We start from the raw sequence: 57,671 nt of genomic DNA, 5'->3' as shown, positions 1-57,671 counted from the left end.
CTCTTTGGCAGGTTGCGCTGCCTTAGAATTATTATCTCAACGGATAGGTCGCTCCGTTTTTTAACAAATGGCAATATAAAGCAGCAGGTTACAGGAGAAGATATGTTACGTATTTTACTAATTGTTTGTACATTACTGATGGCAACTTTTGCTGTGGCTGAAGGACATCAATGTTCTACGAATCTTAAAGATGACATTATTATTACCAAACAACATATACAAGTGAAAGGCACCAGTGGCAATTTACAGATCACACCTGATGGTGAAGTTAGATTTAATAATAAAGTAATGCCATTAACCGCGCTGCAGAGAGTGCAAGCTATTAATTATCAAACAGAGGTGCGTAAAGAGTTGCCGTGGATAAAACAGCATACAGAGCAGAAATTAGCGGAAGCTAAGCAAATACTCGATAAGCTGGTGGTTCGGTTGATGGGTCAGGACAGTCAAGTGAGAAATCGCTTAAATGTGTTAAAACAGAATTTGGATAAACAGATTGATAAGGTTATTGAACAACGCGCTGATAGCTTGATCTTTCATCATCAGAGATTAAAAACAATTGAAGCAGACAGCCGTATTTTACTTAATGAAAGTTTAGGTGGAATATTGCAAGATAGTATTAATGAAATGGGGCGTAGACAATTATTAACCGGTAGTGATACCAACCAGTCGCTGCAAAATTTGCTCGGTGGGTTAAGCGGATTACAGCAGGATTTAGAATTGGAATGGAAAAAGCAAGAAGATAATTTTCGCCAGTTTGGCCAACAGGTTTGTCGCAAAATTACCCACATGGAACAGCTGCGTATTGATCTATTAAATAAGTTGAAATAGTTTTTTAAACTATCATCTATTTTAACCGTACAATTTAATCGGGTATGACTAAATTGAGTGCTTAATTTAATCGCAATTTATTTTAATCAATAAAATTTAATCTGATTATTACCTGTTATTGTTGCAGGTATTAGTCAGGTTAAATTTTCTGACATTTTTCTTGCTAGATTTCAGTGAAGTTTTTTAATGAGAAAAAATTAAAATCTACGAGCTTGTTTATTACTCCATGAAATATTAACTATTTGATAAAAATCAGGCTATACCCTGATATCTCTATTCTATTAAATGAAATAATTTATTAAATATAATAACACTTATCGTTAAATAGACTGTTTTTGTTAGTGGCTAATGTCAATAAAAAAGACAGTACTAAGTATGAAACTTAACTGATAAGCCTGTTATAGAAAATAAATGACTAAAAAGTTTGGCTTTGATAGGAGCACAATTCATGTCTACCATATTGAACCTAGGTCATAACCACAATTATAACTTCAATGAAAGTCGACTTAATCGTGTTATGAATGCAGAAACATTGGCTGAAGCACAATATATGGGATTATGGGATCGGATTAAAGATTTTTTTCAAGGTGGTGTGAAGCGGCAAGCAATAGAGGCATTGTTTGATCAAATTAATCAGCCAGCACGCCATGATGCATCACCAAATAAGCAACTAGAGAAATTTGAACGATTGATTGATTTAGCCAAACCAGAACAACAAACAAAGTTTACTGTTGAGGTTAATCCACCTAACGAAGCTAGACTATGGAGTTTTCAATTCAAGATTGGACAACACAATATATATCAATCCAATACTATCGCTGATCAGGCAGATACCTCTTATGATAGCTTTTGCTCAGCTAAAACAGAGATAGAACATCGTCAATTTATAAGACAAAATGCGGGGTTATTGGAGCGGGTTAACCATTTTTTTCAAGATGAAATGAAGTCGCAGGCCTTAGAGAAATTATTTCAAATTTATCATCCATCATCCGATGATACTTCACTAAATGAGCGATTACAGAAATTTGAACAGTTGCGTCAGTTAGCCAATCCTGAACACCAAAAAGATTTTACCATTGACGCTGATCCACCTAATAAATATGTTGAATGGGATTATCGATTACAAATTGCAGAGCATACAATATATCAAGCCAATAATGTAGTTGATAGTGCAAACACTTCTTATGGTGTTTTTTGTGCAGCGGCTACAGGTATGGCGTTTCGCCAATATATATCTGATAACCCTGATATTTTTGGTATTGGTCATGAAAGTACTGATGATCATATTAGGGTAAGTATCCAATGTATGAGTGATGATGAAATAATACGCGAGCAGCTTGGAAAAAACTTAGACAACCCTAAGTATGGCCATGAAAATTTTTGTACAATCGAAGAAGGTGCTGATTCAGCGAAATTTATTGCTCACTTCAAAGAGGGGAGTTTAGAATTTTCTAATAGAGACAATTTACACGGTGAATTTAGGGGAGCTCTTTTAAAAAACGCATTGCAAAGTGGTAATTATCGCAATTTGAGAGAATTGTGTGTACAAGGTAATAATCGTACAGGACAAAATACCATGCTACTGTATGCGGTACCTCCTCATTTGGATATTTTTATTCAACTACTGACTAAGGGTAATTCCATTGAGTGGCCGGATGGCATGTATGATCCTATTAAGTTTCTAATTGAAAATAAAAGTCCTCTAATTAGCAAGGAAACTGTACAAGCACTCCATAAACAGGTTATTGGTGATACGACATTGGGTAAATTATTTGGTATCACTCAACCTGGTATTAATAATACCGATGGTAAGAGTAGGAATACTATAGTAGATAAAAGGGTATAACTGCTCAGAAAAGTAGAATAATATGCCATCATTTACATCCCAATGCTAAATGGGATGTAAATGACTTTATAGAAATAGCGTTAACAAAGAGTTAAGAAATAACTTACCCTGCTCGGTGATCTGCCAGTGCGATTTTGTTTGTGTGATATAACCTTGTTTCAAAGCGTTATCAAGTTGTTGACGAATAACACTTTCCGCTAAACCGGTGTAATCAACAAAATCCTGTCTTGCTACCGCCTCAAGCAAGCGAAAGCGATTCATAAAGAATTCAAAAGGCCTATCTGATTGGTTTACCTCTTGTTGTTGATAGAGATAGTGACCCGTCATATAGCCACGGGGATGTTTTGTTTTCATTGTTCGCAAAATACGACCATCAGCAAAAGAGATTTTTCCGTGTGCGCCGCAGCCAATACCTAGATAATCGCCAAAACGCCAATAATTTAAATTGTGCTGACACTGATATCCTGGCTTGGCATAACCCGATATTTCATATTGTTGATATCCGGCTTTATTAAGTAACTGATGCCCTTGAGAAAAAATCTTCCATAGTGCATCATCATTAGGGAGTATCGGTGGGCAAGAGCCAAAATGGGTATTAGGCTCAATCGTTAATTGATACCAAGAAATATGGGGCGGAGATAAGTCAATTGCTTGGCGTAGATCAGAAAGTGCTTGTTCCAGTGTCTGATCAGGTAAGCCATGCATCAGATCAAGATTAAAACTACGTAAATTTAATGCTGCTGCCAGAGAAGCGGCTTGGATGGCTTCTTCGGGGCCATGTATTCTGCCTAGTTTAGTGAGTTTATCGGCAGCAAAACTTTGTACGCCAATCGAAATCCGATTAATGCCAGCTTGTTGATATTGGCTAAAACGATCCGCCTCAACGGTGCCAGGATTAGCCTCCATGGTGATTTCGGCATCGGAAGCCAAGGATAATCTTTGCCGTATACCATCAAGCAAAGATTGCATCGCCTTAGCGTCGAGCAGACTTGGCGTACCTCCACCAATAAAGATACTATTAACTTGGCGACCATTTATTAATGCCAGGTCAGCCTGGAGATCGGTTAGAAGATGTGTGACATATTCTTGTTGGGGTAGCTCACCTTTTAGTGTATGTGAATTAAAATCACAATAAGGGCATTTTTGTACACACCAAGGGATATGAACATACAGACTCATTGGAGGTAATTTAAGCATTAGTTAAAGATCCTAATAACATCCTTAATGCTTGCCCACGATGAGAGAGTGCATTTTTTTGCGCTTTGGTTAATTGAGCTGCGGTAAGTTTTAGTTTGGTGTCATAAAAAATAGGATCATAACCAAAACCGTTGCTACCTTTAGGTTCATGGGTTAACACACCTTGCCATATACCGTGACATATAATCGGTGTGGGATCGGCAACATGGCGGAGATAAACCAGGACACAATTGAATTGAGCTTGGCGTTGGTTATCCGGGATATCTTTCATGAGGGATAATAGTTTATATAAATTATCTTCGTCAGAAGCATTTTCACCCGCAAAGCGTGCTGAATAGATACCGGGCGCACCTTTTAGCGCCTTAACCGAAAGGCCTGAATCATCGGCAATGGCCGCTAAACCAGAGACTTTTGCTGCGTGACGTGCTTTTAATATCGCATTTTCAATAAAAGTTAATCCTGTTTCCGCGATCGGACTGATAGCTAACTCAGTTTGAGCAATAATATTTAAGTTACACTCTTTTAATAGGTCAGAAAATTCACTTACCTTGCCGGCATTACCCGTTGCTAATACCACTTTTTGCATGAAGTTTGTTTACCTTTACATCAAATAGCCAACTGAAAAAGTATGCTGGTAATAGTCGGATCAATAAATAACAGAATATCCAACCGCAGATAATTTAAAGCAATCAAGATCAGCATCACTATCATGGCTGAGAAATCCAATCCACCCATGGCAGGAATAATCCGACGAATAGGTGACATCAAAGGTTCGGTTAATTGCATAAGCATATAATCAATAGGATTACGGCCCTGGCTTATCCAACTAAGAATAGCTCGAATTAAGATCAGCCAAAAAACTAACTTGCCGGCATAGGTTAATAATTGGATAAAGCTAAGAGGTAGTAACGTTATGCTGATTAAAGCGAGCGTATTTGTTGCCCACATGACAAAAAGAATATTGGCCACGGTAAGAATATAGGCGACTAATAAAGTTGCTGTATCAATCGCACCAATGGCTGGAATAAAACGACGCAATGGTCCTACGATCGGTTGAGTGACTTTGACCACAAATTGGGAAAAGGGATTGTAGAAATCCGCTCTAACCCATTGCATCCAAACGCGTAGCAATAAAATAATAATGTATAGTTGAATAATGGTTGGTACGATAAAAGTTAAAAATTGCATTTAATTATCCTAAAAGATCAATATTGTTTTTCCATTTCTTCAGCGCGGCAGATTGCAGCACGCATGGCATTGGTAACAATCTGAGGTAAATTAGCTTGATAAAACTGCTCTAAGGCTTTAGCTGTTGTCCCGCCCTTAGAGGTTACTTGTTCTCTTAATGTCGCAAAAGAGAGATCTGATTTACTTGCTGCTAGGGCAATAGAACCTTGGGCGGTATATAAAACCAGCTCTTTTGCTGTTTTACTATCAAAACCAAGTCGTTCAGCCTCCTGTTGCATTGATTCCATAAATAGGAAAAAGTAAGCGGGTGCACTACCAGTTACGGCAATAATATCATTAATAGCGGCTTGGTTATTCAGCCAGAAAACTTTACCAACACTTGCCATTAGTTCTGTAGCAAAGGTTTTATCATCCTCTGATACACAATCCATGGCATACAAACCACTAACACCTTGACCAACCAGAGACGGTGTGTTGGGCATAACACGCACCAAATTTATATTAGGCGCGAGATACTGTTGATAACGTTTCGCCGGAATTCCCGCGGCAATTGTCAAAACCAATTTATTGGCAAAATTAACCTGTTCTTTTAGAGGTTGACAAACGGTTTCCATTATCTGGGGCTTAACAGCAAGAATAATAACATCTGCCTGTTTGCTTGCTTCGCTGTTATCGCTTTTTCCATTTATACCATATTTTTTTACCAGTAGTTCGCGATTTGTTGCTGTGGGGGAACATGCTGTAATGTAATTTTCCGGATAACCAGCAGATATTAATCCTGCGATAATCGCATGAGCCATATTCCCAGCGCCTATAAAGGTAATTTTTCGCTGTTGCATTATATTGCTCCTTTTATTGATCGCATTGATTTTCAAATTAATTCATTATCGGGAACCAAAAATAGCTGTGCCAATTCTGACTAATGTTGAACCACAAGCAATAGCAATATCAAGATCAGCGGTCATACCCATGGAAAGAGTATCAATATCTGGATATTGTTTTTTTAATTGATTAAATAAATTTTCCATACTGCGAAAAATTGACGTTTGTTGGCTCAGTTCATTATTTGGGGCTGGGATTGCCATTAAACCACGTAATTTTAAGTTTGGTAGTAATACAATTTCAGCCGCTAATTTATCTAATTCTGCTGGTGCAATACCTGATTTACTTATTTCATCACTGATATTAATTTGGATCAGTACGTTTAATGGCGCTTTATTTGCCGGACGCTGATTATTTAATCGTTGTGCTATTTTTAATCTATCAATAGTATGACACCAATCGAAATGCTCAGCTACCAATCGGCTTTTATTGGATTGTAGCGCGCCGATAAAGTGCCATATTAAATCCTGTTTGTGACTAAAATAGGTGATTTTTTCTATCCCTTCTTGCAAATAATTTTCGCCAAACTGGTATTGACCCGCATCGATAGCGTCTTGAATTGCCTCACATGATTTAGTTTTACTGACGGCAAGCAGAGTAATATCTTCTGGCGAGCGATGATATTTATTAGCTGCTTGAATGATGCGATTTTTGACATTAACCAGATTTTGTTGGATTGTATTCATAAAAATTTAGATGCTAAATAAAATAGGATAACAGCATAACTTCATTATCGTGGCTATGAGTAACAGTTTATTATAATTATGCTGACTAAGCATGTTGTTCAAACCAACTTTCTAAAATGATGACAGCAGAAATGGAATCAATCTTGCTTTTATTTAAAGCCCGATAACCACCCTGATTAAAGAGTTGTGCTCGCGCTTCTATCGTTGTTAGGCGTTCATCATGTAATGTAACTTGAATACCAAAGCGCCCATGCAAACGGTTAGCAAATTTACGGGCTTGATTGCTCATTGGCTGCTCTGTTCCGTCCATATTGAGAGGAAGTCCAACAATAGCTAGTTCAGGTTGCCATTCTTGTAATATTTTTTCAATTTCTAACCAGTTGGGCTTACCGTCTTTGGCTTTTATTGCTGTTAAAGGACGGGCAGTTGCTGTAATTTCCTGCCCGATGGCGATGCCAATACTCAGTGTACCGAAATCAAAAGCGATAATTGTTCTATTTGCCATTATGCATGACCTGCTTGATTTGAAATATTAAAAATATCAATCCCAATCAGAGCAGCGGCTTCACGCCAGCGTTCAGCAATAGGTGTGTGAAAAATGATATTGCTATCAGCTTTAGCGGTTAGCCAATTATTTTCCATCATCTCTTTTTCCAGTTGCCCTTGTTCCCAGCTTGAATATCCTAAGGCGATAAGTGTTTTTTCTGGTTGTTTGGTGGTGCCTAAAGTTTCGAGAATATCTTTTGAAGTGGTGATCATAATTTCATCAGAAAGCTTTAAGGTAGAATGAAAACCGTTTTGTGGCGAATGTAGAATAAAACCATGCGCTTCTGCAATCGGGCCACCAGAAAAAACCGGTTGACTTAATTCAGTTATATGATCGTATTCTGTTGTTTTGATGTTTAAATTTTTTAATATGCTGTTGATTGAAATTTGTTCGATTGGTCTATTGATCACCAAACCCATAGCACCTTTTTCATTATGCTCACAGATATAAACCACCGACTTTTGAAAAAACGGATCTAATAACGTTGGCATGGCGATGAGAAAGTGGTTTTGTAAATTCATATCATTAAACTTATTTTCCTGAATTATCAATAAAATATACCTGAATTAAGCGGTAAAAAATAATTAATCAAACACACTAGGTTGTGTAAATTCTATCGTAGGTAGACTTTACGATATTCGTATTTTATAACAGTAGAAAACATTTATAGTATCCTATTTTATTATTCAGTTAACCATAATGTTAGCTATTTGTTAATTTGCTGTTTTGCAGTTAGTCGTTTTTCTATTGCATCAAATAACATACCCGTAATTGATATATCCGAAAATGCGGCTTCAATTTCACGTATACAGGTAGGACTGGTAACATTAATTTCGGTTAAGCGATCACCAATAATATCTAAGCCAACGAAAATTAACCCTTTTTCTTTTAATATAGGCGCGACTGTTCTAGCAATTTTCCAATCACTTCCTGTCAATGGCCTCGCTTCCCCAGATCCTCCAGCAGCTAGATTTCCTCGCGTTTCACCTTGAGCTGGAATACGGGCTAAGCAATAAGGAACCGGTTCACCATCGACAACCAACACACGTTTATCACCTTCTTTGATAGCAGGTAAGTAATCTTGCGCCATACAGAAACGCTGACCATGTTGGGTTAATGTTTCGATAATGACGCTGACATTAGGATCATCTTTTGTTAGCCGGAAAATAGACGCGCCACCCATTCCATCCAGGGGTTTAAAGATGACATCACCATGTTTTTGATGAAATTCACGTAGTTTTTTATTATTTCGGGTTACTAATGTATCAGGCGTTAACTTAGCAAACCAGGCAGTAAATAGTTTTTCGTTACAATCCCGTAGGCTTTGAGGTTTATTGACAATTAAACTACCTGCTTGTTCTGCTCTTTCAAGGATATAAGTGGCGTAAATATATTCAGTATCAAATGGAGGATCCTTTCGCATTAAAATCACATCAAGATTTTTCAGCGCAATATCTTGCTCAGCACCAAATTCATACCATTGCATAGTATCTTGTTTAATATTGATCAGTTGCTTAGTATGCCCGTATGCTTCGCCTTGTAATAAATAGAGATCGCCCATTTCTAGATAGTGAATTTCATAGCCACGGCGTTGTGCTTCTAATAGCATAGCGAAACTACTATCTTTTTTAATTTTTATGGTTGAAATGGGATCCATCACAATACCTAATTTGATCATTTTGTCTCCTTAACCAAGATCGCCGAAACGAACTTGTAATGCTGTGATTGCAGTTAACGCAGTGGTTTCTGTTCTTAATATCCGAGGTCCAAGTAGGATATTAGTAAATTGGTAATTAGTTGTCATTATGATTTCTTCTGGTGAAAGTCCGCCTTCTGGGCCAATGAGTAAGCGGACTTTATTTACAGATGCAGGCAGTGTATTAATACTTGATTGGGCTTTAGGATGGAGATTAATTTTTAATGCATCATCTTTTTCCATGCACCAAGCTTCAAGAGGCATGACTGAACGAATTAAGGGGATCTTGTTACGTCCACATTGTTCGCAAGCAGAAATAGCAATATTCTGCCATTGTTGTTGCTTTTTACTCAGTCGCCCGGGATCCAGTTTAACATTACAGCGTGCAGAAAGTAGTGGAGTAATGGTATTGACGCCAAGCTCTACTGATTTTTGAATAGTGAATTCCATTTTTTCCCCGCGAGAAATAACTTGTCCAAGATGGAGATCTAAAGGGGATTCTCTGTTTGCAATTGTCGCCAGCCCGAGCTGCACTATAACTGATTTTTTATTAGCCTCGAGTATTTGCGCCACGAAAATAGAATTACTACCGTCAAATAACTCAATATTTTGTCCTACACTCATACGTAGAACTCGACTAACGTGGTTAGTGGCATTATCACTTAATCGTATTATTGCGCCTGATTCTAATGCTTCAGGATGATAGATCCGAGGAACACGCATAACCATGCTTCCTTATAAACTGAATGCTAGCAAAATATTGTGCCTATAATAGAGATGGGAAAATAAACTAGCAAGTTGTCTCGCTAGCTATTGATTTTCCCTTTTTATTTTGCGTAATAATTCGCAAAAAATCGCTTACAAGCAGATTATTGTTAATATCTATTGTAGAACTGTTGTTAAGCATTGTTTTTTATTTATGCATGTTGGAAATGGATGCTGAGAGAATAATGAGGATTTTTCAAAAAGGAATTTGAAGATGGCAACGTGGCTCACCACTTTTTCGTATTGGCAACTGATACAAGCGTTTATTATAACAATTATTTTATTCCCTTTAAGCCAATTATTAATTAGTTATTTACCATTTCATCTATTTAATTATAGATTTAATGGCTCACCCAGTAGATGTCTCCTTTTTATTACTCTTTTTATTCCTTTCACTATCATATTCTTGTTACTTACCGACCTTAGCCATATGATGATTTTACTTTTTTTCGTCTGGTTTAGCGTATTACTGGCTTTTATTGATCATCAGACAGGCTATTTACCAGATTTATTAGTCTATCCCTTACTTGTATTAGCATTACTTTTTCATGCTATGCAATCTAGTGAGCAACTGTTACTAGCTATTTATGGTGCCTTGATTGGTTATTTAATATTTTGGTTTATTTATGGTTTTTTTAAATTGGCTATTAAACGTCGAGGATTAGCACAAGGAGATATTAAACTTGTTGCGGCTTATGGTGCTTGGTTAGGCATATATATTTTACCTTATCTAATGTTATTATCTGCTTGTCTAGGCTTACTTAATTATGTTTTTTTATGGGTCAAAATACGATATAAACCAGATAAAATTGCTTTTGGTCCCGCATTAGCCAGTGCAGGTATTAGTCTCATGTTGATTAAATATTTTAAAGAGGATTGGCTCATAAAAAATATTCTTTAACAAGTTAGTATGTTGATATTTGGGGCTATAGGGTAACTCTGTTACACTTAGACTGGTATTATTAATGAAAAAAGACTTTATTAATTTTATGTACTTTTAACTCACTAGATAAAATATGAGGAAAGTTCAAATGAAAAAAGCAAGTTTGCTATTATCTTTTCTTATCTGTTGTTCATTTTCAATTATGGCAACTGTGCCAAATGGTGTTACGGTATTTGCCTCTCAAAAAGAAGCCGGTAGTATTTCTACAGCGAAGAAATCCTATTATACAAAAAGATTCGAGGTAATGGTTGCTAATTTGTCGGAAAAAGAGCTTGATCTGTCTAAATATTGTTTCAAGGCTTTTTTAGGTTCAAGAGAATTCAAAGTTGATACCATTGATGAGAACTTACATAATAAAGTGCTAAAAAATAACGAAAATGCAAAAGGTATGATTGTATTTGCTTCTATTAATCGTGATATTACTAAAGCAGCAATGGTTAAATTAACTGATAATTGTAAATAAATAATCTCAAAACGCAGCTTAACTTTATAATAAGCAGCTGCGTTAAATTATTAGAGATGTCTTTTTAATAAGTTTAAATTTATTCTTACACTAACTAAATAACTGTTTACCCCTTTCAATCCATGGAAAGGCATAAATAAATTTTATGATAAAGAAGCTGCTGATAAATTTTGTAGATATTTTTGCCATAGTTGGGGTTGAGAAAAATATCTATCTAAATTTATTACCATCAGATTTTCATTATGTTGAGCAATTAGGGTCGGAAAACCGGAACGAGCAACTTTATGTAATAAGGTACGACTAGATTGGATATGTTTGTTAGTTGGTTCATCTTTATTGATGGCAAAAGTTTGTTGAAACAGCGGTTTGTCTAGTCCAATCTGTTGTGCTAATTGCAACAAAGTGTTCTCATCACTGACCTGAAGCCCATCAATATAATGCGCTGTTTGGATGGCCTTTAACATTGTTAAACCTTTATTTGCTAATTCATCAGCGGTAATAATTGCTGTTATCGGTGGTAACGAATCTAGTATTACATTATTTTGTTGTAACATTTGGTGATAATTATCACCAAATGTTTGTCCAGTTATACTGGCAATCTGCTTATCAGTATCTAACAAAAATTGACGCCATTGATCGTCAATCTTTACTCGGTTATAACCTGTCAGCATACCACCACCATGTAGTTGTAGTTTAATATTTGGCTGACTAGCTGCAATTTCTATCAATGGAGACGCACCATAACACCAACCACAGAAAGGATCAAAAATATAATGTAAGGTTATTGATGACATTTTTTCCTCGCGAAATTATTGTGGCCATTTCATTTCACCCTTCAATACTTTGGCGCTCAATTCGAGACTAGCAGGCTCTTTTAAATTTGGGTAAGCTTGCTGCATAATGTCAATGACTTCAGTTGAATTTTTACTTTTTGCTAAAACTTTTTCTAGTTTTTTTATATAGTTTTCTGTAAAAGTAACGCTGGTAATATCTTTTGCCGAAGGTTCAAGGTAATGCCCCGGAATAACGACTTTTGGCTTAAGTTGTTTAATACTTTCTAACGCTTGTAGCCAGTGTTGGCGAGATGCTTTGCTCTGAGTGTCAGCTGTCCAGACATGAATATTGTCAGAGACAAGAACACCGCCAACAATAGCTTTAAGTTTAGGGATCCAAACAAAAGTACGATCAGGTGCAGCACTTTTTAGTCCCTGAATTTTAATTTTTTCACCATTAACCGTTAATGTATTACCTTGCAACACCTCAGGAATAATGATTTTGTTAGGTGCTTGTTGTTTCAATATAGGCCCCCAATAGGCCTGTTTACCCTCTTTTGTCGCCTTTATCGCTTTAACCGTCTCGGCTGTTGCTAATACTTTTGCATTAGGAAAAGCTTTAGTAATAACCTCTAGTCCAAAATAATAATCGGGATCAGAATGACTAATATAAATTGTTGTTAGTTTTTTATTTAGTTTTTTTATACCATTAACTAATTCTTCCGCATCATTTTTTTGAAATTGGGCATCAATAAGAATTATTTCATGCTCGCCACTAATAATTTCAGAAGAGACGGGGAAAATACTTTTTTCACCGGGGTTATAGACTGACATTTTTAAATTTGTCGCTTGAACTAATGTGCTGAAAGTAAAAAGCACAGCCATAGTGATGATGGAGCCAACTTTCATAATGTTTTCCTTAATACTGAATGAATGTTTAATCACTCATAGCAAATGGTAAAAACCGAAAGAAAAATAACACGCTTGACAGTAAGTTATTGTATATATGCGTATTCAAACAGGGTAACAATACAATTTCACCAGCAAAGAGTATTTTAGTCGCTGCTTGGCAAATTTCGCCCATATACAAAATAGTATTACTGTGGATCGACAATTAATCAATAAAACAGTTAACTGACGAGATGATCCTATACAATTAGCATGGCATATTATTAATTAATCAAAAAATAATCTAATTATTTTTAATTATCAATATTTTATTTATAAAAATAACTCAATAATATTAAGAATTAGTATTCAATTTTTTAAACTTAAATTGGTTGATGGATCAGTTTAAAAATAATCAATCATGAAAGGCTTTAAGTAACTGTGTTTCAAATTCTTTAATAGTCATTTTTAGGCATTGAATAAATCTTTCAGTAAGTTCAGAAGAAGGGCGATGTATTGGCTTAATTAAATTGACAGTGAAAGGAATTGGTTTAATAAAAGGTCTGATACAAAGGCTATCAGGATCATGTTGTAGAAAATCAATAACGGTAAATGGATTGACGATTGAAATACCTAATCCTTCCCTGACCATAGCACAAACAGAGGCAGCATTATGTACTTCCATAATCATTCGCCGGCTAATATGTTGTTCAGCAAAAAATGTATCAATTGCTTGGCGATAACTATCGGTAATTGAGAGACTAATAAAAGCAACATTATTAAAGTCTTTAGCCGTTAAATATTTTTTTTTACTTAGTGGGTGCATACGAGGTAAAACAACGACTTCATTTAGGCTAATTAAAATATCGCCATAGGTACCGGTGGGTATCTGTTGATTTTCTGTCAAACCGATATCGTAATGTTGCGCTGAAAGCCATTCCTCTAATATAGGTGACTCTTGAGAGGTAATGGTGAAGTTAACTTCAGGGTAATTGAGCAGCAACCGTTTACAGACTTTAGGTAATAGCGACTGACTAAATACCGGTAAACAGGCAATTGAAAGTTTACTATCTCAAAATTGTCTGATATTTTCCGCCATATTATAGATCCTTTCTAATCCATAATAAGAACGTTCGACTTCTGCGAATAACCTTAACCCCTGAGCAGTTGGCAATAGCCGCCCTTTGACCCTATCAAATAATTTAAATCGTAACAGATTTTCTAGACGACTGATTTCACGGCTGACTGTGGGCTGAGATGTTCTAAGTAATTGGGCTGCATCGGTTAAGTTTTTGGTGGTCATGACCGCGCGAAAAATTTCTATATGACGCCAGGAAAAAGTTTTCATTTATATAACTCGCTGCAGTTATCTATATCCAATATGAATAAACTATAGCTAAATAGATATTTTTAATCCTCATTTTTTCTATTAATAATAATAAAAAATGAAAAAATAAATTAAGGTTATTAATGACAACGTTTGCAACCACAACGAGTCGATATTTGACAGCAGAACAATTAATTAAACTTCCTGCTCAATTCGAAACCCCTATCTGGATCTATGATAGTGAAGTTATTATACAGGCGATTATGCAGTTAACCGCATTTGATGTGATCCGTTTTGCGCAAAATGCATGCTCCAATATTCATATTTTGCGTTTGATGCGTGAACAGGGGGTGAAAGTTGATGCTGTATCATTAGGCGAAATTGAAAGAGCGTTAGTCGCAGGTTTTCGTCCAGGAAGTGAACAAGCCGAAATTGTGTTCACCGCGGATGTGATTGAAAAGCAAACTCTTGAGCGTGTAATAGAGTTAGATATTCCGGTTAATGTCGGATCGATTGATATGCTGGTTCAATTAGGAAAAGCCAAACGGCATCATCCTATTTGGTTACGTATCAATCCTGGGTTTGGCCATGGACATAACCAAAAAACCAACACGGGTGGAGAAAATAGTAAGCACGGTATCTGGTTTAGTGATCTGCCATTAGCTATTGAAAAAATTAATCAATATCAGTTAACGCTGGTCGGGATACATATGCATATTGGTTCTGGGGTTGATTATTGTCACCTGGCTAAAGTCTGTGACGCCATGGTAGAGCAGGTCATCTTGAGTGGTTGTGATATACAAGCTATTTCTGCTGGTGGCGGATTGTCGATCCCATACAATTTAGCTGAAGAGCGGATTGATATTAACCATTATTTTGCCTTATGGAATAGTGCTCGTGAACGTATTTCAGCGCATTTGGGGCATCATATTACACTAGAAATTGAGCCTGGTCGTTATTTGGTAGCAGAATCAGGTGTGCTTTTAGCTGAAGTTAGGGCAATAAAAAGAATGGGCAAAAATCATTATGTACTAGTTGATAGTGGTTTTAATGATCTTATGCGTCCTGCTATGTATGGTTGTTATCATCATATCTCTGTCTTAGCAGCGGATAATCGAGATCTTACTAATGAAAATTTACGTGAAACCTTAGTTGCTGGTCCTTTATGTGAATCTGGTGATGTTTTTACACAGGCAAATAACGGCGCTGTTGTCCCTCGTTTATTACCTGAAATTCATGTGGGCGATTATTTAGTTTTTCATGATACTGGTGCTTATGGTGCTTCTATGTCTTCTAATTATAATAGTCGCCCGCTAATTGCTGAAGTAATGTATTTAGATGGTGAGCCAAAATTAATTCGTCGGCGTCAAACATTGGCAGAGTTGTTGGCATTAGAAACATGTTTGATAACTAGTAATAAGGGAGCTTAACAGCTCCCTGTAAGCACCAGGATTAAGCAGCTTGCTCTTTATTTAACGGCGAACTATTTTTCTGTTTATCAGTTTTTTCACTAGCCACAGCCAGGGCATCATATTCAAATTCATCAACATTGATTGTTCTTGAACGGCTGGCTTCTGCTTTCCGTAAAATGTCAGCTTCTTGTGGGGTAATTTTACCGTCAGCAAGTGCTTGCTCAGCAAGTTTATCTAAATTGGTAAAGTGCGGTTTGTGTGCATTTTGGCTAACTAAGCGTTCGAAGATTGGCTCAGCGGCAATAATATCTAATAACGCGGCATTAATTATGCCATGAGGGTTGGACTCACTGGGTGTCATATATTGACCGCGACCAATGCGATCACGTGTTTCTGATGGTGTCATCATAATTTTTGCTAGTTTATGATCAAGTTGATCATTAGGTGGGGAATAATGATAACCCAATGGGAAAATGATAATACGGATTAACATAGCTACTAGACGATTCGGAAAGTTACGTAGCAGTGCTTGCATGGCTTTCTCTGATTGAAACAAACAATCTTTTATTACCCATTCGACAATAGGCAAATCCATTGTTGGACGGCCATCATCCTGAAAACGTTTTAATGTTGCTGATGCTAAATAGAGGTGACTCAAAATATCGCCTAAACGGGCAGAAATACGTTCACGGCGTTTTAACCCGCCACCTAATACAGCCATAGAAATATCAGCCAGTAAGGCAAGATTGGCACTTTGTCGATTCAATTGCTGATAGAAGCGGCGAGTATTATCTTTTGTTGGTGCTTTGCTTGTTCTGCCGTTTGTTAGGCCTAAGTAGAAACTGCGGAATAGGTTACTTATTGTGTGGCTCAAATGGCTAAACAGTAATTTATCAAAAGTGACAATATCGTTATTTTGGGTTGCAGCTATTTCCTGCAAAAGGTAAGGATGACAGCGAATAGCCCCTTGGCCAAAAATCATCATACTTCGTGTTAAAATATTGGCGCCCTCAACAGTGATCGCAATAGGAGCCCCTTGATAAAACCGAGCGAGGAAATTTGCCGGACCCATACAAATACCTTTACCGCCAGCAATATCCATTGCATCAATAATTGCTTTTTGGCCTCGATGAGTACAGTGATATTTTACAATCGCAGAGAGGACGGCTGGTTTTTCGCCTGATACAATTGCTGTAGTAATTAACGTTGAAGCAGCATCCATTAAATAGGCATTACCAGCGATACGCGCTAAAGGCTCCTCAATACCTTCCATTTTTCCAATAGGTAGTTTGAATTGCCGACGGATATAGGCATATGCGCCGATTGCCATTGCAATACTTTTTAAGCCACCCGTAGCGTTAGATGGAAGCGTAATACCACGACCAATAGAAAGACATTCCATTAACATACGCCAGCCTTGGCCGGCCATTTTGGCACCACCGATAATATAATCAATCGGCACAAAAATATCTTTACCGCGTGTAGGGCCATTTTGGAAAGGAATATTCAAAGGAAAATGGCGATGGCCAATTTCTACCCCATCAATATTGGTAGGTATCAAAGCGCACGTAATGCCGAGATCGGCTATATCGCCCAATAAATGATCAGGATCATAAAGTTTAAAGGCTAGCCCTAATACTGTAGCTACCGGCGCTAAGGTAATATAACGTTTATTCCAATTTAGACGCATACCTAATATCTGTTGGTTTTCCCATTCGCCCATACAGACAACACCGCTATCAGGAATAGCTCCAGCATCGGAACCGGCTTCAGGACTGGTTAATGCAAAACAGGGGATCTCTTCACCGCGCGCTAGTTTGGGGAGATAGTGCTGTTTTTGCTCATCTGTGCCATAATGTTGTAAAAGTTCTCCTGGGCCTAATGAGTTAGGTAAACCAACAGTAATGGCTAATATACCGGAAACCCCAGCTAATTTTTGTAATACCAGCGCTTGAGCATAAGCAGAAAATTCCAGTCCACCATACTCTTTTTTGATGATCATCGCGAAAAAACGGTGTTGCTTTAAATGTTGCCATAATTCAGTGGGTAGATCGGCTAGTTCATGGCTAATTTGAAAGTCATTAGCCATACGGCATGCTTCTTCAACTGGGCCATTTAGAAAGGCTTGTTCTTCAGCTGTTAATTGCGGTTTTGGATAATTATGTAATTTATCCCAGTTAGGCGTACCTTGAAATAAGTCGCCTTCCCACCAAGTTGTGCCCGCCTCGATGGCTTCTTTCTCGGTTTTTGACATGGCGGGGATAATTTTCTGAAAAATTTGTAAGGCTTTGCTAGAAATAAATGAGCGGCGAACTGGCAAGTAGACCAGCGGGAATAATATCGCTGCTGCGAGTAATAACGTCCAATAATACCATAAACCAGCACTAGCCATAACTAAACAATAAGCAAGTATAAGTAGGCTACTAAATAGTAGATTCGTTTTGTGATAACAAAGAATTCCGAATAAACCAATAAATAGAAAAAAAGTGAGTAGAGCCATCATGGTACTCCTGATTATGATTAAACTAAGTCATCGGAGGTCATATCTGTGTTTTTTCTTATCTTTAATCTATGTAATTTTATTTATCAATATTTTTACATGTTAATTACAATGTAGTTCACAAATTATTTATTGAACTTAACTTAGTTATGATAAGTATCTTTGATACTTCTTTCATAAAGTTTAATCCGTTACACTGGGATTGTTGAAAAAAATAATATTTTATTAGGAGTAAAAATGATGTATCAGGAGCTTATTTGTGCTGAATTAGAAGAAGCGGCGGTTACATTGAAGAATTTTCTTAATAACAAAGAAAATATCGAAGCGATTGAGCAAGCCGCGATTATGTTGGCAAATGCCTTTAAAGCGGGAGGAAAAGTAATATCTTGTGGCAATGGTGGTTCGCATTGTGATGCCATGCATTTTGCCGAAGAATTAACTGGACGTTATCGGGAAAATCGGCCAGGTTATCCTGCCATTGCGATTTCCGATGTTAGTCATCTCTCCTGCGTTGGTAATGACTTTGGCTATGACTATGTTTTTTCTCGCTATATAGAAGCTGTGGGTAAAGAAGGAGATATACTCTTTGCGCTTTCCACATCAGGTAATTCTGGCAATATCATTAAGGCAATCGAGGTTGCGCGTGCGAAAGGAATGCAAGTGATTATACTGACAGGTAAAGAAGGTGGAAAAATGGCAGGAACCGCTGATATTGAGATCCGTGTACCTCATTTTGGCTATGCCGATCGGATCCAAGAAATTCATATTAAAGTGATCCATATCTTAATTCAGTTAATAGAGAAAGAGATGGTAAAATAGTATTGCTATACAATATTGCCGGATGGGTAAGGCATTTATTTTACATGATAATGTTTGAATTTAGCAATTTCATTCTGGCATAAAGGAGGCATTATGTGTGAATTACTCGGTATGAATGCTAATGTCCCGACAGATATTAATTTTAGTTTAAGTGGTCTTATCTCTCGAGGAGGCCAGACAGGGCCACATAAAGATGGTTGGGGGATCACTTTTTATGAAGGTCGAGGATGCCGAACATTTAAAGATCCTAAGCCTTGTTATCAGTCGCCAATTGCGCGCTTTGTACAAGAGTATCCGATTAAGTCAGAAGCAGTTATTGCGCATATTCGCCAGGCAAATCGAGGTGATGTTTTATTAGAAAACACCCATCCTTTTACCAGAGAACTATGGGGAAAAAATTGGACTTATGCTCACAACGGCCAACTTAAAGGTTATAAAAAATTAGCAGTAGGGCATTATCGGCCAATTGGAGCGACAGATAGTGAGTGGGTATTTTGTTGGATGTTAAATCAACTTTCAGAAAAATATCCTAAAAAACCGGCTAACTGGTTAACTGTATATCGATTTATTGCCAAACTGGCTGATCAATTAAAGCTAATGGGGGTATTTAATATGTTGATTTCCGATGGACGATACATGATGGCCTATTGCGCGACTAATTTGCATTGGCTTACACGCAAAGCACCTTTTGGTAAGGCAAGGTTGCTTGATAACGATATTGAAATCGATTTTCAGCAACATACTCAAACAACTGATATCGTATCAGTGATTGCAACCCAGCCTCTAACTGGCAATGAGTATTGGCACCGAATCCAGCCGGGGAGTTTTGTTTTATTCCATTTGGGCACGCGCATACTGTAATCTTTCACCTACTATAGCTGGCGATGATTGACGATTAGGAAATTTGTTTACTAAATATTGTCCTTGTTCAATATTAATTACCGGCAATTGATTTGTTTTAGTAAAATATTCATATGCGGGTTGCAGTTGCTGCCAAAACATATAGTAACGTGAATTCCGGTGACGATTCATATTGGCCGATGTCATTTTAAAAGGATAAATATTGACCTGTATTTCATATTGGCCATTCTGTAAGGCATTTTCCACATAACGATAGATTTCATTTATATAGCGATCAGTCATAGCATAGCAGCCAATTGACCTACAGCCACCATGTACCATTAAATAAGCACCTGTATAACCATGAGCTCGGTCATATTCATTAGGAAAACCTAAATTAAAAGCGCGATAATATTTACTATTGGGTTTTAATTGTGAGCGTGTAATGCGATAAAATCCTTCTGGACTTTTTAAGTCACCTTCTCTTGTTTTAGGCCCTAATCCACCAGAAAAATTACAGATTGGATAGCTTTTAAATAAGGAAAATAACCCTTTTTCATTTTTAGTATAGAGTTCAAGTACTCTTTCTTCTTTAAAAATTTGAATAAATAGTGAATTATTTAAGTGTTTTTTGCTGTTATTACGGATATCCAATGGATAATATAGCCTTGACGCTGAGTAGCTATTACTGATAAAAAATAAAAGGGAAAAGATCCCTATGCTAATAAAAAAAGAGCGTTTCATAAGTTCCATACAAAAGTGAGTTATTGTACAAAAAAAGTACATAAATATTAATCATACATTTGTATTGTAGTTTTTTATATTAAAAATTAATAATTTTGTCTCCTGCCATTTTTGGCTTATTTCGCTAAAAATTCTAATATCCATCGAAAAAGATGATTTGAATGATCGTTATTTGCGAATTGTTCTTAAAATAATAAAAAATTTATTCTTATTTGCTTGAACTAAATCACTTGTTGTATCAGACAGCAAGCCAGGGAACTGATAAAATCGTCTTCGTTAAAATAATAGGTAAATTGTAATTAATTGGTGGGGATTCATTAGCTGGCTTGTTTCAATTATTCAACAGCCTTTTAATTATTGGTTGCTATCTGATTTCATTTGAAATCGTTAGCTTAGGGTTTAACTGATAAACTTGTGCAATTCTTATGATTAAAATTAAAAAAGGACTCAACCTCCCGATTGCAGGAGTGCCCGCTCAAGTGATAGCGGATAGCCCTGTCATTCATCATGTTGCAGTATTGGGTGAAGAGTATATAGGGATGCGTCCTTCAATGTTGGTGAAGGAAGGTGAGCAAGTTAAAAAGGGGCAAATTCTTTTCGAAGATAAGAAAAATCCAGGCGTATTTTTTACCAGCCCGGCTTGTGGCACTATCATAAAAATCAATCGAGGTGAACGCCGAGTACTTCAATCTATTGTTATTGAAATTCATGGCGATGAGCAAATTGTATTTAATCGTTATGATAATAATCAACTTGATACATTAACGTATCAACAAGTAGAAGCTAATTTACTTCAGTCAGGTTTGTGGACAGCAATGCGAACGCGTCCTTTTAGCCATACTCCAGTACCAGGTAGCAGCCCAAAAGCAATTTTTGTTACGGCGATGGATACGCGTCCACTGGCGGCGGATCCGTTGTTGATTATTGCCGAAGAGCAAATGGCATTCAATGATGGTTTGAAAGTATTGACTAAATTAACTGAAGGAAAAATTTATGTTTGCCATGGAGACGGTAACTTAGTCAAGTTTACTGGTAATGAACAAATTATTTATAAGCAGTTTATTGGCCCACATCCTGCGGGGTTAGTCGGCACCCATATCCATTTTCTAGAGCCGGTTAGTGCCGAGAAAACTGTCTGGCATTTAAATTATCAAGACGTGATTGCGATTGGTAAACTTTTTACGACCGGCCATCTTTATTCGGATCGCGTAATCTCACTGGCAGGACCTCAAGTTAAAAAGCCACGTTTAGTTCGGACTTGTTTAGGCGCTGATCTGTACGAATTAACGGAAGGTGAACTAAAAATAGGAGAAAATAGAATTATCTCAGGGTCAATTTTATGGGGTAATAAATGTGATGATACACGAGGTTATTTGGGCAGATTCCATAATCAAGTTTCGGTATTACGTGAAGGACGTGAAAAAGAGTTATTTGGCTGGATTGCGCCTGGAATAGATAAGTTTACTATTACCCGCACCACACTTGGCCACTTTCTGAAAAATAAACAGTTTAATTTCACTACCACGACTAATGGTAGTGAACGTTCTATAGTTCCAATTGGTAATTATGAACGCATTATGCCGCTTGATATTATGATCACCCATTTGTTACGCGATCTGCTTGTTGGTGATTTAGCCAGCTCTCAGCAACTTGGTTGTCTTGAACTGGATGAGGAAGATTTGGAGCTGTGCACCTATGTTTGCCCAGCCAAATATGAGTATGGTCCTGTACTACGTAAGGTATTGGCCAGAATTGAGCAAGAAGGTTAACTACATGGGCTTAAAGAATTTATTTGAAAAGTATGAACGTCATTTTGAACCCGGTGGAAAACTAGAAAAATACTATGTGCTCTATGAAGCAGTGGCGACTATTTTTTATACTCCGGGAACAATCACACACGGGCGATCGCATGTTCGTGATAGTATTGATCTAAAGCGAATGATGATTCTAGTCTGGTTGTCCGTTTTTCCAGCCATGTTTTGGGGAATGTATAATGTCGGCGCACAAGCGATTCCAGCTCTTTATCAATTAAATAGTGAAGCTGAATTGCAGAAGATCCTGGTGTCCGATTGGCATTATAGCATCGCTCAGTTTTTGGGCGCTTCATTAACACCAGAGGCTGGCTGGGCAAGTAAAATGTTGCTTGGTGCGGTATATTTTTTACCTATCTATATAGTAGTTTTTTTAGTTGGTGGTTTTTGGGAAGTATTATTTTCATTGATTCGTGGTAATGAAATCAATGAAGGCTTCTTTGTCTCTTCTATTTTGTTTGCCCTTATTGTACCGCCTACTATACCGCTTTGGCAGGCAGCATTAGGTATTACGTTTGGTATTGTTGTGGCGAAAGAAATTTTTGGTGGTACTGGACGTAATTTTATAAATCCAGCATTAGCTGGGCGTGCATTTCTATTTTTTGCTTATCCAGCTCAAATTTCAGGTGATTTAGTTTGGACTGCAACAGATGGTTTCTCTGGTGCTACGCCGTTGTCACAATGGGCGAGGGGTGGAGATCATGCACTAATAAATAATTTGACCCATCAGCCTGTGACTTGGATGGATGCTTTTTTGGGCAATATTCCAGGCTCGATTGGTGAAGTTTCAACTTTAATGATCTTAATCGGTGGGGCGTTGATTTTATTTTGCCGAATAGCTTCGTGGCGTATCGTTGCCGGTGTGATGATAGGTATGATGGCAATGTCTTATCTATTTAATGCGATTGGATCATCGACTAATCCATTATTTGCGATGCCTTGGTACTGGCATTTAGTGCTAGGCGGTTTTGCTTTTGGCATGATGTTTATGGCGACAGATCCTGTTTCGGCCTCTTTTACTAATGAAGGTAAATGGGCATATGGCATGCTGATTGGTGTGATGTGTGTTCTCATCAGAGTCATTAATCCTGCTTATCCGGAAGGAATGATGTTGGCGATTTTGTTTGCCAACTTATTTGCGCCTCTGTTTGATTATCTGGTAGTTCAGGCAAATATTAAACGGAGAAAAGCCCGTGGCTAACGATAAAATAAAAAATCCCAAAGATAGCGTCGGCAGAACATTTCTTGTGGTATTTATTCTGTGTTTAGTTTGTTCAATAGTTGTATCTGGTGCAGCGGTCGGTTTGAAATCTAGACAGCAAGCACAAAAATTATTAGATAAGCAACGTAATATTCTTGATATAGCTGGTTTACTCAAGCCAAAAATGTCAGCTAAAGAGATACAATCTCTTTATAATGCTCGTATTAGCGCTAAAATTTTGGACTTCAAAACAGCTGAAATATCAAATAGTAATGGCAACTTCGATCTTAATAGTCAACTGCGTAATGATGACACACGAATTGTATTATCACCAGAACAAGATGTAGCTAAGATTCGTTATAGAGCCAACCTGGCAGAAATTTATTTAGTCAATGATGATCATGGGAAAACCATGGCACTTGTTTTACCGGTTTATGGTTCTGGTTTATGGTCAGTAATGTATGCTTTTATCGCTGTTGATATAGATGGAATCACATCACGTGGTATAACTTATTATTCTCATGGTGAAACGCCAGGTTTAGGTGGAGAAGTGGATAATCCACAATGGCGCGCCCAATGGATTGGTAAAAAACTCTACAATCAACAAGGGGAACCTGCGATAAAAATTGTGCGTGGTGGCGCAATAGATGATCCCTCTAGTATCGATGGCCTATCAGGAGCAACACTAACATCAAACGGTATTCAGAAAATGTTTGATTTCTGGTTGGGTAATAATGGTTTTGGTCCGTTTCTGGATAAAGTACGCAAAGGAGAGTTAAATCATGGCTGATAGTAAAGAGATTAAACGCGTGCTGATTGGACCTTTATTGGATAATAATCCTATTGCATTGCAAGTTTTAGGCGTTTGTTCGGCTTTAGCGGTAACGACAAAATTAGAAACTGCTCTTGTAATGGCTATTGCTGTGACCTTAGTGACTGGTTTTTCTAGCTTTTTTATCTCATTGATTCGTCATTATATTCCTAGTAGTGTGCGAATTATTGCTCAAATGACAATTATTGCTTCTTTGGTTATTGTTGTTGATCAAATCCTGCGCGCTTACGCTTATGAAGTCTCTAAGCAACTTTCCGTATTTGTCGGTTTAATTATTACTAATTGTATCGTTATGGGACGAGCGGAAGCTTATGCAATGAAATCGCCACCAATTGAAAGTTTCATGGATGGTATAGGTAATGGTTTGGGATATGGCGCTATTTTAATTTTAGTTGGTTTCCTAAGAGAACTATTTGGTTCAGGTAAACTATTCGGTATTACTATTCTGCAATCGGTTCAGAATGGTGGTTGGTATCAGCCAAATGGCTTGTTCCTGCTTGCACCAAGTGCGTTTTTCATCATTGGTATGTTGATTTGGGGACTGCGCACATTAAAACCTTCACAGGTTGAAAAGGAGTAACAGACGCAATGGAACATTATATCAGCTTGTTTGTTCGAGCTGTGTTTATTGAAAACATGGCTCTTGCCTTTTTTCTGGGTATGTGTACATTTTTGGCTGTTTCTAAAAATGTCAAAACTGCTTTTGGGTTAGGTATTGCAGTTACTGTTGTTCTGGGTATTTCCGTACCCGCAAATAATTTAGTTTATAATTTCATTTTACGTGATGGTGCCCTGATCGAGGGAGTTGATTTAAGTTTTTTAAATTTCATAACTTTTATTGGTGTCATTGCCGCATTAGTACAAATTCTTGAAATGATTTTGAATCGTTATTTTCCCGCCCTTTATAACGCATTAGGTATTTTTCTACCATTGATCACCGTTAATTGTGCGATTTTTGGTGGTGTCTCGTTTATGGCCCAGCGTGAATATAATTTTAGTGAATCTATTGTTTATGGATTTGGTTCAGGATTGGGATGGATGCTAGCCATTGTTTTATTGGCATCTATTCGTGAAAAAATGAAATATGCTGATATCCCATCGGGTTTAAAAGGTTTAGGGATCACCTTTGTCACTACTGGTTTGATGGCATTGGGTTTTATGTCTTTTTCCGGTGTACAGTTATAAGGGTGAAAATAATTCATGGATATTATTATTCTTGGTGTCGTAATGTTTACCCTAATTGTGTTGATTCTAACGGCAATGATTTTATTTGCCAAATCTAGATTAGTAAACACAGGGGATGTAAAAATTGAAGTTAATGGTGACCCTAAAAAGAGTTTTGCTGCTCCAGCAGGCGATAAGCTATTAAATATGTTGTCCAATCAGGGTATTTTTGTTTCATCTGCCTGTGGCGGCGGAGGTTCTTGTGGCCAATGTCGGGTGACAATCAAGCAGGGTGGCGGTGATATCCTGCCTACTGAACTGGCCCATATTAATAAACGCGAAGCCAGAGCAGGATGTCGTTTGGCTTGTCAGGTTAATGTAAAACAGGATCTGAAAATTGAATTACCTGAAGAGATTTTTGGGGTAAAAAAATGGGAATGTGAAGTTATTTCGAATGAGAATAAAGCCACTTTCATTAAAGAACTAAAATTAAAAATTCCCGCAGGAGAAGTTGTCCCTTTTCGGGCAGGTGGCTATATTCAGATCGAATGTCCGCCACATAAAGTTTCTTATGCTGATTTTGATGTGCCTGATGAGTATCGTGAAGATTGGGATAAATTTAATCTATTTCGTTATGTCTCTGAAGCAAAAGAGCAGACAGTAAGAGCTTATTCAATGGCAAATTATCCAGAAGAACATGGAATTATCATGTTAAACGTCAGGATAGCAACACCACCGCCAAAAGCCGCAGATTTACCTCCAGGGATCATGTCCTCTTACATTTGGTCATTAAAACCAGGTGATAAAGTTACTATTTCTGGGCCATTTGGTGAATTTTTTGCTAAAGATACCAATGCGGAAATGATTTTTATTGGTGGCGGGGCGGGTATGGCACCAATGCGCTCACATATTTTTGATCAATTAAAGCGCTTAAATTCTAAACGGAAAATCAGTTTTTGGTATGGGGCCCGTTCAAAACGTGAAATGTTTTATGTTGAAGATTTTGATCAATTGGCGGTTGAAAATAAAAATTTTACCTGGCATGTTGCGCTATCAGATGCAATGCCAGAAGATAATTGGCAAGGGTATACAGGCTTTATTCATAACGTTTTATATGAAAACTATTTGAAAGATCACCCAGCGCCAGAGGATTGTGAGTTTTATATGTGTGGTCCTCCTGTGATGAATGCCGCAGTTATTAAGATGCTTAAAGATTTAGGCGTTGAAGATGAAAATATTTTATTAGATGATTTCGGTGGTTAATTCTTTCCTGTCTTTTAACTCATGTATAATCATTGAGTTAATATGGACTTAATACTCTAAAAAATTTTATGCTGAAAAATAAATTATTCAATTGGACCATTACCTTATCTACTATTTTTATGCTTTGTGGGTGCTTTGAGACAGAGCAAAAGAGTATTCAAGGACAAACGATGGGAACTTACTATGTTGTTAAGTATGTTAATCAATCGTCTCATCCTTTTTGGGAAACATTGCGTGACGATATTGATAGCCGTTTAGAAGAAGTTAACAATCAGATGTCAACTTATCGCCCTAACTCTGAATTAAGCCAATTTAATCAATTTCAACACGTAAATACACCATTTCCTGTCTCACTAGCCATGATGACAGTGGTTAAAGAAGCAATTCATATTAATAGATTAACCCATGGCGCACTCGATATTACTATTGGGCCATTAGTTAATTTATGGGGATTTGGCCCAGAAGGCAGAATAACTAAATCACCGCCGGAAGAGACACTGGAGTTGCGTCGACAATGGATTGGTATTGATAAACTGGCAATTGATGGTAATAGTCTGATAAAAAAAATACCTCAACTCTATATAGATCTTTCAGCTATTGCTAAAGGGTACGGCGTTGATGTTATAGCAGAATATTTAGAGTCACAAAATATTCATAATTATATGGTCGATATTGGTGGCGAAGTCCGGACAAAAGGCCATAATGGCAAAGGTGTAGCGTGGCGTATTGCGATTGAAAAACCTTCGGACAAAGGGCTAGAACAGTCGGTACAAGAAATTATTGAGCCTGGCAATATGTCAGTTGCTACCTCTGGAGACTATCGTAATTATTTTGAACAAGATGGTGTCTATTATTCACATACTATTGATCCGAAGACCGGTAGACCGATTATTCATAATTTAATTTCTATTACTGTTATCGCCCCAACTTGCATGATGGCAGATGGTTTATCTACTGGCCTAAATGTGCTAGGGGCAGAAAAAGGAATGGAACTAGCTGAACGTTTGAATTTACCAGTTTTTATGGTCGTTACAACGAATAAAGGTTTTGAAGAGCGTTATAGTTCGGCATTTAAACCTTATTTGGTAAAAAGGATGTAACGGAGTCACATTATGTTAACAGTATTTATTGCTACTTTAGCTTTTTTCATACTTGCTTTTATTGCTATGTCTCTTGGATATATTTTTAAACGCAAGGAAATTCAAGGAAGTTGTGGTGGGTTAAGTAGTATAGGCATTGAAAAAGTTTGTGATTGCCCGCAGCCATGTGATCTTCGTAAGAAGCGTATGGCCAGGGAAAATTGTCAAAAGCAACAACAGATGAACAACCGTATTATTTAATAAAAAATCTCGTTATTAATAGTAATAACGAGGTTATTAATATTATGATTATTTTATATTTTTAAAATATTTAGGCGAATCGACCATAACTTCGTCTGCGCCTAGTTCTTTAGCTAGTTGATAGTCAGCTTCATCTTTTATGCCAAATAAAACGATATGTGCTCCGCCGCTAGCACGAAAACATTTCATTGCTTCATGATCCCAAACTAAATCGGATGATGAACGCGCTTCTCCAAGAGTATATTTTTCGACAACTTCTACTTTACGCCGTAGTTCCAGTCCATACCAGCGCTGAGTATTAATTCTTTTATCAATCAAACAATGATGATTCATAGTAATATTTGCCAGAATATCACGGGTTTCATCACGACTTTCAAAACGTTGGATATGATCAGATAAAGCATTTAAGAAAGCTTCGTTGGTAGAATAAAAGCGAGTACGCCGAAAAGCTTTTTCTTCTTTTAATACTTTTTCAATCGCTTGTGCTTGTTCGTAAGGATCGGCATCGGGAGATTTCAGATCGATATAGAAATCGGTCGCCCGAAACTGTTGCAGTACTTGTTTTAATGTAGGAATGACAATACCTTTATTGCAATAAAGATGGTTATGACGGGAACCAAAACGGTATCCAGCATCCGCTTTCATAAGTTGCTGTGCACGGTAAGAGGAAACCGGGCCGCTTTTATTGGTTAATGTATTTAAATCAGATGGGCGATATAATATGGGCACTTTATCACTGGAAAGTTGCACGGTGATCCATATTTTATCTGCGCCATTTTTCAATGCCTGATCGATAGCATAAATGGTATTTTCTGGCGCATCGGCAGTTCCTCCACGATGGGCAACAATTTTCGGTGAATTTGCTAAGGCAGTCACTGAACAGAGCAAAAGTAGTACGGCGGTGATACTTTTATGCATTATCTTCTCCATAAGTTGTGTGTATGAAAAATATTATCAATTAATTTTATTATTAAAAGCTACCGATTAAATATAAATTAATATAGCAGATTTTTATTATTTTTTATCGTAAATATAAAAATATAACTTAGCTTTATGTTGTTTATAAAATTATTTATTTTTTTAATTATAATATCGAAATTTATTTTCTGGCTAAATAATTTTTTCTATTGTCAGTTAGAATAGTATATATTATTTTAAATTATTTTATCTTTTTAATGATAAGTTGGTGTAATAGAGTTTATTATCTATTAGATAAAATTAGTTATAATATCATCATAAAATAAATTTATTTTATCGTCATATTATATGAGAATACCTTAATTTTTTATATGTTATATTGATGGGAATTTTTTATCCTTCTTGTTTGTAAAAATAATTAAAAATTATAATTAGAAATTATTCTTTAATAAAGTTTGAATAATAAATTACAAAATTTTTTTCTTTCTATATTCTGTCATTTTTAATTTAAATTTATTTTATTTTATTAATAATGAAAATAGCTATCGCTTAATATAAAATAGGATATTATAATTATAATATTTCAAATCGACTTATTGGTTTATAGATAATAGTAAAATAGTATTATTAAATTTTTTAAATTAAGGAATAATATTAACTACTATTATTTAAATTATTTTTTAATTAAAAAGGCTATTAATCATGAAAGTTTATACGTTTAATAACGTGGTAAAGGATCCTTTTTGTCGAGGAAAACAGATTGGTGAATATTGGGCGCCGCAAATAAAACAGACGGTAATGCTTTATTTGGATTTTTTTTCTCGTATTGGTATAACTGGCGATCAGGTGAAAAGAATTGGAGAAAATAGTTTGGCTGCCCTGGAATATTGGTGTCCGGATTTGGTAAGTGAAATTGAAGCAACAGCTATGGGAGCTAATCTTCCGATTTGGTATCTAGCAAGTTTAAATGCACGCACTGAAATTTTATCAACAAAGTCAACATCCTATGCTAGTGAATGCTCTACCGCAATTTATACAGCTCCTGATATTAATATGCCGCAAACCATGCAAACCTGGGATTGGCATGATGTTTTAGCGCCTAATGGGTTGATGATTCAATTACAGAATAGAAAAGGGATGCAATTTAAGCTTTTTACTGAATTTGGTATGTTAGCTAAAATTGGTGTTAACAGTGCTGGATTAGGTTTACATTTTAATATCTTACATCATACAAGTGACAATGATTCTGGTGGTGTGCCTGTACATGCAGTAGCTCGCCGAATATTAGAAGAAGCAACAACCGTAGAAGAGGCTATCGCTTTAGCATGTTCTGCGCAAGTAAGTGCGTCGTCAGTATTAAGTGTATTTTGCCATCAGGCAGCACGATGCCGAGCCGTAAGTATTGAGTTAAGTCCATTTCGGTCAGCGATTGTTTACCCACAACAAAATAATTGGTTACTTCATACTAATCATTTTCTAGCGTCTGAATTGGTTTCGGGGGAAGGTACTACTGATGATACGACTTATAAACGTTATCAACATCTAAAAAGCGTATCTAGTGATATGAAAAATAAAAGCACTATGGCGCGCGCGGCTGCAATGTGTGGTCCCGAAGGGGAGCAATCACCAATTTGTTTTCTGCCTAACAGTTCGCAACCGGATACAGAGCGTTGGCAAACTTTATTAACAATAAGTATTAATACTAAAAATGGTATATTAAAATATGCAGCTGGCAATCCTTATCAATTATCTCAAACCGGTTATCTTTCTTTCTAACAAGAAAAATTATTAAATCTAAAAAAAGTAATACGCTATTTTAATCAAGTATTTTATGGCCAAAATCCTATTATTGGATTGAGCTGTTATTGTGATTGAGTTTTTTATTTACGCTTAATAAAATTCTTACTATACTGTTTATTTAAACAGCATTGTCAGGAGCAGGAAGTGGTGCGCAAAATTATCCATATTGATATGGATTGCTTTTATGCAGCCATAGAAATGCGTGACAATCCTTCTTTGCGCACTATTCCGCTAGCGATTGGAGGTAGAGCCGATCGTCGTGGGGTAGTTAGTACAGCCAATTATTTAGCTCGACGTTATGGCGTGCATAGTGCGATGTCTACAGCTTTAGCACTTAAACATTGCCCACAATTGAAAATCATTCCTGGCCGCATGTCCTTATATAAAAAAATATCATGGCAGATACGGCAAATTCTGCTCGATTTTACCCACTTAGTTGAGCCTATTTCTTTAGATGAAGCTTATCTTGATGTGACCAATAGTCCCCATTATCACGGTTCCGCAACATTAATAGCTAATGCAATTAGACAGCGAATTTTTAATGAATTATCGCTTACCGCATCAGCCGGTATCGCACCAGTCAAATTTCTCGCTAAAATTGCTTCTGATATGAATAAACCCAATGGCCAATATGTTATTACGCCTGAGCAAGTGGCCAATTTTATTTATCCATTACCATTAAGAAAATTCCTGGGGTGGGTAAAGTTACTGCACAACGGTTACAAAAAATGGGGTTGGAAACCTGCGGCGATATACAACAATTTGATTTAATTAGATTAGTGAAAGAATTAGGTAAGTTTGGTCAAGTTTTATGGGATCTTAGCCATGGCGTAGATCAGCGTAGGATTAATAGTGAGCGTTTACGCAAATCAATTGGGGTAGAGCGGACGGTTGCTAAAGATATTTATCAATGGGATGACTGTATGAAAATTATTGAACGACTCTACCCAGAGCTTGAGAGCCGATTAGCAAAAATTAAACCGGAGCTTAGCATTGCCAGTCAAGGGGTTAAGATGAAATTTGCTGATTTTCAATTAACGACTCAAGAGCATAGTTATCCAATTTTAAGTAAAGCTGATCTTATTCAAATAGCGCAACAGATTTGGCAACAAAGGCGAGCGGATCGTGGAGTTAGATTAGTTGGACTGCATGTCACTTTACAAAATCCACAATTAGAAAAGCAGTTAATACTGAATTGGTGAAAAGCAGGCTAAGTTTAGCCTGCAATGAGTGCTAACTTTTCTCAGGTATTGATTTGAGTACGGATGTTAACAACTGCCAATATTTAGCGACACTTTTAATATTGGCGCGTTCGTCGGGTGAATGGGCACCATATATCGTTGGCCCAATGGAGACCATATCCATTTGCGGGTAAGGTTTTTTAAATAGCCCACATTCTAAACCAGCATGGATCACCATGATCTTTGGAGCTTTACCAAATAGTTGCTGATAGGTGTTGCTAACAAGTGCCATGACGGGCGATTGCGGATCGGGTTTCCAGCCAGGATAGCTGCCTTTATGTTTAAATTCTGCCCCGGCAAGCATCGATAATGATGTCAGCATATTAACGACATAATCTTTGCCCGTTTCGATTAATGAGCGAATTAAAAAAGTAATTTCGGCCTTTTTTTCATCCATATCAACAACGCCAGTATTGAGTGAGGTTTCAACAACATCTTTTATTTCGTCGCTCATCCGAATAACCCCATTAGGCGCAGCATTGAGAAAGTGTAATAAACGAGATTGGCAATCCACGGATAGTGCTAATAATTCTGTTGTTGTCTCAGCAAGGGTAATAATTAAGTTTTTTTCAATTGCGGCAAATTCTGATTTTAGTAGTGCTAGATAGTGATTTTTGCTGGTTTCTAAATTAGCCGCTACTGATATTGGCACTGCAACAATCGCTTCACTCTCACGTGGGATCGCATTACGTAAACTACCACCTTGAATATGAATGAGCTTTAATTGTAATTCACTCGCATGGGCTGCGAGAAAACGTGCCAATAGTTTATTGGCATTCGCTAATCCTAAATGAATATCACCACCCGAATGACCACCAGTTAACCCTTTTAGTGTTATTTTGTATACTTTATGATTAGCAGGAATAGCTTCTCTTGCCAATGTAAAGGTGGTAGTAAAATCAACGCCGCCGGCGCAACCCATGTAGATCTCGCCTTCTTGTTCCGAATCGGTATTGATCAGAATATCCGCTTGTAACCAATTTGGCTGTATGCCAAACGCCCCAACCATACCGGTTTCTTCTGTCATGGTGAGTAAAACTTCTAGCGGGCCATGTTTGACATTCTCATCATCCAGTACGGCTAAAGCGGAAGCCATACCGATACCATTATCTGCACCTAATGTGGTACCTTGCGCTTTTACCCACTCATTATCTACGTAGGGACGGATAGGATCCTGCGTAAAATCGTGCTGAATATCACTGTTTTTTTGTGGCACCATATCCAAATGGGCTTGAAGAACAACCGGCAGGAGATTTTCCAAGCCGACAGTTGCCGGTTTGCGAATAAGAATATTACCGACCTTATCGCGTTCAACACTAAGTTTTTTTCTCTCTGCCCATTGCATAATATAAGAAGCAAGTGCTTCCTCATGTCCAGATGGATGAGGAATTGCACAAATTTGTGCAAATATATCCCAAAGCGGCTGTGGTGTAAGTTGTGAAAGCTCAGACACGTTTTATCTCCTATTACTACCGTATTATTAAGATTGCTAATTAATTCTACCGTCTTGGTAAATATTATTTATTTTATTAATCAGAATATCACCTTCTGACATCTATGCCTTTAGTTAATTGTGATAATATTAATTAATTTCTGGTTTTTGTTATGACAAATCACTATAATCTCGCGCAATATTTTTTCCACTAATGTGCTTTGCTAAAATAGTCTCTAGTCGTTAGGATCAGAATTTTATGAGTGAAAAATACATCGTAACATGGGATATGTTGCAAATGCATGCCCGTACTTTGGCACAACGCTTATTACCTGCCAAGCAATGGAAAGGCATTATTGCTGTTAGCCGCGGTGGGCTTGTTCCAAGTGCTATTCTTGCTCGTGAATTAGGTTTACGCCATATCGATACTGTCTGTATTTCAAGCTACGACCATAATAACCAAAGAGAACTCAAAGTTATCAAGCGAGTGGAAGGTGATGGTGAAGGTTATATTGTTGTCGACGATTTGGTCGATACCGGCGGGACAGCACAAGCTATCAGGGATATGTTTCCTAAAGGCTATTTTGTGACTATTTTTGCAAAACCCGCGGGGCGTCCATTAGTTGATAATTATGTTATTGATATACCGCAAAATACCTGGATAGAACAGCCTTGGGATATGGAAAAAGAGGTTTTTATTAAGCCGCTTTGTGAACAATAATAATTGTTTTATTTATTTCGCTTTAATCACTAAATAAAGTATATGATATAGGGGATGCTATTCGCATCCCTTTTTTATTGCTGAAGTTTTTTAACAGAATAAGGTCGATATGAGTGAAAAAAATCTGTCAGAAAAGCTGTTTAAGCCTAAATCAAAATTGAAACAAACTGAGACCTCTGTTCTGGTGACTTATAGTGTACCTAAAACCCACTTATTGAAGCATAGCTCAACATTCGAAGGCACCAGTTATGTTAGCTGGTATCGTATGATTAACCGGCTAATATGGATTTGGCGTGGCAACGATGGGTTGGAGATTGAAGCGGTACTAAGTCGAATTGCGGCAAATAATCGTGTTCGTAGCTGTGAAAATTTACTCGATACCGTAATTGGTTATCAGCCAGGAAATTGGACTTATGAATGGTCACAACAGGCAATGGTTTGGCAGAAAAAAGCGCTTCAATTACCAACCAAAATAGCAGCTAGCCAGGCTTGGTTACGAGCAGCTAATTTATATAGTATTGCCGCTTATCCGCATCTTAAAGGTGATCATCTTGCCGAACAAGCGGTATTATTAGCCAATAAAGCTTATGAAAATGCTGCGCAATTGACCGATTTTAGACTAAAAAAAATTTCTTTCAAAATAGAGGGTGGTAAAAAAGAGGTGATTGGTTTTTTACATTTACCTAATACCAGCCAAGGCCCGTGTCCTACAATTTTAGTTTGCGGCACATTAGATAGTTTGCAACTAGATTATTATCGCCTTTTCAGCCAATATTTAGCGCCGCAGGGGTTTGCTATGTTAACCTTAGATATGCCATCAATTAGCTATTCTATTAAATATATCCTTTCTCAGGATACTAGCGCGCTGCATCAACAGGTACTTAATCAATTGGCGAATATTCCATGGATCGATCATACTCGAATAGGGGTAATTGGTTTGCGTTTTGGCGCCAATATTGCGCTTCGTTTAGCTTATTTAGAGCCCAAGCGCTTAAAAGGTGTTGCAGTTTCAGGGCCAATTGTTCATAGCTTATTTAATGAGCAAAAATATCAGGATCAAATACCGGTAATGAATATTGATATCTTTGCCAGTCGACTAGGCTTTTATCAGGTAGATGAAGCAGTTTTACGTTCAGAGCTTAGTTGTTACTCATTAAAAAAAGGGATTGTTGGGGCGTCGTTGTCCTGTACCATTTATGGTAGTTAATTGGCAAAATGATGTTTTCAGCCCTAAGGAAGACGCATTGCTTATCGTGCGCTCCTCCATTGAAGGTAAGCTATTGACCTTACCCACCAAGCCGTTATATCAAAATTTTCATCAGTCACTTTCAGCCGTAGTGAGTTGGCTGAAAAGCAAAATTGAATAATTGTTGTGATTACTTGATTATTTTTCCTTATTTGCTAAAAAGGTAGCTTAACAACAAGGAGATCCTTATTATGGCTTTAACTTCAAATTATTCTAAAAGTAAATTATTGAAGCATTTTACCAGGTTAGGACCTTATCTCCGTGAATCTCAATGTCAGGATGATCTCTTTTTTTTCGATTGTCTTGCTATTTGTGTTAATGCAAAAACTGCTCCAGAAAAGCGTGAATTTTGGGGATGGTGGTTGGAATTAAGACGAGAACTTAACGGATTTGTATATCATTATAAATTAGGTATGTTTGATAAAGCCGGTAATTGGCAGCATATCGAAATTAACAAATCAAACATTATCAAGTCACTTGAAGATACATTGCAAGAGTTCCATAAACGTTTAAGTGATTCACTGAATACATTGGAACTAACATTAACCCCTTGCCCCAAAATGGTTGCAATTAATTTATAGTTTGTATTATTTGCAGCTATTGTAAAATCAACTTTTCACTAAAATTGCGTTATGCCGGTTGGCATAACGCTTCTTACTTGATAAAACTGATAGCTAAATTTTTATTGTTATAGAGAGTTAATAGCAGAAGTATGATGAACAACAGCCAAACTTTGGTGATAAAATTAGGAACAAGTGTATTAACGGGTGGTTCGCTTTGTCTCGATCAGGCGCGTATTGTTGAATTAGTAAGGCAATGTGCACAGCAGTATGAAAAAGGTCACCAGATTGTTATTGTTACTTCGGGTGCCATTACGGCGGGTCGAGCACATTTAGGTTATCCAACATTACCTGAGACAATTGCCTCGAAACAATTGCTTGCCGCGGTTGGGCAAATTCATCTGATCCAGCTTTGGGAACGATTATTTTCAATTTATGGTATTCATATTGGTCAGATGTTATTAACCCGAGCAGATATTGAAGATCGTGAACGTTTTTTAAATGCACGAGATACATTACAAGCCTTACTGGATAACTGTATTATTCCGGTTATCAATGAAAATGATGCCGTTGCGACAGCCGAAATTAAAGTTGGTGATAATGATAATTTATCGGCATTGGTTGCAATTTTAGCTAATGCGGATAAGTTACTATTATTAACGGATATTGAGGGACTATGTACCGCAGNCCCCCGCCACAATCCAAATGCACAATTAATCACTGAAGTTCATGATATTAATGATGAACTAAAATGCATTGCCGGTGATAGTGTCAGCGGTTTAGGCACCGGTGGAATGGCAACAAAGCTGCAAGCCGCAGGTATTGCGAGTCGAGCAGGAATAGAAGTCGTTATTGCCGCCGGTGATAAGCCTAATGTGATCGCAAATGTGCTCGAAGGTCAGCAGGTAGGAACAAAATTTCATCGCTTAAAAACGCCAATGGAAAACCGAAAACGGTGGATTTTTGGTGCGCCTTTGGCGGGTGAAATTGTTGTTGATGAGGGAGCTGCTCTGGCGATCCAACAGAAAGGCAGCTCATTATTACCAAAAGGAATAAAGAAAATTAGTGGTAATTTTTCGCGCGGCGATGTGGTGCCTATTCTTAATTTATTAGGTAACGATTTAGCTCATGGAGTAACTCATTATAATAGCGATGCTCTACGCCTAATCGCCGGGCATCATTCGCAAGAAATTAGTCAAATTTTGGGTTATGAGTATGGCGCTGTTGCTGTGCACCGTGACGATATGATAGTGAGTAAATGATGTTGGAAAAAATAGGCAAAGCGGCTAAAAAGGCTTCATGGTACCTGGCAGGGCTAAACACAAAACAGAAAAATAATGTCTTAATGGATATTGCAGATAGCTTGCAACAACAGAGTGATGCAATTTTAGCCGCGAATGCTCAAGATATGGTGGCAGCGAAAGCTAGTCATATGAGTGCAGCTATGCAAGACAGATTATTGCTAACTGTCGAGCGATTAGCTGCCATTGCAAATGATGTAAGAAAGGTATGTCAATTAGCTGATCCGGTTGGACGTATACTCGATGGCGGCATATTAGAAAATGGCTTAAATATACAACGGCGATGTGTCCCATTGGGTGTGATCGGCGTTATTTATGAAGCGCGGCCAAATGTAACGATCGATGTTGCCTCGTTATGTTTGAAAACTGGTAATGCGGTAATTTTACGTGGGGGTAAAGAAACCTCACAGACTAATCAAGCAATCGTTAAAGTTATTCAGCAAGCGTTGCAACAAAATGCTATTCCGCAGGCAGCAGTTCAGTCTATTGATGATCCAGATAGAAAATTAGTCACACAATTACTGAAAATGGATCGTTATATAGACATGTTGATCCCGCGTGGAGGTGCAGGGTTACATAAGCTATGCCGTGAACAATCAACTATTCCCGTTATCACTGGCGGGATTGGTGTCTGTCATATTTATGTCGATCAGCATATTGATTTTGACAAAGCACTTCCACTCATTGTCAATGCTAAGGTGCAGCGCCCAAGTGCTTGTAATTCATTAGAAACTTTATTAGTCCATAAAAGTATTGCGGCGACATTTCTACCGCTACTGGCTGAGAAAATGGCTGAGCAAAATGTGACACTACATGCCAGTCGGCATGCAATGTCCTATTTAAAATCAAGCCCGGCAAAAGTTGTTGCAGTGATCGAGGAGGATTACCGTGATGAATGGTTATCGCTTGATGTTAACGTTGAAGTCGTTAACGATATTGATGCCGCGATTACCCACATTCGGGATTATGGAACGGCCCATTCTGATGCTATTTTGACCCAATCAATTCAACAAGCAGATTATTTTGTTCAGCATGTTGATTCTGCGGCTGTTTATGTTAATGCCAGTACACGATTTACTGATGGTGGGCAATTTGGATTAGGTGCGGAGGTTGCGGTAAGTACGCAGAAACTTCATGCCCGCGGCCCAATGGGATTAGATGCATTAACAACCTATAAATGGATTGGTTATGGCGATAATTTAATGCGTTCTTGAGTTATTACTTCACGATTTTTTGCGCCACACTGTTGTTGTGTGGCTTTATTTTAATCGCGGTAATTTAGGATTTTTACTTTTGTAAATTTTAAATCACGCTTGTAAGCTGACTTATATATTCTGACTAATTAAATAAATTTTCGATTAGGACAATTTGACATGCTTTATCTTATTGGACCAAGAGGCGCAGGGAAGACAACAGTAGGAAAAACGTTAGCTGAATTTAGGATGTGTCATTTTTTTGATACCGATTGGTTAGTTAAACAGAATGCTAAAATAAGTATTGCCGAGTTAGTTGAACGAGATGGTTGGGCTCGCTTTCGTGATTTAGAATCCAGTGTTTTGCGATCAATACAACAGCCAAATTCAGTGATATCAACGGGTGGCGGCATTATTTTACTGCAAGAAAATCGTGATTTTATGAAAAAAAATGGCTGTATTATTTATTTACAAGCGCCATCAGATGTATTGATTACCCGTTTGTCTGCTGATCCTGAAACTTCGCAACGACCAACATTAACAGGTAAACCTTTAGCAGAAGAGATAGTTGAAGTAATGAAAGAACGAGAAGGCTACTATTTAGATAACGCTGATTACATTATTGATGCCGCTTTACCTACGACAGAAATTGTTTACCAAATAGACCGCTTTTTACAAAACGACAAAAAATACTTTGTATGATCTCAATTTTGCTATGTTAGGCATCTTTGCTGATAGATGTACTCTAAAATGATCAATAACATTAAGGAGTAAGGAAAGAGATATGCTGATAAAATTATTGCGCGCAATATTCCAGTTTTTTTTCCGTGTGACAGTTGTTGGTGAAATAAAACTTAAAAAATATGAGCGATGTTTAATAACACCTAATCATGTCTCTTTTCTAGATGGGATCCTGCTCGCTCTATTCTTACCTATTCGCCCACTTTTTGCTGTTTATTCATCTATCGGTACACCACGCTTTATTAAATTATTAAAACCCTATGCCGATGTTGTTCCGCTTGATCCTGCCAACCCGATGGCCATTCGAACTTTAGTTAGAGAAATAGAAAAAGGACGCCCGATCGTCATTTTCCCTGAAGGAAGAATTAGCGTTCATGGTTCTTTGATGAAAATTTATGATGGTGCAGCGTTTGTGGCAGCAAAAACCGGCGCTAAAGTTATTCCTATTAGAATTTATGGACCTGAATTGAGTTATTTTAGTCGGTTGAGAGGGATTTTTAAGCTCAAATATTTTCCTAAAATGACACTAACGATTTTACCAGCAACAAATATCACCATGCCTGAGGCGAAACGAGCAGCAGAGCGTCGTCGGCTGGCGGGATCGCAACTTTATAAGATTATGAAAGAAGCTCGGTTGTGTAATCGCCCCCAGCAAACATTGATGGAAGCTTATTTTGATGCGATGAAACGTTTTGGCCGTTTTACTGGTTGTATCGAAGATATTAGTTTTAAAGAAGACAGTTATCAAAGTTTTCTCAAGAAAATCTTAGCGCTTGGGCGTATTATTGAACGTTATACTAAACAGCATGAACATATAGGCTTGCTTTTACCTAATGCAACAGTGACAGCGGCGACTATTTTTGGAGCAATATTGCGGGGCCGGATCCCGGCCATGATGAATTATACAGCTGGTAGCAATGGGGTAAAAAATGCTATCAAAGCGGCATCCATTAAGACCATTTTTAGTTCTCGTCAGTTTATTGAAAAAGGTAAGTTGTCACATTTGCCTGAACAGGTTACTGAAGTTAACTGGATTTATTTAGAAGATCTGCAAGACTCCCTGACATGGCAAGACAAAAAATGGATCCTCTATCACTTACTATTGCCCAAAAAAGCGCTTATACCAGCAAAACCGGATGATGCGGCATTGATCCTTTTTACCTCAGGCTCGGAGGGAACGCCTAAAGGGGTGGTACATAGCCATACCAGTTTATTAGCTAATATAGAGCAAGTTAAAACAGTGGCTGATTTTACGCCTAAAGATCGATTTATGTCCGCTTTACCTCTTTTCCATGCTTTTGGGCTGACGGTAGGTTTGTTTATTCCTATTTTTTCCGGTAGTCGTGTATTGCTTTATCCTAGTCCACTGCATTATCGGGTGATCCCAGAGTTGGTCTATGAAAAAAATTGCACGGTACTTTTCGCTACTCCTACTTTTCTGGCACATTATGCTCGTTTTGCCCATCCTTATGATTTTGCGCGCGTGCGTTATGTTGTTGCCGGAGCTGAAAAACTGATTGAAAGCACAAAAAAAATTTGGTTCGACAAATTTGGTATCCGAATACTTGAAGGCTACGGGGTAACAGAATGTGCTCCAATTGTCTCAATCAACGTCCCGATGGCAGCCAAAGTTGATACGGTTGGTCAAATTTTACCTGGCATAGAAACCAGACTAGTGCCGGTACCAGGTATCAAGCAAGCCGGTCGTTTACAGTTACGTGGTCCAAATATCATGAAAGGCTATTTACGCGTTGAGGATCCTAATCGTTTACAGTTGCCTCATGCAGAAAATAGCCAAGGAGAGAATGAGAAGGGATGGTATGATACCGGTGATATTGTTGAATTTGATAGTGACGATTATTGTATCATCCGTGGAAGAGCAAAACGTTTTGCAAAACTCGCGGGAGAAATGGTTTCACTAGAAACAGTCGAGCATCTTGTTGCTAGTATATCGCCCCATGCCCAGCATGGCGTGGTGATCAAAACTACCAATAATAAAGGTGAAAGCCTGATCTTATATACCACTGATAACACCTTAGATCGTCGTCGATTATTAGCGGCGGCGAAAGAAAAAGGATTACCAGAATTAGCGGTACCCAGAGATATTCGCTACCTAAAAACATTTCCTTTACTTGGCAGTGGAAAACCTGATTTTGTGGCGTTAAATAAAATCGCGGCAGAGGAATCTTGATGAATGATTTAATAGCATCGATGCCTCTATTAACTAGGGGTATGAAAGCGCTACTTTTATCTCAATTTTTTTCTGCTTTTGCTGATAATGCCCTATTATTTGTTATCTTAGCCCAACTCAAAGCCGCGTTTTATCCGGCTTGGAGTCAACCTATCTTACAAGTAGTATTTGTTTTTACTTATATTATATTAGCGCCTTTTGTTGGACAAATAGCCGATTGTTTTGCTAAAGGTCGAGTCATGTTATTGGCTAATATTAGTAAATTGATCGGAGCAGTAGGCATTCTGTTAGGATTGGATCCCTTTCTCTGCTATGGTTTAGTTGGCATTGGTGCCGCTGCTTACTCACCTGCAAAATATGGTATCTTAGGTGAGATCACGACTGGCAATAATTTAATTAAGGCCAATGGCTTTATTGAGGCTTCGACGATAGCGGCCATTTTATTGGGTTCTGTTGCGGGCGGTTTTTTTTCCGATATTAATCTGTTATTTGCTTTAGCGATGTGTGTACTGTTTTATGCAACAGCTGTAGTGATTAACTTTTATATTCCTCAATTAGTGCCGGCTAAAAATAAACAAAAGTGGGTTTTTCGTCAGTTAATTTTGAATTTTATCTGTCTATTTAAAACACTTTGGCATAATTATGAAGGGCGATTTTCTTTAATTGGTACCAGTCTTTTTTGGGGCGCCGGAGTAACACTACGTTTTTTATTAGTACTCTGGGTGCCAATCGCACTTAATATTACCGATAATACGACACCCACATTACTTAATGGCGTGGTGGCAATTGGCATCATCATTGGCGCCGGATTGGCAGCACGTGTTATTACACTTAATAAGGTGAGTCGTTGTATGCCAGTAGGCATCTTTGTTGGTGTAATTATTATTATTTTGTCAATGCAACAACACCTTTTATCTACTTATTTGATCCTTATTATATTAGGTGTCCTAGGTGGTTTATTTATTGTTCCGCTTAATGCTCTGCTACAAGAAAAAGGTAAACAGACGATTGGTGCGGGTAACGCTGTCGCTATTCAGAATTTAAGTGAAAATACCACTATGCTAATTATTTTAGGGGTTTATTCATTAGCGCTTAAAGCAGGTATTTCTATTATTACTGTAGGAATAGTATTTGGTGCAACCTTTGCGATAGCAATCGGCATCTTGTGGATTTGGTATCTGTATCGCAAGATGTATGAAAAAGGGAAATGGCTAAAATGAATAGTGAGCAATTGCTCTACGAATTAAGTAATAGTCTGGCTAATAGCTTAAAGGAACAGGGTAAAACAATAACCTGTGCGGAATCATGTACTGGCGGATGGATTGCTAAAGTCATAACTGATATTTCAGGTAGTTCTGCTTATTTTCAGCGAGGTTTTGTTACTTATAGCAATGAAGCTAAGCATGACATGCTCGGTGTGAGTAAAAACACCTTGCATAAATATGGTGCTGTTAGTGAACAAGTTGTCATAGAGATGGCAGAAAGAGCGTTAGCTCTGGCTAATGCTGATTTTGCGCTTTCAGTTAGTGGTATTGCCGGTCCTGATGGCGGTACTGAGATGAAACCGGTTGGCACAGTGTGGTTTGGTTTTGCTAGCCAGTCTCTTTCTGTCGCCAGGGTAGTAACCCGTTGTTGCTTGTTTAAAGGCGATCGTATTCAGATCCGACGCCAAGCCGTGATATTTTCACTGACTACATTAGTAAAAGAAATAATCAAAAATTAACTTGATGCTGGATGGTTATACAGTATAATTATCAACAACCGATATCAAATCGTCTTATCTGCAGTGAAGTATTATCTTCATTTCATTGCTCGGGGGAGTTAAACAATGGCTATTGATGAAAACAAACAGAAAGCACTTGCTGCCGCATTGGGTCAAATTGAAAAGCAATTTGGTAAAGGATCAATTATGCGCTTAGGTGAAGATCGTTCTATGGATGTAGAAACTATCTCTACCGGTTCATTATCTCTTGATGTTGCCTTAGGTGCGGGAGGCTTGCCATTAGGCCGCATTGTTGAAATTTATGGCCCTGAATCTTCCGGTAAAACCACGTTAACATTACAGGTTATTGCTGCAGCTCAGCGTGAAGGTAAGACTTGTGCTTTTATTGATGCAGAACACGCTTTAGATCCTATTTATGCCAAAAAACTTGGCGTTGATATTGATAATTTACTTTGTTCACAGCCAGATACGGGTGAACAAGCACTGGAAATTTGTGACGCTTTAACACGCTCTGGGGCGGTAGATGTTATTATTGTTGATTCTGTAGCGGCTTTAACACCAAAAGCTGAAATTGAAGGTGAAATTGGTGATTCACATATGGGATTAGCTGCTCGTATGATGAGTCAAGCGATGCGTAAGTTAGCCGGAAATTTAAAAAACTCTAATACGCTATTAATTTTTATTAATCAGATCCGAATGAAAATTGGCGTTATGTTTGGCAATCCTGAAACAACAACCGGTGGAAATGCGTTAAAATTTTATGCTTCAGTGCGTCTTGATATTCGCCGTATTGGATCCGTCAAAAATGGTGAAGAAGTTATTGGTAGCGAAACTCGCGTTAAAGTAGTAAAAAATAAGGTTGCGGCTCCTTTTAAACAAGCAGAGTTTCAAATCCTGTACGGAGAAGGGATTAATATCTATAGTGAACTTATCGATCTAGGTGTGAAATATAAATTGATTGAAAAAGCGGGGGCTTGGTATAGCTATAATGGCGAAAAGATAGGTCAAGGCAAAGCAAATGCGACCGTCTATTTGAAAGAACGCCCGCAAATTTACACTGAGCTAGATAAAAAATTACGGGCTATGTTGCTTAATCATGCTGGTGAATTTAGTAGTGCGGCTTCTGATTTTGTCACAGAAGCGGTAGAGGAAACTTCATTACCAGAAGAATTTTAACTTAATAAATAAAATTCATTAAATCTATGGGCTATATTCGATTTGGATATAGCCTTTTGCTTATTATAAATTAGTTATTAATATAAGTTAGATTAAATTATGATTTGAAACGCACTTTAATAAAATAGCCTTAGGATTTACAATATTATTAGCAATTAATGAACATGATTAGTTTATTTTTTACAAAAAGTGCTTTGTTTTGTTATATAAAGTAAATTGTTATTATTGGCTTAATATATTCAGGCGCAGTTTTTAATTAACTTATGTTAGACTTAGGCTATTGTTTTTCTCAATCTTCTATTTAGCTAATAATTAATAGCTTATACGTAATTTAAACTAAGTGAAATTAGCCAGTGGGGTTATCTATTGAAAGCTATCTTGCTAAATGTAGATGGAGACAAGATTTAACAGTTTTGTTGCTGTAATTGGAAAATAAATATAATGAAATAATGTTAATGTATTGTTAGTTTCACTGCATAATAACTAAATCTTTTTGTGTTAAACTAACCAGACTAGTCGTTGTTGTGTTAGTTAGAAAACGATATATTTAGGGAAAGGTGTACCTATAAAGCCTGGACATTTGAGCGATGTATTAATACACATCAGTTAGTAGATCCTTGTCAGCGATTTAGTCATAAAACAATTTGAGGATTTCTCAGCTTTGTCAGGTAAAAACGCCGCCGGTAACTTGTTTGATGATAAAAATACGTTTATCACATCAAGTCATAAATCTGTTTTTCCAGCTTGATTTCAGGATAATTATGAGTAGTAAAAGCACCGCTGAGATCCGTCAAGCGTTTCTCGACTTTTTTCATACTAAAGGGCACGAAATTGTACCTAGTAGTTCATTAGTACCAAATAATGACCCGACATTATTGTTTACTAATGCAGGCATGAACCAATTTAAAGATGTATTTTTGGGATTGGATAAAAGAGCTTATTCTCGAGCAACAACTGCGCAACGTTGTGTTCGTGCTGGAGGCAAACATAATGATCTAGAGAATGTTGGTTATACTGCCCGCCATCATACTTTTTTTGAAATGTTAGGTAACTTCAGCTTTGGTGACTATTTTAAACAGGATGCTATCAAATATGCCTGGGAACTACTGACAAGTGAGCAGTGGTTTAATTTACCAAAAGAGCGCCTTTGGGTTACCGTTTATCATACTGATGAGGAAGCTTATAATATTTGGCAGCAAGAAATTGGTATTCCTGCTGAACGTATTATTAGGATAGGTGATAATAAGGGGGCTCCATACGCTTCTGACAATTTCTGGCAAATGGGGGATACCGGTCCTTGCGGTCCTTGTACAGAAATCTTTTATGATCATGGTGAACATATTTTAGGCGGACCGCCAGGTTCACCTGAAGAGGATGGTGATCGCTATATTGAAATCTGGAATATTGTTTTCATGCAATTTAACCGCCAGTCTGATGGCAGTTTAAAAACCCTTCCAACGCCTTCTGTTGATACCGGTATGGGGCTTGAACGTATTGCCGCTGTATTACAACATGTTAACTCAAATTATGAGATTGATTTATTTCGTCAATTAATTGCTTCTATTGCTAAAGTGGTCGCTTTATCGGATCTGAATAATAAATCATTACGCGTCATCGCTGATCATATTCGATCAAGTGCTTTTCTTATTGGTGATGGTGTATTTCCTGCTAATGAAGGACGTGGTTATGTGTTGCGTCGAATTATCCGTCGAGCGGTTCGTCACGGATATATGCTAGGAGCAAAAGAGACATTTTTCTATAAATTAGTTGCACCATTGATTCAGGTAATGGGTAACGCAGCTGATGATCTGAAATCTCAACAAGCAACAATTGAAAAAACATTGAAGAATGAAGAGGAACAGTTTGCTCGTACTTTAGCGCGTGGACTACAACTGTTAGATGATGAATTAGCTCAATTACAAGGGGATACTTTAGCGGGTGAAATCGCATTTCGTCTCTATGATACTTATGGTTTCCCATTAGATCTAACCGCTGATGTTTGTCGTGAACGTAATATTAAGGTTGACGAGTTAGGTTTTAATGCGGCGATGGAGCAGCAAAGATATCGGGCTCGCGAATCGAGTGGATTTGCGACTGATTATAATGATGTTATTAAAGTAGATAGTCATAGTGATTTTTCAGGTTATGAAAATAACAGCCAACAAGCTACAGTAACGGCTATTTTTCATCACGGTAAGCCCGTCAATGTATTAAACCAAGGTGAGGAAGGGGTTATTATTCTGGATAAAACCTCTTTTTATGCTGAATCAGGTGGTCAGGTTGGTGATAGCGGCATACTCAGTAATAGTCATGGACAATTTACTGTGTCTGACACACAAAAATACGCCCACGCAATTGGACATATTGGTAAGGTGTTAATTGGCTCAATAACGATAAATAATTCAGTTGAAGCAAAAATTGATATTGAAAGTCGTAACGCTATTCGTCTCAATCACTCTGCAACCCATTTGTTGCATGCGGCTTTGCGTGATGTATTAGGGGATCATGTTAGCCAAAAAGGATCTTTAGTGAATGAGAAATATTTACGATTTGATTTTTCCCATTTTGCCGCAATGACGCCTGTGCAAATACGCCAAATTGAAGATATCGTAAATTATCAAATTCGTAAAAATGATCCTATTATAACGACATTAATGGATTTAGAGACGGCAAAAGAAAAAGGCGCGATGGCGCTTTTTGGTGAAAAATATGATGCTCAGGTACGCGTTCTTAGTATTGGGGATTTTTCAATTGAGTTGTGTGGTGGTACTCATGCCAATCGGACTGGTGATATAGGATTATTTCGCATTAGCAGCGAATCGGGTACAGCAGCTGGAATTCGTCGGATCGAAGCAATAACCGGACAAGCTGCTATAGATGAGGTTCACCAGCAAACCCAGTTATTGGCAGAAATTGGCCAACTAATGAAAGGCGATGCTAATAGTCTAATGGAAAAAATTAAAGCGACATTAGATAAAGTTAAGCTATTAGAAAGATCCTTAAATCAATTGAAAGGGCAACAAGCAGCTCAAGAAAGCGTTTCTTTAAGCCAACAAGTCAAAAAAATTAACGGAGTTAATTTATTGGTTACTCAATTAAATAACACTGAACCTAAACAGCTACGTATCATTGTTGATGACTTAAAAAATCAATTAAAAACAGCAATTATTGTGCTTTCTACTATAAGTAATGATAAAGTCAGTCTAATTGTTGGTGTAACCAATGATTTGACTGCTAAAATAAAGGCTGGTGATTTAATTTCATATGTTGCGCAGCAAGTAGGCGGGAAAGGGGGTGGTCGCCCTGACATGGCTCAGGCCGGCGGCTCTAACATAACAGCACTTCCTGCTGCATTAGCATCAGTTGAAGAGTGGGTTAATTCACGCTTGGCATGAGTTAACCATGAAGGTTGCATAACTTAATTATGCAACCTTTAACGGATTGTTTTTAAATGACCTAAGTACAAAATTATATTTTTAGCTACAATATTAGTATGATGATTGCTTTAGGTTAAATACTTTAGGTGAATATCATTGCTTTACGTTTTCACGGTGTGTGATGGATAATAGCGGGGAAACCTAGAGACCCGACTCTTTTTAATTTTCAAGGAGCAAAGAATGCTTATTCTGACTCGTCGAGTTGGTGAAACGCTCATGATAGGCGATGAGGTAACAGTAACGGTGCTGGGGGTAAAAGGCAACCAGGTACGTATAGGGGTTAATGCACCCAAAGAGGTTTCTGTTCACCGTGAAGAAATTTATCAACGGATCCAAGCTGAAAAAAGCCAGCCAAATAATCAGTAATTTTTAGTAAAGCGTTCATTCTTAGGTATATGTTAATTATATTTATAGAATGAGCGCTGTTTCTTATTGCCGTCTATTTCATGACTGTATTTTTTCAAGCTTAGTATCCTATAAAACCAATTACAGAGATTGTAAAAAATGTCTTTTTTTTAGTATTTTTTATATTTGTTAATAAAATGCTGGATTTTAATGGTTGGATATCAACGCATTTTTAACCTGCTTATAAATAAATCATTAAGTTATTAGCTAACATAAGCTTATAAAAAGGAAATGCTTAGGTTAACTATTCTACTCTGGAATAGTTTCTTTTATTGAAGGATAAGAAACTACTTTTGATCTATTTTTTTCTGCTAATCTTCCAACTTCGACAATTTTTTAGTGGTGAACATAAAATGCCATATTGTTTTATTTCGTTGTTAAACTACTCATCTTGATTGTGAAATGTGCAAACGGACTAAAGAACGTAAAAAGATTGGAAAAATTATTTGACTTCTAAGTCTGGGAAAGTAATATGAGCGCCACGCAACAGAGAGATGGTTTAATATTTTCTCGTTGCTATTCGATGGTGAGGTGGCCGAGAGGCTGAAGGCGATCCCCTGCTAAGGGAGTATGCGGTTAATAGCTGCATCGAGGGTTCGAATCCCTCCCTCACCGCCATTTTGATAGTGCATCCATAGCTCAGCTGGATAGAGTACTCGGCTACGAACCGAGCGGTCGGAGGTTCGAATCCTTCTGGATGCGCCATTAATTTTAGAATAAAGAATATTGTTTATTAGGGATAACTAGCGTATCTTTAATAAAAGCAAAATCGAAATTGCATCCATAGCTCAGCTGGATAGAGTACTCGGCTACGAACCGAGCGGTCGGAGGTTCGAATCCTTCTGGATGCGCCATATAATAAAACCCTGTCAATCAACGACAGGGTTTTTTGTTTTATAATTAAAATGTGTTTATTAATAAAATATACCTATTACTTTAGTCATTTGGTCTAAATGATCTAGACGGCGACAATTCTAGTTATTTACGCTAAAGTAACTTTTCTAAAAGTAAAAATAACGAACGGATAACGGGAGGTCGATTTGATCCCGAATGTATCAAAAGCGCTATCATGGTTAGAGGCACGGCCTAATATTTTACAGGGTCTTCGTCGAGGTATTGAACGTGAAACATTGAGAATTACGCCAACAGGCGATTTGGCTAAGTCTCCACACCCTAATAGTTTAGGGAAAGCGTTAACTCATCCATGGATCACGACTGACTTCGCTGAAGCTTTGTTGGAATTCATCACCCCGGTTGATAATAATATTGGGCACGTTTTGGCATTTTTACGAGATCTACATCGTTATACCGCACGTCATCTTGATCATGAATTGATGTGGCCATTGAGTATGCCTTGTTTTATAAAGCGCCAAGATAACATTAAACTTGCTCAATATGGTGTTTCTAATATTGGCCGTTTTAAAACTTTATATCGGGAAGGATTAAAAAATCGTTATGGTGCGTTAATGCAAACAATTGCAGGGATCCATTATAATTTTTCTTTACCGATTGAATTTTGGCAAGCATGGGTTGGTGTTAAAAATGCCGAAACTGGTAAGGATAAAATTTCTGCTGGTTATTTTCGGCTCATTCGTAATTATTACCGTTTTGGTTGGGTGATCCCCTATTTATTTGGCGCGTCGCCTGCAATTTGTGGTTCTTTTTTGCACGGCAAGGTCAGGCATCTTCCTTTTGAGAAGACAGCTAAAGGAACCTATTATCTACCTTATGCTACATCACTACGAATGAGTGATTTGGGATATACCAATAAATTCCAAAGTGATCTGAGTATTACCTTTAATGATCTATCGACTTATGTTACTGGCCTTAAACAAGCGATAAAACAGCCATCGCCTGAATTCACAAAATTAGGTATATACAATAAAGATGGCAAACATTTGCAGCTGAATACCAATATTTTACAAATTGAAAATGAATTATATGCGCCTATTCGGCCCAAACGAGTGCTCATTGGTGATGAGTCGCCGTCCGATGCACTGTTAAAAAGAGGAATCGAATATATTGAAGTTAGAGCTTTGGATATTAACCCATTTACTGCCATTGGTATTGATGAAGCTCAGATCCATTTTCTTGATCTGTTTTTAATCTGGTGTGGGTTAGCAGATGCACCCTTGATGGATGAAAAAGAGTTAAATTGTTGTCGAACGAATTGGAATAGAGTGATCCTTGAAGGTCGTAAACCTGGACAAATAATCGGTGTTGGTTGCGGTGAATCAATGAGACCTTTAAAAGAAGTAGGGCAGATATTATTTGATGATTTAATTAGAGTTGCTGATGTGTTAGATGTGAGCGGTAATACCCGATATCGTGAAATTTGTTCTCAATTGATAGCAATGTTTGAAAATCCAGAGCTTACTTATTCTGGCCAAATATTATCGCCAATGATTGAACAAAGCATTAGTCAATATGGCTTACAGTTAGCCAAAAGATATTATCAGCAATTAATCAATGAACCTTATGAAGTGATAACAGCGACTGAGTTTACTAATGTTCATCACGCCTCAATTCGCAAACAATTAGCAATTGAACAAGCAGATAAAATAAGTTTTGAGCGCTACTTGCAGAAACATGCAGGGTGATAATAAAAGAAAATGGCCACTACAAAGTGGCCAAAATAAATCTCTTAGAGAATAGGATGATAACAATTTTCGCGTCTTGCCTAAGTAAGACTTGCAATATGGTGAGAAGTTCCATTTATTTTGTAAAAAATTAATTTTTAGAGGTTACAATAATGCCACTACTTGATAGTTTTATGGTTGATCATACCCAGATGAAAGCACCTGCTGTGCGTGTTGCTAAAATGATGAAGACTCCTCATGGTGATACGATCACAGTATTTGATCTTCGTTTTTGTGAGCCAAACAAACAGCTATTAACGGAGAAAGGCATCCATACATTAGAACACTTATTTGCCGGTTTTATGCGTGATCACCTTAATAGTAGTGATGTAGAAATTATTGATATCTCACCGATGGGTTGTCGAACAGGATTTTATATGAGTCTAATTGGTCAGCCTAATGAACAATGTGTTGCTGACGCTTGGAAAATGGCCATGCAAGATGTATTGAAGGTCACAGCTCAAAATCAAATACCTGAGTTAAATAAATATCAGTGTGGTACTTATGAAATGCACTCTTTAATTGAAGCGCAGCAAATTGCTTGCAATGTGATTGAAAGTGGTATAGTTATTAATAAAAATGGCGAATTGATGTTATCGAAAGAAAAATTAACTCAGTTATCATCATAAAATAGCTTAATAAAAGGCGGCTAAAACGTTAGCTAGGATGATTTTTGTTCTGTCGTAAAGGCTAAATCAATCGGCATTGCTCTAACTTGTTTGATAACATTACCATTGATAGCTAATACTTCAAAACGGTACTTACCTATCAGGATTTCAGTATTTAGCATGGGAGTGTCACCTAGCTCTTCTAATAACAAACCATTGATAGTCCTGGCGCCGTCAACAGATAAGTGCCAATCAAAAGCTTTATTGAGTTCTCGTATATTAGCAGTTCCATCAATTAATACAGAGCCATCGGTTTGGGGTAAAACTTCCTCGGCTAAACTGGGCGACATTGAGGTAGTAAAATCACCAACAATCTCTTCAATAATATCTTCTACCGTCACCAGTCCTTGAATATCACCATATTCATCAACAATAATCCCTACTTTTTCATTATTACGTTGAAATTTTATTAGTTGTATATTTAATGGCGTACTCTCTGGAATAAAATAAATTTTATCCGCCGCTCTGATTAGGTTTTGCTTGTTAAATTCTTTCTTTTCGACCATCAATCGATAGGCTTCACGAACACGTAGCATGCCGATAATATCATCAAGGGTATCTCGGTAAAGAACAATTCGCCCGTGTGGCGAGTGTGTTAATTGGCGGATAATCGATTTCCATTCGCTATTAATGTCAATGCCAACGATTTCATTGCGAGGAACCATAATGTCGCCGACGGTAACTTTTTCTAAATCTAAAATTGAGATCAACATATCCTGATTACGGCGAGAAAGTTTACTTTTAGATTCATTAACAATCGTACGCAATTCATCTTTGCTAATCGCATCGCTACTGATAATGGGTGATCTAATGCCAAAGAAATGCATGAACATAAGGGTGATTGTGTTAAATAACCAAACAACGGGTAACATCAATTTCTGTAGCGGTTTAAGCAGAATACTACTAGGAAAAGCCACTTTTTCTGGATAGAGTGCCGCCATGGTTTTGGGTAACACTTCGGCAAAAACCAGGATCACAAAAGTTAAGGTACCAGTAGCAATAGCAACACCAACATCGCCGTAAAGTCTCATTCCGACAATGGTTGCTAGCGATGAGGCTAATATATTAATCAAATTATTACCAATCAAAATAAGACTGATTAGGCGATCTGGCTGTTTTAATAGTGATTCAACGCGACGAGCAGCTTGATGGCCATGTTTGGCTAAATGGCGTAATCGATATCGATTAAGGGTCATCATTCCTGTTTCTGAGGCAGAAAAATAGGCTGATAAAATAATCATGACTATAAGTATAATGATTAAAGTACTGGTTGAGACTTGCTCCAAGGTAAAATTCCTATATTGTTCATCAGTTAATTGTAAAATAGTCTAAAAATTAAATGGTTACTACATGCTGTAGCAATCGATTACCAAAAAAAGCCAATGTTAAAATAAAAGCGCCAATCAGATTAAACACGATAACCCTTCTACCGCGCCATCCGTGATGAAAGTGACCCCATAACAAAATAAGGTAAATAACCCAAGCACAAATGGATAAAATAGCTTTATGGATGTTTTCTTTATTAAAAACATTATCCATAAAAATCATTCCTGTCCCGAGGGTGAGAGTGAGTAAAATGACCCCAACTTGGATAATATGGAACATTTTACGTTCAATAACCATTAATGGTGGTATATCCGGTGTAAATATTAATTTTTTATTTTTTAATTGATAATCTAATAAAGCTAATTGTAGGGCATATAAAGCAGCAATAATCAGGGTTGCATAGCCTAATAATGCTAACCCGATATGAATAAAAGTAGTCACACTTGCTTCTAAGTGGGTAATAAACTCACCAGGCATAATGGTTGCTAATAGTAAATTAATAATAGATAAACTATAAACGATCGGTAGTAGAAACCAGGCGCGACCGTTAAAAGCAACAATGGTCATAATGATACTGACTAACAAACTGACGGTAGAGCCTAAATTTAATAAGGTTAAGTTTTGACCTCCGCTAACAAAGATCAATGTTTTTAATGCGATACCATGGCTTAGCAGAGCAATAACTGCTAATACCAGAGTCAGCCTGGCATAAATTTTTTGTTTACCAGCTAAACCTGGCATAATAAGTAGCACACTCAAAAAATAGGTACTAATGGCGATAATAGCGAATACTGACATAATGTTTTTATTTGTTAGCTAATTTATTAAATGTGAGTAAGTTAGTATAGCGTTTGCCAGCATTGCCTCCAACTGTTGTTCACTATTCTTATTAAACTCGATGCAGAGATTGAATTATCATCGTGTTATAATAAAAAATTAACTGACAGCAGATCCCTTTAACAGAATTGAGTTAAGCACATGTTTGATAATTTAACTGACAGACTTTCGCGTACCTTGCGCAATATTAGTGGCCGTGGAAGATTGACTGAAGACAATATTAAAGAAACCTTACGTGAAGTTCGCATGGCGCTATTAGAAGCGGATGTTGCTTTGCCAGTCGTACGCGAATTTATTCAATCGGTAAAAGAAAGTGCAGTAGGTCAAGATGTCAATAAAAGTCTAACACCAGGGCAAGAATTTGTTAAAATTGTGCAAAATGAGCTCACCAAAGCAATGGGTGAGGAGAATAGCGCTTTAAATTTAGCCATACAACCTCCGGCTGTTATTCTTATGGCGGGTTTGCAAGGTGCGGGTAAAACCACCACTGTGGCTAAATTAGGTAAAATATTAAAAGAAAAACAGAAGAAAAAAGTGTTAGTCGTTTCTGCTGATATTTATCGTCCTGCTGCCATTAAGCAATTAGAAACACTCACTCAAACGGTAGGAATTGATTTTTTTCCATCCACCTCAAGCGAAAAACCCGTTGAGATTGCGATTAATGCGTTACAACATGCAAAATTAAAATTTTATGATGTGCTAATCATCGATACCGCTGGGCGTCTGCATGTTGATGAAGCCATGATGGAAGAAATTCAGACAATCCATCGTGCTGTTAATCCAATTGAAACCCTATTTATTGTTGATGCAATGACTGGGCAAGATGCGGCTAATACTGCTAAGTCTTTTAATGAAACATTGCCATTAACCGGTGTTATATTAACGAAAATTGATGGTGATGCTCGTGGTGGTGCCGCATTATCAATCCGCCATATTACTGGTAAACCCATTAAATTTTTGGGAATAGGGGAGAAAATTGATGGCTTAGAGCCTTTTTATCCTGACAGGATTGCCTCCCGTATCCTTGGTATGGGAGATGTTTTATCGCTGATTGAAGAGATAGAAAGCAAAGTTGACCGTGAAAAGGCGGAGAAGCTTGCTCATAAACTTAAAAAAGGGAATAGTTTTGATCTAAATGATTTTCTTGAGCAGCTTAAACAGATGCGCAATATGGGCGGTATGGCCAGTATGTTAAGTAAAATGCCAGGTATATCCCAAGTTCCTGATGCGGTTAAGTCACAAATGGATGATAAAATGTTGGTCAGAATGGAAGCAATTATTAGCTCAATGACTACTAAAGAACGACAAAAACCCGAAATTATTAAAGGATCACGCAAGAGGCGCATTGCAGCCGGTTCTGGCACACAAGTACAGGATGTTAATCGGCTACTTAAGCAGTTTGATGATATGCAACGTATGATGAAGAAAATGAAAAAAGGCGGATTAGCTAAGATGATGCGTGGAATGAAAGGGATGATGCCACCGGGTTTCCCTGGTGCTTAACAACCAACATTAAATAAACAATTCGTACTTTTGATTGCTTTTTATCTTAAAAAGAGTAGAATCTTGGGGCTTTTTATATAACAACCAGACTCTATTCCTCGATAGGGTCTGGTTGTTTTGTTAACTAATGAGGATGTTATGGTAACAATTCGTTTAGCTCGTGGTGGCGCAAAGAAGCGTCCATTTTATCAAATCGTTGTCACAGATAGCCGTAATGCACGTGATGGTCGCTTTATTGAGCGTATAGGTTTTTTTAACCCTATCGCATCAGGTAATGCGGAAGAGTTGCGTTTAGATTTAGATCGTGTTGAGCATTGGGTTGGTTTAGGTGCAACAGTTTCTGATCGTGTTTCAACACTGATCAAACAAGCAAAAAAAGCAGCTTAATTTACTACGGTGGTGGTGATGAGCAAAGAGGTTTGCCTTAAGATCCCTGTTAATCCTATTGTATTAGGAAAATTAGGCTCTGCCCATGGCATTCGTGGTTGGCTCAGAGTTTTTTCATCCACCGAATATACCGAAGATATTTTTGAGTATCAGCCTTGGTTTATTCAACGTTCTGGTCAGTGGCAACGACTGGAGTTAGAAGGTTGGAAACATCATAACCAAGATATTATCATCAAAATAAAGCATATTGATGATAGAAGTGCGGCTAATTCAATGACTAATTGCGAAATTATCGTTGATTCAGCGCAACTACCTGTACTTGAAGGTAATGAGTATTATTGGAAAGATCTGATTGGTTGCCAGGTCATAACTATTAAAGGTTATAGTTTGGGTTATGTTCAGGATTTAATGGAAACAGGCTCAAATGATGTGCTGGTAATTAAAGCAAATCTGAAAGATGCATTCGGTATTAAAGAGCGGTTAATACCGTTTCTTGATGAGCAGGTGATCAAAAACGTTGATCTTACTACTAAGACAATTGAAGTAGATTGGGATCCTGGTTTTTAAACGCCAATTGCAGGTTTTATGAGTGGAACGCAAGATGTGGATTGGGATTATTAGCCTGTTTCCAGAAATGTTTCGCGCAATAACCGAGTATGGGGTGATAGGTCGCGCAGTAAAAAATGGCCTATTGAATATACAGTGTTGGGATCCGCGAGATTATACTCACGACAGGCACCGCACTGTAGATGATCGCCCTTATGGCGGAGGTCCAGGTATGTTGATGATGGTGCAGCCTCTTAGAGATGCCATTCATGCAGCAAAATCTGTGATCGGTGAAGATGCTAAAGTAATTTATCTTTCACCACAGGGGCGCAAACTTAATCAGCAAGGAGTTTGCCAATTAACGGCAAATAAAAAGCTTATTTTAGTTTGTGGTCGATATGAAGGTATTGATGAACGGATCATTGAAACCGAAATTGATGAAGAATGGTCAATTGGTGATTATGTTCTTAGTGGAGGAGAATTACCAGCAATGTTAATGATCGATTCAATTTCCCGGTTTATTCCTGGTGTATTAGGTCATCATGCATCAGCGGAAGAGGACTCTTTCATGACTGGGTTACTTGATTGTCCTCACTATACCCGTCCTGAGGTGTTAGAAGGTATGGAAGTTCCGAGTGTCTTATTGTCGGGCAACCATGCAGAAATAGAGCGTTGGAGAAGAAAACAGTCACTAGGCCGAACTTGGCTTAGAAGACCTGAACTTCTAACAAGCCTAGCTCTGACTGACGAGCAGAGAATGTTGTTGGCAGAATTCCAACAGGAATATGAAGAACAACAACGTATTAATTGAGACACTGTATCACACTGTCTTGTATATATCAGTTTACCTAGGGTAAGAGAGTAATTATGAGCAACATTATTAAACAGCTTGAACAAGAGCAAATGAAGCAAAATATTCCTTCATTTCGTCCAGGTGATACCGTAGAAGTTAAGGTATGGGTGGTTGAAGGTTCTAAAAGACGTCTGCAGGCATTCGAGGGCGTGGTTATCGCTATTCGTAACCGCGGTTTGCATTCAGCATTTACGGTTCGTAAAATTTCTAATGGTGAAGGTGTCGAGCGGGTATTCCAGACACATTCACCAGTTATAGATAGTATCACAGTTAAACGTTGTGGTGCTGTTCGCAGAGCTAAATTGTATTACCTGCGAGAGCGTTCGGGTAAAGCTGCTCGTATCAAAGAGCGCTTGAATACTAAATAATTCGCTCTTCGCTACATCCTAACAATCTTTAAAGCTCGCAGTTTTTGCGAGCTTTTTTATTATCTATTTTCAGCTTAATTACATTATCAAACATTGTTTTATTAAATCTTTTGTGTAATTTTTTATAAACAGAAAAATATTTTTCTTTAATGTAGGTATAATTTTTTTTGTTTATTTTCATTCAATTATATATTTTTTTTCCGCTTTAATTTCATTAGTAAAGCAAATGTTACTATATGTTGTCGCCAATGGATTGTAATATTTACAGTTCATGTTATCGTATAGCTGTACCTCAAATCGGTGTAATGCAATGCAGGATAAAAAGTTAAATAGGTAAAGAAAATGATCATGCAAAAAGATGAGCTTAATAATGTTAATATTTCTGATGAAAAGATTTTAATTACACCGAAAGAGCTTAAAAAATATTATCCATCTTAACCTCCAAAGGGTACTCCCACCGACATAAGGTGGGAGGGGAATTTGGTCGGGCTTGAAAAGCCCGAA

General features: G+C 37.5%; 52 protein-coding genes, 3 tRNA genes and 3 pseudogenes (1 of these 58 running past the window's edge). 40 read left to right on the top strand and 18 right to left on the bottom strand.

Annotation, left to right across the window (positions count from 1 at the left end):
- From glsB to H1X92_RS12885, 3 genes are all read left to right on the top strand, one after another.
- On the top strand, nt 1-64 hold the end of the coding sequence (gene glsB / locus H1X92_RS12895; RefSeq protein WP_180560523.1) for a glutaminase B. The gene continues 869 nt to the left of window position 1, outside the view; only the last 64 of its 933 coding nucleotides appear in the window; the start codon falls outside the window, past its left edge; the stop codon is at nt 62-64.
- 38 nt (nt 65-102) lie between these two features.
- On the top strand, nt 103-828 hold the full coding sequence (locus H1X92_RS12890; protein WP_180560522.1) for a DUF2884 family protein: 726 nt from the start codon (nt 103-105) through the stop codon (nt 826-828).
- Between the two features lie 448 nt (nt 829-1,276).
- A complete protein-coding gene (locus H1X92_RS12885; protein ID WP_180560521.1) occupies nt 1,277-2,674 on the top strand; it encodes a hypothetical protein in 1,398 nt (465 codons plus the stop codon).
- Between the two features lie 66 nt (nt 2,675-2,740).
- On the opposite strand, the gene hemW is transcribed toward H1X92_RS12885, so the two are convergent.
- The 9 genes from hemW to rsmE all read right to left on the bottom strand — a co-directional run bounded on the left by hemW (nt 2,741) and on the right by rsmE (nt 9,593).
- Nucleotides 2,741-3,871: a radical SAM family heme chaperone HemW gene (gene hemW, locus H1X92_RS12880; RefSeq protein ID WP_180560520.1), complete on the bottom strand. Its 1,131-nt coding sequence runs from the start codon at nt 3,869-3,871 to the stop codon at nt 2,741-2,743.
- Nucleotides 3,864-4,457, bottom strand: coding sequence for an RdgB/HAM1 family non-canonical purine NTP pyrophosphatase (rdgB, locus tag H1X92_RS12875; protein WP_180560519.1), 594 nt, complete (start codon nt 4,455-4,457; stop codon nt 3,864-3,866). Before rdgB ends, hemW begins: the two co-directional genes overlap by 8 nt.
- A 20-nt stretch (nt 4,458-4,477) precedes the next feature.
- Nucleotides 4,478-5,059, bottom strand: a complete 582-nt coding sequence (locus H1X92_RS12870) for a YggT family protein (protein ID WP_180560518.1) — start codon at nt 5,057-5,059, stop codon at nt 4,478-4,480.
- A gap of 17 nt (nt 5,060-5,076) precedes the next feature.
- Nucleotides 5,077-5,898, bottom strand: a complete 822-nt coding sequence (gene proC / locus H1X92_RS12865; protein ID WP_180560517.1) for a pyrroline-5-carboxylate reductase — start codon at nt 5,896-5,898, stop codon at nt 5,077-5,079.
- 45 nt (nt 5,899-5,943) lie between these two features.
- Nucleotides 5,944-6,627: a YggS family pyridoxal phosphate-dependent enzyme gene (locus H1X92_RS12860; RefSeq protein ID WP_180560516.1), complete on the bottom strand. Its 684-nt coding sequence runs from the start codon at nt 6,625-6,627 to the stop codon at nt 5,944-5,946.
- An 85-nt stretch (nt 6,628-6,712) separates the two neighbouring features.
- Complete coding sequence (gene ruvX, locus H1X92_RS12855) at nt 6,713-7,132, bottom strand: Holliday junction resolvase RuvX (protein WP_180560515.1); 420 nt, start codon at nt 7,130-7,132, stop codon at nt 6,713-6,715.
- On the bottom strand, nt 7,132-7,695 hold the full coding sequence (locus H1X92_RS12850) for a YqgE/AlgH family protein (RefSeq protein WP_180560514.1): 564 nt from the start codon (nt 7,693-7,695) through the stop codon (nt 7,132-7,134). The genes ruvX and H1X92_RS12850 overlap by 1 nt, the downstream gene beginning before the upstream one ends.
- A gap of 185 nt (nt 7,696-7,880) precedes the next feature.
- Nucleotides 7,881-8,852, bottom strand: a complete 972-nt coding sequence (gene gshB / locus H1X92_RS12845; RefSeq protein ID WP_180560513.1) for a glutathione synthase — start codon at nt 8,850-8,852, stop codon at nt 7,881-7,883.
- A gap of 9 nt (nt 8,853-8,861) precedes the next feature.
- The gene (gene rsmE, locus H1X92_RS12840; RefSeq protein ID WP_180560512.1) at nt 8,862-9,593 is read right to left on the bottom strand and encodes a 16S rRNA (uracil(1498)-N(3))-methyltransferase; all 732 of its coding nucleotides are present in this window, start codon (nt 9,591-9,593) and stop codon (nt 8,862-8,864) included.
- 256 nt (nt 9,594-9,849) lie between these two features.
- Here rsmE and H1X92_RS12835 point away from each other — a divergent pair, with 256 nt between their 5' ends.
- Together H1X92_RS12835 and H1X92_RS12830 are read left to right on the top strand one after the other, a co-directional pair.
- Nucleotides 9,850-10,536 (top strand): prepilin peptidase, encoded by a 687-nt coding sequence (locus H1X92_RS12835; RefSeq protein ID WP_180560511.1) that lies wholly within the window; start codon nt 9,850-9,852, stop codon nt 10,534-10,536.
- Nucleotides 10,537-10,666: 130 nt separating this feature from the next.
- Complete coding sequence (locus tag H1X92_RS12830) at nt 10,667-11,041, top strand: DUF4354 family protein (protein ID WP_180560510.1); 375 nt, start codon at nt 10,667-10,669, stop codon at nt 11,039-11,041.
- Nucleotides 11,042-11,184: 143 nt separating this feature from the next.
- Here the strand turns inward: H1X92_RS12830 and H1X92_RS12825 are convergent, their stop codons facing one another.
- From H1X92_RS12825 to H1X92_RS12815, 3 genes and pseudogenes are all read right to left on the bottom strand, one after another.
- On the bottom strand, nt 11,185-11,835 hold the full coding sequence (locus H1X92_RS12825; protein WP_180560509.1) for a DsbA family protein: 651 nt from the start codon (nt 11,833-11,835) through the stop codon (nt 11,185-11,187).
- A 15-nt stretch (nt 11,836-11,850) separates the two neighbouring features.
- On the bottom strand, nt 11,851-12,723 hold the full coding sequence (locus tag H1X92_RS12820) for an MBL fold metallo-hydrolase (RefSeq protein ID WP_180560508.1): 873 nt from the start codon (nt 12,721-12,723) through the stop codon (nt 11,851-11,853).
- 394 nt (nt 12,724-13,117) lie between these two features.
- Nucleotides 13,118-14,050 (bottom strand): annotated as a pseudogene (locus H1X92_RS12815) (LysR family transcriptional regulator).
- Nucleotides 14,051-14,172: 122 nt separating this feature from the next.
- On the opposite strand from H1X92_RS12815, the gene lysA reads away from it, so the two are divergent.
- On the top strand, nt 14,173-15,459 hold the full coding sequence (gene lysA / locus H1X92_RS12810) for a diaminopimelate decarboxylase (RefSeq protein WP_180560507.1): 1,287 nt from the start codon (nt 14,173-14,175) through the stop codon (nt 15,457-15,459).
- 22 nt (nt 15,460-15,481) lie between these two features.
- On the opposite strand, the gene fadE is transcribed toward lysA, so the two are convergent.
- Nucleotides 15,482-17,941 carry an acyl-CoA dehydrogenase FadE gene (fadE, locus tag H1X92_RS12805; RefSeq protein ID WP_180560669.1) on the bottom strand — a complete coding sequence of 820 codons (2,460 nt, stop codon included), beginning with the start codon at nt 17,939-17,941 and terminating at the stop codon, nt 15,482-15,484.
- Nucleotides 17,942-18,181: 240 nt separating this feature from the next.
- On the opposite strand from fadE, the gene lpcA reads away from it, so the two are divergent.
- Nucleotides 18,182-18,760, top strand: coding sequence for a D-sedoheptulose 7-phosphate isomerase (lpcA, locus tag H1X92_RS12800; protein WP_180560668.1), 579 nt, complete (start codon nt 18,182-18,184; stop codon nt 18,758-18,760).
- A 93-nt stretch (nt 18,761-18,853) separates the two neighbouring features.
- A complete protein-coding gene (locus tag H1X92_RS12795) occupies nt 18,854-19,621 on the top strand; it encodes a class II glutamine amidotransferase (RefSeq protein ID WP_180560506.1) in 768 nt (255 codons plus the stop codon).
- Here the strand turns inward: H1X92_RS12795 and H1X92_RS12790 are convergent.
- A complete protein-coding gene (locus H1X92_RS12790) occupies nt 19,592-20,344 on the bottom strand; it encodes a L,D-transpeptidase family protein (RefSeq protein ID WP_180560505.1) in 753 nt (250 codons plus the stop codon). The two genes, H1X92_RS12795 and H1X92_RS12790, sit on opposite strands and share 30 nt — an antisense overlap.
- Nucleotides 20,345-20,769: 425 nt before the next feature.
- Between H1X92_RS12790 and H1X92_RS12785 the strand changes: the two genes are divergently transcribed.
- The 8 genes from H1X92_RS12785 to nqrM all read left to right on the top strand — a co-directional run bounded on the left by H1X92_RS12785 (nt 20,770) and on the right by nqrM (nt 27,955).
- Nucleotides 20,770-22,113, top strand: a complete 1,344-nt coding sequence (locus tag H1X92_RS12785; protein ID WP_180560504.1) for a Na(+)-translocating NADH-quinone reductase subunit A — start codon at nt 20,770-20,772, stop codon at nt 22,111-22,113.
- A 4-nt stretch (nt 22,114-22,117) separates the two neighbouring features.
- Nucleotides 22,118-23,356 carry an NADH:ubiquinone reductase (Na(+)-transporting) subunit B gene (locus tag H1X92_RS12780; protein ID WP_180560503.1) on the top strand — a complete coding sequence of 413 codons (1,239 nt, stop codon included), beginning with the start codon at nt 22,118-22,120 and terminating at the stop codon, nt 23,354-23,356.
- Nucleotides 23,349-24,146 carry a Na(+)-translocating NADH-quinone reductase subunit C gene (locus H1X92_RS12775; protein ID WP_180560502.1) on the top strand — a complete coding sequence of 266 codons (798 nt, stop codon included), beginning with the start codon at nt 23,349-23,351 and terminating at the stop codon, nt 24,144-24,146. Before H1X92_RS12780 ends, H1X92_RS12775 begins: the two co-directional genes overlap by 8 nt.
- Nucleotides 24,139-24,768 (top strand): NADH:ubiquinone reductase (Na(+)-transporting) subunit D, encoded by a 630-nt coding sequence (locus H1X92_RS12770; protein WP_180560501.1) that lies wholly within the window; start codon nt 24,139-24,141, stop codon nt 24,766-24,768. Before H1X92_RS12775 ends, H1X92_RS12770 begins: the two co-directional genes overlap by 8 nt.
- A gap of 8 nt (nt 24,769-24,776) precedes the next feature.
- Nucleotides 24,777-25,373, top strand: a complete 597-nt coding sequence (gene nqrE, locus H1X92_RS12765) for an NADH:ubiquinone reductase (Na(+)-transporting) subunit E (protein WP_180560500.1) — start codon at nt 24,777-24,779, stop codon at nt 25,371-25,373.
- A gap of 15 nt (nt 25,374-25,388) precedes the next feature.
- On the top strand, nt 25,389-26,615 hold the full coding sequence (nqrF, locus tag H1X92_RS12760) for an NADH:ubiquinone reductase (Na(+)-transporting) subunit F (RefSeq protein ID WP_180560499.1): 1,227 nt from the start codon (nt 25,389-25,391) through the stop codon (nt 26,613-26,615).
- Between the two features lie 68 nt (nt 26,616-26,683).
- Complete coding sequence (locus H1X92_RS12755) at nt 26,684-27,715, top strand: FAD:protein FMN transferase (RefSeq protein WP_180560498.1); 1,032 nt, start codon at nt 26,684-26,686, stop codon at nt 27,713-27,715.
- Between the two features lie 12 nt (nt 27,716-27,727).
- Complete coding sequence (gene nqrM / locus H1X92_RS12750) at nt 27,728-27,955, top strand: (Na+)-NQR maturation NqrM (protein WP_180560497.1); 228 nt, start codon at nt 27,728-27,730, stop codon at nt 27,953-27,955.
- A gap of 48 nt (nt 27,956-28,003) precedes the next feature.
- Here nqrM and H1X92_RS12745 read toward each other — a convergent pair whose 3' ends face one another.
- A complete protein-coding gene (locus H1X92_RS12745; RefSeq protein WP_233458164.1) occupies nt 28,004-28,873 on the bottom strand; it encodes a glycerophosphodiester phosphodiesterase family protein in 870 nt (289 codons plus the stop codon).
- 702 nt (nt 28,874-29,575) lie between these two features.
- On the opposite strand from H1X92_RS12745, the gene H1X92_RS12740 reads away from it, so the two are divergent.
- Both H1X92_RS12740 and dinB read left to right on the top strand, forming a co-directional pair.
- Nucleotides 29,576-30,649, top strand: coding sequence for a C45 family autoproteolytic acyltransferase/hydolase (locus H1X92_RS12740; protein ID WP_180560495.1), 1,074 nt, complete (start codon nt 29,576-29,578; stop codon nt 30,647-30,649).
- 171 nt (nt 30,650-30,820) lie between these two features.
- A pseudogene (gene dinB / locus H1X92_RS12735) lies at nt 30,821-31,875 on the top strand (DNA polymerase IV).
- Between the two features lie 31 nt (nt 31,876-31,906).
- On the opposite strand, the gene H1X92_RS12730 reads toward dinB, so the two are convergent.
- On the bottom strand, nt 31,907-33,367 hold the full coding sequence (locus H1X92_RS12730) for an aminoacyl-histidine dipeptidase (protein WP_180560494.1): 1,461 nt from the start codon (nt 33,365-33,367) through the stop codon (nt 31,907-31,909).
- Between the two features lie 238 nt (nt 33,368-33,605).
- On the opposite strand from H1X92_RS12730, the gene gpt reads away from it, so the two are divergent.
- From gpt to luxS, 17 genes and pseudogenes are all read left to right on the top strand, one after another.
- The gene (gene gpt, locus H1X92_RS12725) at nt 33,606-34,067 is read left to right on the top strand and encodes a xanthine phosphoribosyltransferase (protein ID WP_180560493.1); all 462 of its coding nucleotides are present in this window, start codon (nt 33,606-33,608) and stop codon (nt 34,065-34,067) included.
- 109 nt (nt 34,068-34,176) lie between these two features.
- Nucleotides 34,177-35,434, top strand: a pseudogene (gene frsA, locus H1X92_RS12720) (esterase FrsA).
- A gap of 70 nt (nt 35,435-35,504) precedes the next feature.
- Nucleotides 35,505-35,894, top strand: a complete 390-nt coding sequence (gene crl / locus H1X92_RS12715; RefSeq protein ID WP_180560492.1) for a sigma factor-binding protein Crl — start codon at nt 35,505-35,507, stop codon at nt 35,892-35,894.
- 134 nt (nt 35,895-36,028) lie between these two features.
- The gene (gene proB, locus H1X92_RS12710; protein ID WP_441293618.1) at nt 36,029-37,135 is read left to right on the top strand and encodes a glutamate 5-kinase; all 1,107 of its coding nucleotides are present in this window, start codon (nt 36,029-36,031) and stop codon (nt 37,133-37,135) included.
- A complete protein-coding gene (proA, locus tag H1X92_RS12705; RefSeq protein WP_180560667.1) occupies nt 37,135-38,388 on the top strand; it encodes a glutamate-5-semialdehyde dehydrogenase in 1,254 nt (417 codons plus the stop codon). The genes proB and proA overlap by 1 nt, the downstream gene beginning before the upstream one ends.
- A gap of 159 nt (nt 38,389-38,547) precedes the next feature.
- Nucleotides 38,548-39,069, top strand: coding sequence for a shikimate kinase AroL (aroL, locus tag H1X92_RS12700; protein WP_180560490.1), 522 nt, complete (start codon nt 38,548-38,550; stop codon nt 39,067-39,069).
- A gap of 82 nt (nt 39,070-39,151) precedes the next feature.
- A complete protein-coding gene (aas, locus tag H1X92_RS12695; RefSeq protein ID WP_180560489.1) occupies nt 39,152-41,299 on the top strand; it encodes a bifunctional acyl-ACP--phospholipid O-acyltransferase/long-chain-fatty-acid--ACP ligase in 2,148 nt (715 codons plus the stop codon).
- Complete coding sequence (lplT, locus tag H1X92_RS12690; RefSeq protein WP_180560488.1) at nt 41,299-42,519, top strand: lysophospholipid transporter LplT; 1,221 nt, start codon at nt 41,299-41,301, stop codon at nt 42,517-42,519. Before aas ends, lplT begins: the two co-directional genes overlap by 1 nt.
- The gene (gene pncC / locus H1X92_RS12685) at nt 42,516-43,022 is read left to right on the top strand and encodes a nicotinamide-nucleotide amidase (RefSeq protein ID WP_180560487.1); all 507 of its coding nucleotides are present in this window, start codon (nt 42,516-42,518) and stop codon (nt 43,020-43,022) included. The genes lplT and pncC overlap by 4 nt, the downstream gene beginning before the upstream one ends.
- Before the next feature lie 105 nt (nt 43,023-43,127).
- The gene (recA, locus tag H1X92_RS12680; protein ID WP_026822685.1) at nt 43,128-44,198 is read left to right on the top strand and encodes a recombinase RecA; all 1,071 of its coding nucleotides are present in this window, start codon (nt 43,128-43,130) and stop codon (nt 44,196-44,198) included.
- Nucleotides 44,199-44,959: 761 nt separating this feature from the next.
- Complete coding sequence (alaS, locus tag H1X92_RS12675) at nt 44,960-47,593, top strand: alanine--tRNA ligase (protein WP_180560486.1); 2,634 nt, start codon at nt 44,960-44,962, stop codon at nt 47,591-47,593.
- 222 nt (nt 47,594-47,815) lie between these two features.
- Nucleotides 47,816-48,001 carry a carbon storage regulator CsrA gene (gene csrA / locus H1X92_RS12670; protein WP_026822683.1) on the top strand — a complete coding sequence of 62 codons (186 nt, stop codon included), beginning with the start codon at nt 47,816-47,818 and terminating at the stop codon, nt 47,999-48,001.
- A 564-nt stretch (nt 48,002-48,565) separates the two neighbouring features.
- Nucleotides 48,566-48,658: transfer RNA gene (locus tag H1X92_RS12665), tRNA-Ser, on the top strand.
- 10 nt (nt 48,659-48,668) lie between these two features.
- Nucleotides 48,669-48,745 (top strand) — tRNA-Arg (locus H1X92_RS12660).
- A 72-nt stretch (nt 48,746-48,817) separates the two neighbouring features.
- Nucleotides 48,818-48,894, top strand: a tRNA-Arg gene (locus tag H1X92_RS12655).
- 186 nt (nt 48,895-49,080) lie between these two features.
- The gene (gene gshA, locus H1X92_RS12650; protein WP_180560485.1) at nt 49,081-50,640 is read left to right on the top strand and encodes a glutamate--cysteine ligase; all 1,560 of its coding nucleotides are present in this window, start codon (nt 49,081-49,083) and stop codon (nt 50,638-50,640) included.
- 152 nt (nt 50,641-50,792) lie between these two features.
- The gene (luxS, locus tag H1X92_RS12645) at nt 50,793-51,308 is read left to right on the top strand and encodes an S-ribosylhomocysteine lyase (RefSeq protein ID WP_180560484.1); all 516 of its coding nucleotides are present in this window, start codon (nt 50,793-50,795) and stop codon (nt 51,306-51,308) included.
- A gap of 32 nt (nt 51,309-51,340) precedes the next feature.
- Here luxS and H1X92_RS12640 read toward each other — a convergent pair whose 3' ends face one another.
- On the bottom strand, nt 51,341-52,633 hold the full coding sequence (locus H1X92_RS12640; protein ID WP_180560483.1) for a CNNM domain-containing protein: 1,293 nt from the start codon (nt 52,631-52,633) through the stop codon (nt 51,341-51,343).
- A 49-nt stretch (nt 52,634-52,682) separates the two neighbouring features.
- Nucleotides 52,683-53,471, bottom strand: a complete 789-nt coding sequence (locus H1X92_RS12635; protein ID WP_180560482.1) for a cytochrome C assembly family protein — start codon at nt 53,469-53,471, stop codon at nt 52,683-52,685.
- A gap of 180 nt (nt 53,472-53,651) precedes the next feature.
- Between H1X92_RS12635 and ffh the strand changes: the two genes are divergently transcribed.
- From ffh to rplS, 5 genes are all read left to right on the top strand, one after another.
- Nucleotides 53,652-55,013 (top strand): signal recognition particle protein, encoded by a 1,362-nt coding sequence (gene ffh, locus H1X92_RS12630; protein WP_180560481.1) that lies wholly within the window; start codon nt 53,652-53,654, stop codon nt 55,011-55,013.
- A gap of 138 nt (nt 55,014-55,151) precedes the next feature.
- Nucleotides 55,152-55,400 (top strand): 30S ribosomal protein S16, encoded by a 249-nt coding sequence (gene rpsP, locus H1X92_RS12625; RefSeq protein WP_026822677.1) that lies wholly within the window; start codon nt 55,152-55,154, stop codon nt 55,398-55,400.
- 18 nt (nt 55,401-55,418) lie between these two features.
- A complete protein-coding gene (gene rimM, locus H1X92_RS12620; RefSeq protein WP_370520694.1) occupies nt 55,419-55,967 on the top strand; it encodes a ribosome maturation factor RimM in 549 nt (182 codons plus the stop codon).
- A gap of 34 nt (nt 55,968-56,001) precedes the next feature.
- The gene (trmD, locus tag H1X92_RS12615; protein WP_180560666.1) at nt 56,002-56,757 is read left to right on the top strand and encodes a tRNA (guanosine(37)-N1)-methyltransferase TrmD; all 756 of its coding nucleotides are present in this window, start codon (nt 56,002-56,004) and stop codon (nt 56,755-56,757) included.
- A gap of 56 nt (nt 56,758-56,813) precedes the next feature.
- Nucleotides 56,814-57,167 (top strand): 50S ribosomal protein L19, encoded by a 354-nt coding sequence (rplS, locus tag H1X92_RS12610; RefSeq protein WP_026822674.1) that lies wholly within the window; start codon nt 56,814-56,816, stop codon nt 57,165-57,167.
- The last annotated feature ends 504 nt before the right edge of the window (nt 57,168-57,671 follow it).

Origin of the sequence: Arsenophonus endosymbiont of Apis mellifera (assembly GCF_903968575.1) — a bacterium.
In the GTDB taxonomy this organism is placed as follows: Bacteria; Pseudomonadota; Gammaproteobacteria; order Enterobacterales; family Enterobacteriaceae; genus Arsenophonus; species Arsenophonus apicola.
This window is presented reverse-complemented; position numbering and strand designations above follow the sequence as displayed.

Bases quoted from the DNA above. Each gene is read 5' to 3' on its own strand.
- H1X92_RS12890 (WP_180560522.1), top strand. From the start codon at position 103: ATGTTACGTATTTTACTAATTGTTTGTACATTACTGATGGCAACTTTT.
- H1X92_RS12885 (WP_180560521.1), top strand. From the start codon at position 1,277: ATGTCTACCATATTGAACCTAGGTCATAACCACAATTATAACTTCAAT.
- hemW (WP_180560520.1), bottom strand. From the start codon at position 3,871: ATGCTTAAATTACCTCCAATGAGTCTGTATGTTCATATCCCTTGGTGT.
- rdgB (WP_180560519.1), bottom strand. From the start codon at position 4,457: ATGCAAAAAGTGGTATTAGCAACGGGTAATGCCGGCAAGGTAAGTGAA.
- H1X92_RS12870 (WP_180560518.1), bottom strand. From the start codon at position 5,059: ATGCAATTTTTAACTTTTATCGTACCAACCATTATTCAACTATACATT.
- proC (WP_180560517.1), bottom strand. From the start codon at position 5,898: ATGCAACAGCGAAAAATTACCTTTATAGGCGCTGGGAATATGGCTCAT.
- H1X92_RS12860 (WP_180560516.1), bottom strand. From the start codon at position 6,627: ATGAATACAATCCAACAAAATCTGGTTAATGTCAAAAATCGCATCATT.
- ruvX (WP_180560515.1), bottom strand. From the start codon at position 7,132: ATGGCAAATAGAACAATTATCGCTTTTGATTTCGGTACACTGAGTATT.
- H1X92_RS12850 (WP_180560514.1), bottom strand. From the start codon at position 7,695: ATGAATTTACAAAACCACTTTCTCATCGCCATGCCAACGTTATTAGAT.
- gshB (WP_180560513.1), bottom strand. From the start codon at position 8,852: ATGATCAAATTAGGTATTGTGATGGATCCCATTTCAACCATAAAAATT.
- rsmE (WP_180560512.1), bottom strand. From the start codon at position 9,593: ATGCGTGTTCCTCGGATCTATCATCCTGAAGCATTAGAATCAGGCGCA.
- H1X92_RS12835 (WP_180560511.1), top strand. From the start codon at position 9,850: ATGGCAACGTGGCTCACCACTTTTTCGTATTGGCAACTGATACAAGCG.
- H1X92_RS12830 (WP_180560510.1), top strand. From the start codon at position 10,667: ATGAAAAAAGCAAGTTTGCTATTATCTTTTCTTATCTGTTGTTCATTT.
- H1X92_RS12825 (WP_180560509.1), bottom strand. From the start codon at position 11,835: ATGTCATCAATAACCTTACATTATATTTTTGATCCTTTCTGTGGTTGG.
- H1X92_RS12820 (WP_180560508.1), bottom strand. From the start codon at position 12,723: ATGAAAGTTGGCTCCATCATCACTATGGCTGTGCTTTTTACTTTCAGC.
- lysA (WP_180560507.1), top strand. From the start codon at position 14,173: ATGACAACGTTTGCAACCACAACGAGTCGATATTTGACAGCAGAACAA.
- fadE (WP_180560669.1), bottom strand. From the start codon at position 17,941: ATGGCTCTACTCACTTTTTTTCTATTTATTGGTTTATTCGGAATTCTT.
- lpcA (WP_180560668.1), top strand. From the start codon at position 18,182: ATGTATCAGGAGCTTATTTGTGCTGAATTAGAAGAAGCGGCGGTTACA.
- H1X92_RS12795 (WP_180560506.1), top strand. From the start codon at position 18,854: ATGTGTGAATTACTCGGTATGAATGCTAATGTCCCGACAGATATTAAT.
- H1X92_RS12790 (WP_180560505.1), bottom strand. From the start codon at position 20,344: ATGAAACGCTCTTTTTTTATTAGCATAGGGATCTTTTCCCTTTTATTT.
- H1X92_RS12785 (WP_180560504.1), top strand. From the start codon at position 20,770: ATGATTAAAATTAAAAAAGGACTCAACCTCCCGATTGCAGGAGTGCCC.
- H1X92_RS12780 (WP_180560503.1), top strand. From the start codon at position 22,118: ATGGGCTTAAAGAATTTATTTGAAAAGTATGAACGTCATTTTGAACCC.
- H1X92_RS12770 (WP_180560501.1), top strand. From the start codon at position 24,139: ATGGCTGATAGTAAAGAGATTAAACGCGTGCTGATTGGACCTTTATTG.
- nqrE (WP_180560500.1), top strand. From the start codon at position 24,777: ATGGAACATTATATCAGCTTGTTTGTTCGAGCTGTGTTTATTGAAAAC.
- nqrF (WP_180560499.1), top strand. From the start codon at position 25,389: ATGGATATTATTATTCTTGGTGTCGTAATGTTTACCCTAATTGTGTTG.
- H1X92_RS12755 (WP_180560498.1), top strand. From the start codon at position 26,684: ATGCTGAAAAATAAATTATTCAATTGGACCATTACCTTATCTACTATT.
- nqrM (WP_180560497.1), top strand. From the start codon at position 27,728: ATGTTAACAGTATTTATTGCTACTTTAGCTTTTTTCATACTTGCTTTT.
- H1X92_RS12745 (WP_233458164.1), bottom strand. From the start codon at position 28,873: ATGCATAAAAGTATCACCGCCGTACTACTTTTGCTCTGTTCAGTGACT.
- H1X92_RS12740 (WP_180560495.1), top strand. From the start codon at position 29,576: ATGAAAGTTTATACGTTTAATAACGTGGTAAAGGATCCTTTTTGTCGA.
- gpt (WP_180560493.1), top strand. From the start codon at position 33,606: ATGAGTGAAAAATACATCGTAACATGGGATATGTTGCAAATGCATGCC.
- crl (WP_180560492.1), top strand. From the start codon at position 35,505: ATGGCTTTAACTTCAAATTATTCTAAAAGTAAATTATTGAAGCATTTT.
- proA (WP_180560667.1), top strand. From the start codon at position 37,135: ATGTTGGAAAAAATAGGCAAAGCGGCTAAAAAGGCTTCATGGTACCTG.
- aroL (WP_180560490.1), top strand. From the start codon at position 38,548: ATGCTTTATCTTATTGGACCAAGAGGCGCAGGGAAGACAACAGTAGGA.
- aas (WP_180560489.1), top strand. From the start codon at position 39,152: ATGCTGATAAAATTATTGCGCGCAATATTCCAGTTTTTTTTCCGTGTG.
- lplT (WP_180560488.1), top strand. From the start codon at position 41,299: ATGAATGATTTAATAGCATCGATGCCTCTATTAACTAGGGGTATGAAA.
- pncC (WP_180560487.1), top strand. From the start codon at position 42,516: ATGAATAGTGAGCAATTGCTCTACGAATTAAGTAATAGTCTGGCTAAT.
- recA (WP_026822685.1), top strand. From the start codon at position 43,128: ATGGCTATTGATGAAAACAAACAGAAAGCACTTGCTGCCGCATTGGGT.
- alaS (WP_180560486.1), top strand. From the start codon at position 44,960: ATGAGTAGTAAAAGCACCGCTGAGATCCGTCAAGCGTTTCTCGACTTT.
- csrA (WP_026822683.1), top strand. From the start codon at position 47,816: ATGCTTATTCTGACTCGTCGAGTTGGTGAAACGCTCATGATAGGCGAT.
- luxS (WP_180560484.1), top strand. From the start codon at position 50,793: ATGCCACTACTTGATAGTTTTATGGTTGATCATACCCAGATGAAAGCA.
- H1X92_RS12635 (WP_180560482.1), bottom strand. From the start codon at position 53,471: ATGTCAGTATTCGCTATTATCGCCATTAGTACCTATTTTTTGAGTGTG.
- ffh (WP_180560481.1), top strand. From the start codon at position 53,652: ATGTTTGATAATTTAACTGACAGACTTTCGCGTACCTTGCGCAATATT.
- rpsP (WP_026822677.1), top strand. From the start codon at position 55,152: ATGGTAACAATTCGTTTAGCTCGTGGTGGCGCAAAGAAGCGTCCATTT.
- rimM (WP_370520694.1), top strand. From the start codon at position 55,419: ATGAGCAAAGAGGTTTGCCTTAAGATCCCTGTTAATCCTATTGTATTA.
- trmD (WP_180560666.1), top strand. From the start codon at position 56,002: ATGTGGATTGGGATTATTAGCCTGTTTCCAGAAATGTTTCGCGCAATA.
- rplS (WP_026822674.1), top strand. From the start codon at position 56,814: ATGAGCAACATTATTAAACAGCTTGAACAAGAGCAAATGAAGCAAAAT.